The following is a 53,614-nucleotide window of genomic DNA, read 5'->3' on the forward strand; positions in this document are numbered from 1 at the left end:
CACGATCAGAGTATGGCCGGTATCGCTGCCGCCGTTGCTGAGCATCGAGTCGATGTGCAGCGGTCGGTCGATGACGACGCCCTTGGGCACGTACAGCACCTGTCCGCCGGCGAAGAACGCCGCGTGCAGGGCTGCGAAACGGTCGTAGTCCGGATCGAAGGCGGAAAACAGGTGCTTGCGGATCAGGTCCGAGTGCTCGTTGACCAAGCGGTCCAGGGAACCAAAGACGACGCCCTTGGCGGCCAGGTCTTCGGCCAGGGTATCGGTGTGGATGTGGTTGTCGACCGAGGTCACTTGGCCGCCCAGGTCCACACCGCCGGTCAGCTGTTCGCGAACCTCGGTGTCGTCACTGGCGGCGAGCGAGAGTTGGTGCTTCTTCAGCTGGAACAGCCGGAGGTCGGAGCGAATCCATTCCTCGTGACGACGCTCGGGCCACTGCATGGCTTCGAAGTGGTCCCAGGCTTGTCGCCGCAGGTCGCTCAGCCAGTCCGGTTCTTGCCGGTTGGAAAGAAAGGCTTGGAAACCTTCGGCGTCAAACGCGACCGAAGGCGGGGAGGTGGTTTGGGTCATGACGTTTTGCGTAACGATGGATCAAAGAAAGCGTACGGTGAACGTCGCTCGCCGGCGGGGCGGCCGGCGGGCGAACTGGTTGCTTCAAGTGGGAAGCCGCGACGGAGTTCGGTTTTCGATCGCGGAAGGTCACGGATCGACGGGGCGCCGATCGGCAGCCGCCGGATCAGCCGACGCTGCCTTCCATCTGCAGCTGGATCAGCCGGTTCATTTCGACGGCGTATTCCATCGGCAGCTCCTTGACCAACGGCTCGATAAAGCCGTTGACGATCATCGTGCTGGCTTCCGATTCGCTCAGCCCGCGGCTGAGCAAGTAGAACATCTGCTCCTCACCGATGCGCGAGACGCTGGCTTCGTGACCGATCTGGACATCCTGTTCGCCGACTTCGATATACGGATACGTATCGCTGCGGCTTTCCGGATCCAGGATCAAGGCATCGCAGACCACGTTGTTCTTGCTCTGATGAGCGCCCGGATCCACCTTGACCAGCCCGCGGTAGCTGCTGCGGCCACCGTTCTTGCTGATGCTCTTGCTGATGATCTGGCCGGTGGTGTTCGGCGCCGAGTGAACCAATTTGGCGCCGGCGTCCTGGTGTTGGCCTTCGCTGGAAAACGCGATCGAGAGGATTTCGCCCCGCGCGCCCGGTTCCATCATGTGGACCGCCGGATACTTCATCGTCAACTTGCTGCCCAGGTTGCCGTCGACCCACTCCATGGTGGCATCGCCGTAGGCGTAAGCCCGCTTGGTGACCAAGTTGTAGATGTTGTTGGCCCAGTTCTGGATCGTCGTATACCGGCAACGAGCGTTGCGTTTGACGATCACTTCGACCACCGCACTGTGCAGGCTTTCGGTGGTATACATCGGCGCCGTGCAGCCTTCGACGTAGTGCACGCTGGCACCTTCGTCGACGATGATCAGCGTCCGTTCGAATTGGCCCATGCTTTCGGCATTGATCCGGAAGTAGGCCTGCAGCGGGAACTCGATATGCACGCCCTTGGGGACGTAGATGAACGAACCGCCGGACCAGACCGCGCTGTTGAGGGCGGCGAATTTGTTGTCCGCCGGCGGAATCACCGTGCCAAAGTATTCTCTCAGCAGTTCGGGATGTTCGCGAACGGCCGAGTCGGTGTCGGTAAACAGGACACCCTTCTTGGACAGGTCTTCCTGCAACGAACCGTAGATCACTTCGCTTTCGAACTGAGCTTTCACCCCGGCCAAAAACTTCTTTTCGGCTTCGGGAATCCCCAGTTTGTCGAACGTATCCTTGATCTCATCGGGGACATCGTCCCAGGTGCGACCTTGGTGATCGGTGGGTTTGAGGTAGTAGTAGATGTCCTGGAAATCCAGATCAATGGCTCCGCCCCACTTGGGCATCGGCCGTTGCTCGAAGATCTCCAGCGCGTCCAACCGGAATTTACGCATCCAGTCGGGTTCATTTTTGATATCGGAAATCTGGTTGACGACTTCCTTGTTGATGCCTTTTTGGGCCTTGAACACACCGGTGGTTTCGGTGCGGAAGTTGTACTTATTGATTTCGCCGATTTGGTCGCGTTCGGACGCGGTAACGTCGGTTGCCATGATCCAATTCCTGATTCGCTACGGGCTCGATACGGGTTGCCGGTTCGCGCGCATCGGCGGCGAACCCAGTGAGGGGCTCAAACGGCGGTTTCTTCGTTGAGCATCTCTTGGTTGCGGGCTTCGGCTTCGGGGTAGGCGGTGCGGATTCGGTCGTAACCGCTGCGGTGCAGCTCTTCGGCCAATTCCTTGCCGCCGGTTTCCACAATCCGGCCGCCGAGCATCACGTGGGTGAATTCGGGCGGATTGTGTTCCAGCAATTTGTCGTGGTGGGTGATGATCAGCAGGCCCATTTTTTCTCGGCCGCCGATATCGGCGATCGATTCACTGGCCAGCCGCACGGCGTCGGCATCGAGACCGCTGTCGGTTTCGTCCAGGATCGCGAACTTGGGCTGCAGCATCGCCAGTTGAAGGATTTCGGCACGCTTCATTTCGCCGCCCGAGAAGCCGTCGTTGACGTAGCGGCGAGCGAATTCGACATCCATTCGCAAGTGCTGCATCTTGTCCTTCAGCTCTTTGCGGAATTCCCGCATCGGAATCAGGTCTTCGCCCTCTTTACGATCCGGGCGGCGGACGTTGGTCGTGGCGTGGCGAAGGAAGTCCGCCATCTTGACGCCGGGAATCGCGACGGGCCGCTGGAAGGCCATGAACAATCCGGCTCGGGCCCGTTCGTTGGGTTCCATTTCCAGCACGTCCTCGCCGTCGAGCAGGATCGAGCCATCGGTGACTTCGTATCCGGGATGGCCCATGATGGCCAAACCCAGCGTGCTCTTGCCGCTGCCGTTGGGACCCATCAGGGCGTGCGTCTGGCCGTGGCCCATCGTCAGGTTCACACCGCGAAGGATCGGTTTGTCGCCGACCGAGACGTGCAGGTTTTCGATCTTCAATTGATGTTTTGGGGCGTCGCTCATCGATTCGCTGAGGTTAAAGTGAAAAACGGGCGTAGGTTGATGGGTTGTCTCGATGCCGCGATCGAGCGCCGAAGCGGTTCGCGGCAGAAAGGCGGGCGTTGGCCCAGTGTCGCATTGGCGTTAGGTCGCTGTGGCGTTGTCCTTGGGAGAAAACTGACAGCAGTGGTCCCCATCCAGGCGACAGCTGGTCAGTTGGATCTCGCGACCCAAGGCTTCGCTGAGCATTTCTTCTTCCAAGTGGCACATCGAGCGGTGTTCGGAGGCGTCGGTCAGATCCGGGTACGGGCACGCCGTGATGCCCAACACCGGCAGGGCTTCCTCGCCGCTGCGGGTCACGTCGTTGGGGATGCGGTTGCCGGCCATCAATTTCGAGAGCTCGCGCATCCGCTGTTCCAACGCGTCGCCGCTGGGGTCGTCGGGCCGGGTTAATTGGCTCTTGTAGTTCTGGCCGAGTCGTCGCGCGATGCCGCTCAGCAAGCGTGTTCGCACCGATTCGTCGGGCAAAGTCACGATTTCCCGCCACATCGCCTCGGCCAACTCGCCATGGTCGGCGCCGGCATGCCGGTGACCCAGCACCGTCAACGAGTAATTGAAGGTGGGGCGTCCCCGGCCGGAAACCACTTTGTGACGCTGGATCAGCCCGTCTTCGAGCAATCGTTCCAGCCGTTGCCGGACCGCCGTCGCCGTCACCCCCAACGCATCGGTCAGCTCCGCCACACCGCGTCGCTGGCCGTCGCGAAGCGTATCGATCAATTCGCGATCGACCGAACGCAGGGCTTCGACCGCCGTGGTGCGCGGCGGGTTCGTTTGGGGGCTGGTGTCATTCATCTACTGCACTGTATGCCTGCCGGCTATTTTTGACAAGCGGTCATGCGAAAAATGGAGGCGTTTTAAGTGCCCCCACTGACACGATTTAGGAAAGACTGTTAGGATTTTCGCTCGTTCCCCAGCGGGCTCCATCGCCCGTTTGTTCGCCCTTGTCGGCCCGGCAGGGGCGGTCAGCATCCTGTTGTCTCATTTCAGCCTTTTTCCTCAGCCGAGTTATTCGATGAAAGCGGTCGCCGTTACGCCGGGTAAGCCCAACAGTGTCCACTTGGAGGATATTCCCAAGCCGTCCCTGGACGAGGTGCCCGGCGGTACCGGCGTGCTGGTGCGGGTTTTGAAAGTCGGGGTCGATGCCACCGACCGCGAGATCAACGACGCCCTGTATGGCGGCGCCCCGGAAGGCTTTGATTACCTGGTCCTGGGCCACGAGTGCTTTGGCGTGGTCGAAGCGGTGGGTCCCAACGTGGTGAACGTCAAACCCGGCGACTACGTGACGGCGACGGTGCGGCGGCCGGGCGGTTCGATCTATGACCAGATCGGCCACTACGACATGACCAGCGAAGAAACCTATTACGAGCGCGGCATCAATCTGCGGCACGGGTTCCTGACCGAGTACTTCGTCGACGACCAGGACTACATCGTGCGGGTTCCGCCGGGACTGAAGCACTTGCACGTCTTGATGGAACCGATGAGCTGTGCGGCCAAGGCGGTGCATCAGGCCTTCGAGGCCCAGCGGCGGATGAAGGTTTGGCGTCCCAAGCTGGCCTATGTGTTGGGCAGCGGTCAGATCGGTTTGCTGACCACCCTGATCCTGCGGCTGCGCGGCTTGCAGGTCTACACGGTCGCCCGCGCACCGGGACCGCATCTGAAATCCTCGATCGCCGATGGTTTCGAAGCCAACTACGTCAGCACCAAAGAAACGTCCCTGGACGATTTGGTGGCCCAGACCGGCCGCCCGGATTTGATCGTCGACGCCACGGGCCACAGCGGGTTGTCCTTCGACGCGATGAAGTACGTCGGTCACAATGGGGTCGTCGTCTGGACCAGCATCACCGGTGGTGAACGCCAGATCGAATTCCCCAGCGACAAGGTGAACATCGAATGGGTGCTGGGCAACAAGTTGGTGCTGGGCAGCGTGAATGCCAACAGCGAGCACTTCGAGATGGGGATCCGTGATCTGGCACTGGGCGAGATGATGTATCCGGGCGTGATCGAAAAGATCCTCACCAGCCCGGTCGACGGCTTGGACAATTACAATGAGATGATGCGGTTGTTGGTGGAAGACGACCAAGCGTTAAAGGTGTACGTCAACGTGGCCGACGAGTAGCCGAGCGTTTGATTGCCTATGTTGCCCCTGTCCTACCTGATGTGCGCGACGCTGTGCGTGGCCGTTCTGGCGACGCTGGGCGCGGAGCGACCGCTGCGGGCGATCGTGTTGGTGCCGTTGACGTTGTTGGTAGGCGGGTTGGCTTGGCAGTTTCAATTCGCCGTTGCGCCGCTGGCCGGGGGCGGAGCGGCGTGGGGATGGTTCCCGCTGGCCGCCGCCTGGCTGTTGGCGCTGCTTGCCCCGCCGGCGGCCCGGCGAGCGACCGTGCTGGCGATCGGATGTTGTTGGTTGGCGGTGCTGGTCTTTAGCGTGGCCGCCGCCGCCTCGCCCCTTGTCGACCGGATTACACTGCTGGGGTTGGCCACGCATCGCCTGACGGCCATTGCGTTGGCGGCGATCGCCTTGGCCGTACTGGCCCAACTGTGCAGCGGAATTCCACCGGCCAACGCCGCGAGCCGATGGCAGTTTTTGGAACGGTTGAGCGGGGCTTTGTTATTACTTCTGCTGATCGCACTGACGGCGGTATTTTTTCTGCAATCGCATCCCTTGGATCTGGATCCTCGGGTGGCTCTGGCCGTGATGCCCGCGGAGGTGCTGGCCGCGCTGTGCGTGTACCGAGGCGTGCACGTGGTGGCGGTCGATGCCGCCCGGCAAGTCCGCCAACCCAGCGAGCCCAGCCAACCCAGCAAGCCCAGCCAACCCAGCGAACCCAGCGAACCCAGCCAAGCCGGTGGGGGCTCCGCGGAGACGAAAGCGACCGACCGCTTGAAGACCAGCGACGTGATCGCGTTGTTGGTCTTGTTTGGGATGGCCGGTGGCGGATTGGCTCTGGTTCCGGTGATCTTGAGTGGTGCCCGTCGAGTGGCCCAGTAGGCAACGAAAACCATGGACGTTGAACGTCAGCGCATTGAAGACGACCTGCGGGGCACCGTCGCCGGCGATGTGCTGTGCGATGACGTTACCTGCCAACTGTATGCCAGCGACGCCAGCATCTACCAGTTGCGCCCTCTGGGCGTGGTCCGGCCGCGTTCGACCAGCGACGTGGCCACGTGCGTGCGGTATGCCGCCGAACACCATCTGACGCTGCATGCTCGCGGGGCCGGCAGCGGCGTTGCCGGAGAGGCTTTGGGACGGGGGTTGGTCCTGGATTTTTCGTCCTACATGCGGCGCTGGCAGGTGCTCGACGGCGGCGAGCGCGTGCGTCTGCAGCCCGGCGTGACCCTGGCCGTGCTGAACCGCGACCTCCAGCGAATGCGGCGGATGTTCGGTCCGGACCCGGCCACGCGGAGCGTGACCACGATGGGCAGTGTGATCGCCGTCGATGCTTCGGGCAGCCATTTCCTGCGTTACGGCTCGGCCCGCGATGCCATCGAATCGGTTCAGGTCGTGACCAGCGAAGGAAAGATCGTCGAACTGAGCCAGCACTCGCCGCTGGAGGGCGGCATCGCGGGACGGTTTGCCGCCGGCGTGCAACGGGTGCTGGACCGCAACGCCGCGGCGCTGGAACAGGTTCAGATGGAAGGTCGCCGGCTGCGGGGTGGTTACCGACTGGATGATTGTCGCAGCGGCGATCGCATCGATCTGGCAAAACTGTTGACCGGCAGCGAGGGCACGCTGGGACTGATTACCGAAGCGACCATGCGGACCGAAGCCATCCCGACGCAGCGCGGCGTGGCCCTGTTGTTCTTTCATCGTTTGGACGCTGCGGCTCGCGGCGCATCGGCGGCCCTGCGGCATGGTGTCGTGGCCTGTGATCTGATGGACCGCCGGTTGTTGGAGATCGCACGGGAGATGGAACCTCGCTATGAGGAGGTGATCCCGCGGGATGCCGAAGCGATGTTGTTGGTCGAGGTGCAGGGCGAAGCGCTACCGGAGCTGCGCGATCGTTTGGCGGCCCTCGTGGCGGACCTCACCGAACAATCCGCCTTGGCGTACGCCGCGGTGACCACCGTCCAGCAGAGCGAGCGCGACATGTACTGGCGGTTGTGCCGGCGGGTCGTTCCGCGGGTGTATCGCTTGAAAGGCAATTCCCGAGCCCTGCCCTTTGTCGAAGATCTACTGGTCCCGCCGCAGACCCTGCCGGACGTGTTGACCGAGATTCAGGCTGCGCTGCAAGCCGAACAGACGACGGCGTTTTTGTTTGCTCACGCCGGCCACGGTCAACTGCATGTTCGTCCCTTTCTGGATCTGGCTGGCCAAGATGACCAACAGCGTTTGCGTTCGTTGTCGCAGCGGATCTCCGAAGTGGCTTGGCGACACGGCGGCACGTTGTCGGCCGAACACGCTTCGGGCCTGAGCCGATCCTGGTTGCTGCCGCGGCAGTACGGCGAGCTGTGGCGGGCGATGCCCGAAATGAAACGATTGTTCGATCCCCACAATCGCTTCAATCCCGGAAAGATCACCGGGGCGACCCTACAGCAACCGCACGAAAACCTGCGCCCGGTCGAGGCCGCGATCGAACTGGGGCACGCCGGGGACCAAGGCCGGGCGGCCACCGCCGACGAGCCCGCCGAGGATGTCGACGCGGCCCTGGCGCAGAAGAAGCTGAACGTCCTGCAGGTCTGGCCGCCGGAGGAGGATATCGACCGAGCGGCCCGGCAGTGCAACGGTTGTGGGCGATGCCGCACGACGGCCCCGGAGCAACGCCAGTGCCCGGTGTTCCGCGCCCAGCGAATCGAAGAAGCGTCTCCGCGAGCCAAAGCCAATCTGCTGCGCGGCGTCCTGACCGGCGACCTGGATCCAGAGGAATTAAGTGGCGACCGGGGCAAAGCGGTGGCCGACCTGTGTTTCAATTGTCATCAATGTCGCTTGGAATGCCCGGCGTCGGTCAACATTCCCAAGATCGTCAACGAGATCAAGGGACAGTACGTGGCGACCAATGGGTTGCCGGTCTCGGACATGTTGCTGTGCCGGCTGGATACGTTGGCGCGGGTCATGTCGCGTCTGCCCTGGTTGTCCAATCACGTGATCCGCAATCGCTTCAGCCGTTGGTTGCTGGAGCGCCTGTTCGGATTGTCGGCGGCCCGCCGCCTGCCACCGCTGGCCAATCGCACACTGCTGCGCTATGCGGGGCGGCGAAAACTGACGCGGCCGGTGCGGCAGAGCGGTCCGAAAGTGGTGTACTTTATGGACTACTTTACCAACTATCACGACACCTCGATCGGCCGGGCGCTGATCGAAGTCTTGCTGCAGAACCGCGTCGGCGTGTATGTGCCCCCGCGACAGGTCTACAGCGGGATGTCCCACATCGCGGCCGGCGACTTGAAGACGGCTCGCAAGTTGGCGGTCAAAAACATTCGCTTGCTGGCCGATGCGATCCGGCAGGGACACACGGTCGTGGCCACCGAACCGTCGGCGGTGTTGTGTTTGCAGCACGAGTATTTGAATCTGGTCGACGACGACGATGCTCGGCTGGTCGCCGAGAACTCTTACGAAGCCTGCCGGTACCTATGGGACATGCACGGCCGCAACGAGTTGACGTTGGATTTTCGCCCCGTCTCGGCCACGGTGGCGTATCACCAGCCCTGTCATGTGCGGGCGATCGACCGGGGCGAGCCCGGGCCGCTGTTGATGGATCTGATTCCCGGCTTGACCGTCAAACCCATCCATGCCGGCTGCAGCGGGATGGCGGGGTTGTGGGGACTGCAAAAGCAGAATTACCGCAACAGCCTGCGCATCGGATGGCCGCTGATCAGTGCGATGCGATCCAGCGGCGTTCAGGTCGCCGCCAGCGAGTGTACGGCGTGTCGCATGCAGATCGAACACGGCGTCGATCGACCGGTGGTGCATCCGATCAAGTTGTTGGCCTATGCCTACGGCCGCATGCCCGACGTCGGCGACCTGATTCTGTAGCTGAAGTCGCCAGACTTTGGAGCGAACCCGCCCGGACCAAACGCTGGCGAGTTCAGCTACGAGAGTGTGGCGATTGTTCCGGCCACACCGGCCGCAGGCATTGACCGGGCTGTTGGGGATGCAGCGAACAGGCGGCAAGCCGCTTTTTCAGCAAGTTTGGCTGCGGCCGATGGTCGATAGTTACGGTGGCGACCTCCCGCTTCTTTCCTCGCAACGCAAGGCTTGTCCTCCCATGGCACGGCGATTGACCGCGGCCGTCTTGACCGCTGCCGCGATCGGTGGTCCTTACGTGGCCAGCGAAACCGAAGTCGGACGCGATATGACGCAGCGGGTCTCGGCGATGATCCGTACCACCTCGGACGATTCGGCACGCACCGGCCAGTTTTCAGACCTGTCCACGACGGGGCCCTTCCACGCTCATTACCAGACCGAAACGCTGTGGGAAAAAGGGCTGGGGCCGCGGACGCACGAGACGCTGAGCGGCGGGAGTGGGACGCGGCAATCCTTGGTCGGCGGACCGGTGCACGACCTCCGCGATGTGCTGCGTTTTGACGTCACGCCCGAGTGGGTCGCCCAACACTTCACCCGCGTGACCACGGTGCTGGCCGATCTGGAACTGGACGGCCTGCGGGTGCCGCTGGTTACGGGGACCGATCCGACCGATGTGGCCGGCACGATTACCTACTACTTCGATCGCTCCGGAAAACTCCAGCGGCTGAACATCCACGGCTTTGTTGGCGATCCCAGCAAGATCGCCCAGACGATGCAGGCGCACTACCACATGTCGCCCGAGCCGTCCCTCGACGCCGGTGTGTATACGGTGCGCTGGAACGGTGCCCCCTCGGGACTGCTGAAGGTAACCCGGGCCCCGATCATGTACAGCGACGCCCATCACCAACGCTACACCCTGTTTCTGGAACTGAACCAGCCGGATCTGGCTTACGGCCTCAGTCCCGCGGCCGAACAGGTGGTGCGCGGCGACCGGTTCACCGGCCGCTGGTAGGCCTCCGCGAGTCCAGCGGTTGAATCGCTCGACCCGCGGGCGAACGCAGCAACCGTGGCCGACGCCCCGACGGCTGGTCTAGCGATGCTCGCGGTGGCAATCGACGCAGCTCTGCTGGAGCCGCCGGAAAGCCTGATTTGCGGGGCCGCTCCGCTCCGCTTCGATCGCCGCGGTCAATTCGCCTGCGATCCGTTCGCTGGCGGCCATCGCATCGCCGAACGCGCTGCGCTGGTCGGCGTCGAGCTGTCGATGGGATTCTCGCAGCGCTTCCTGCACCAACAAGGCCTGATGAGCCGGAACCAAATCCGGATGATCGGTGGGCGTACGCCAGTGCGCCTGCTCCGCAAGCTTCAGCTGGTCGAGGGCGCGATCCATCTCGGCCATCCACTGCACCAGATCGTCGACCGTGGCCACCTCGACCAATTCCGGCAGCACCGCGTCGGGAGGCGGAACCCGGTACTGCCGAACGCTCCGCCAAAGCCCCTGGTAATTGGGGCTGGTGCCGGCCCGCTGTAGGTAATCCATGGCTTCGGCGCGGTGGAAATCGCCGTTGGCCAAGCAGATCACCGCGGCCGCCGCCGGGCCGCGATGTTTGCCGTGGTGGCAGTGCACGTAGACCGGGTGGTCGACCTCGCGGGCAACTCGCGACAATTGCTGCAAAGCGACTTCATCGACGCCGTCATACCCGAAGGGAATATGGACGTAGCGGAGGCCATGGCGGCGTGCGGCTTCGACATTGGGACGAATCCCATCCACACTCACGATCGTTCGTACGCCCATCTCGGCCAGCCGCGCAAAGTCCTGTTCATCTCGCGGCTGGGCGCCCGACAACACGCCTTCGGCGACGCGGAGCAGGTGCGGTAGCGAACCGTCCGATACGGCTCTGGCGCCAGCGGCCGAAACGGGTTCGCTGGGGTTCGTCTGTTCGGTGGGGTTCGTCTGTTCGGCGGGGTTCGTCTGTTCGGCGGGGTTCGTCTGTTGTGCTGGAGCGGATCGGCTGTTGGAAATACAGAGCACCGCGAGCAGGATCACCGCCAAGGCCCCCCGGCCGGTGCGGCCAATCGGTGATAAAGTGCAAAGCTGCATAGCGATCGCGTGCCCCCTTTTCCCGCGGCCGGGTTCGGTTGGTTTGACGAATGAGAAACGGTGGAGAAACAGCCATTATAACCCCGCCGGACCGAACGCGGGGCGGCGGTGACTCATTCCATCGGCGGACGGCCGCGCAGACGCTTCTTTTCCGATTGCTGTTTTTTGGCCTTCAGCCGGCGGCGTTTGCTGCCCAGCGTCGGCTTGGTGGGCTTGCGGCGTTTGGGCGGATCCTGGACCTGACGCAGCATATCGACCAGTTTCTGGCGGCAGTCCTCGATGTTGCTGATCTGGTCTCGATGGCGATCGCTGCTGACGACGAATTCGCCCTGGACGTTGACGCGGTTAGCGAACCGCTGCAAGAATCGCTCCTGCCACTGGCGGCCCAGCAGCGGCTGATCGCGAACCTGCCAGCGCAGGGTCGCTTTGGAATTGACTTTGTTGACGTTCTGGCCGCCTGGACCGCTGCTGCGCGCAAACGATACCTGTAGCTGGGAGCCTGGAATGGTCAGCCGACGATTGACATACAAATTATCCATAGCGGTTACCTTAGCGGTTCTGGCCGCATCCTGGGGAGCCCGCCGGTGCGGCGCCCAGGACGATCCGCTGCCCGCCAACCGAGAGGCGGCCGCGGTCAGCCTGGTCGATAGGTCGCCGCCGTCGCTGGCCACCCGAACCCAGGGCAGCGATTGGCCTCGTTTTCTGGGAGCGACCTACGATGGTAAAAGTCCTGAGCAGGGCATTGGTCGTGATTGGAGCGAAGGAAAACTGAAAACCCGCTGGCACGCCCGGCTGGGCACCAGTTACGGCATCGGCTCGGTGGCCGACGGACGCTACTTTCAGCTGGACCGGGTGGGCGACGCCGAACGGCTGCGATGCTTGCACGCGGAGACCGGTCGGGAGCTGTGGAGCCAGTCGCAACCGGTCGAGTACCGCGACATGTACGGCTACAACAATGGTCCTCGCAGCAGTCCCACGGTCGCCGGTTCGGCCGTCTACACCCTGGGCGTCGCAGGACAGCTGACCTGCCGGGCGGTCTCCGACGGACGCTTGATCTGGACGGTAGACACCAATACCCGGTACGGGGTGATCCAAAATTTCTTTGGTGTCGGTTGTTCGCCGCTGGTCCTGGACGATCAAGTGATCGTGATGGTGGGAGGGAGTCCGCCGGAAGATCGCCGCGTCGGCTACGGCGCCTTGGACCGCGTCTCCCCCAACGGTTCGGCCTTGGTGGCCTTTGATGCGGACACGGGCGAGGAACGTTGGCGAGTGGGCGACTACCTAGCCAGCTACAGTTCGCCGCGGCCGATGGTCATCGATGGAAAAACCGTGGTGCTGGCATTTGTGCGCGAAGGGTTGATGGCCGTCGATCCGGCCGAAGGTCGTGAACTGTGGTTCTTTCCTTGGCGGTCGCCACGCCTGGAAAGCGTCAATGCAATTGTACCGGTGGTCGAGGACCGTCGTGTTTTGATCTCCGAATGCTACGACTTGGGGGCCGCCGTACTGGAGGTTTCGCAGGACCAACCGCGGCTGCTGTGGCGGGATCCACCGCGAAGCCGGCAGCGTGCGCTACGTGCCCACTGGGCCACTCCGATCGCTTTGGACGGCATTGTGTTCGGATGCAGCGGCCGCAACAAACCCGACAGCGATCTCCGCTGCTTCGCTCTGGGCGACGGGACGCTGCGCTGGGAAGACGATCGCCGCGTTCGCAGTTCGCTGCTGTACGTCGACGGTCATTTCGTGGTCTTGGACGAGGACGGCCAGATGCAATTGATCGACGCGACGACCGAGGAGCTGGACGTCGTCACCTCGATCGACTTGGCAAGCCCGGCCGAAGACCGCCCGGCGCTAAAAGAGCCGTGCTGGGCCGCCCCGATTCTCGCTCGCGGCCTGCTGTATGTGCGGGGCCGCGATCACGTCCTGTGCATGGAACTGGGCGATTAGTGTTGCCTTTCGCTCCGCGAAAGTTGTTACCCACAACTTTCACGGAGCGAAAGGCGACGCTGCTATCCACAACTTTCGGCGGAGCGAAAGGCGACACTGCTACCCACAACTTTCGGCGGAGCGAAAGGCGACACTGCTATCCGCAACTTTCACGGAGCGAAAGGCGACACTGGCTCAGGAGCCGAACAGGGGGAATTCCGGGCCGGCGGGGAAGTTGGAGTCCTCCTCGACTTCGGCCTCCTGTGGCGTTTCCTGGCCGAGATGCGTGCTGAGTGTCTTCAGGTTGTCGGCCTGGCTGATCAGCATCTCGGCAAATTTTTCACGCGTGTCGTACTCGGTATTGTTGACTTCGTCGAGCACTTCCAGGAGCGTATCCTTCAGCTGGGTGGCGGCCAGCGTTTGGTCCTCGGGGAATTGGGTTTGCAGGCCGGCCGGCGTCGACGCTTCTTCGACGTTGCGAGAACCGGTAAGGCCGTACTTGATGCATTCCAAGGCGTGGATCAAACGCCGTCGCGAGGCGGTGACTTCGGGCGGCTGAGGATTGACCGGGGCCATGCCACCCATCCCATAGCCACCGGGGCCCATGCCGTAGCCTCCCGGGCCCATGCCGTCCATGCCATAGCCGGCCTCATCCGAACCATAACCGTCCATGCCGCTATCCATCATTCCGGCTGCGCCGTAGGCGCTTTCGTCGGACATCATTTCGCCGCCATAACCCGCGCCCATCCCGTACTCCATGCCGGCCGATCCCGGGGCACCACCGGTGCCATAGCCGCGGGTTTGGGGCTGGACGGGGCCGGACTGGGAGGCGGCGGCTTTGGGCGGTGTCATGGCCAGCAGCCGAGCGTGTTCGGAGGCGAAGACGTTGGACGCATTGACGGCCCAGGCCTTGGCGACGTCGGTCGGCGATTCCACTTTGGCGCTCCCGCCCAATTTGGCGATGTTGGCCGCAGCGTACAGCGAGATGATCGGTGAGGCGTCGGGCGAGGTCGAGAGATCCACGAAGACGTCGGTGATCTCTTTGCTCTTCGCGTCGGTGTACAGCACGCGCAAGGCATCGAGGGCGTAGCGCTGCAGGTAGGCGTGTCCCTCGGCCGTGCGGTTATCGGGCACCGGTTCCTTGGCCAGGTCGAGCATGATCTGGACCAGTCCATCGCGATACCGCGTGTTGGCGTTGAGTTTCGGCAACCCGAACTGCGTCCAGCGATGCAGGCCGATCAGGGCGGCGGCCCGCACGCCGTCGGGAACACTTTTATTTCGGTACAGCGATACCAGCGGGAGGAACGCCTGCTGGGCCGGTACCGGCGGGATCGAGGCCTGTTCGTCCAATTGGCCCAACAACAACGTGGCATTGACCCGCACGGCCGGATGGTAATTGCCCTGCGCCAACTTGCGCGCGTTCGCCACGCTCCAGTCCAGGATGGCCTTGGCCGCCTGCGTCGAACCGCTGCTCTGCGCCACCCGCAGATCCTTGAGGATCTCCTGGTTCATCTTCGGCAACTCGGTCAGCTGGTCGGGCTGGGTCATCTTTGGGAACAGGTAGCGGTTGTAGTAGGCGCTGAAGGCGCTCCACTGGGGCCACGAGCCCGGGGCCGCTTCGCGCCGTCGCGGAGCCTCTTTTCGGGCTCGGTCCATGGCTTTGACCGCCGCGGGGGCTTCCATTTCCGGAGCGATGTCGATGACTTCGAACTGCGCACCCTGCCCCCACAATTGACTGCTGATGACGATGGCGGCAAAGAACAACAGGGTCGCAAAGGCGATCCCGATCGACCGCTGCAGCGTGTGGCGGGGCGAGATGCTTGCCACCAGCGAACGGGGACCGCGGTGGGAACGAGCTCGGTCGTGCAGCATCAGTGAATACCGTTTATGTGCGAGAAGAGAGGCGGACCGTACCCTCACAGTATCCCAGCTATTTCCGATCCGTCAACTTTTTGCTGTTCGGGGGGGCGTCTTTGTACAGCTGGGCCGGTTCTTCCGAAGATGCCGCGCCGATTCGGCCGTCCAGCAGGGCTGTGGCCGCGAGTACGGCATCACAGCCGGCCGCCAACAGGGTTCGCACATCGCCGGCATCCCGCACACCGCCCCCGGAGATCAGCTGCACGTCCGGAAACTGTTGTCGGATCCGCCGGCACAACGCTGCGCCGACCGGTCCCCGGCGAGTGCCCACGGCGCTGATGTCCAGCGGCAGGACCGAACGCACGCCCGCGGCAATCCAGCGCGCGATCAGCTCCAACGCCGGCTCGATCGGCGCCGACGACGCCGGCCGCTCGACCACGCCGCCGCTGCGGACCACACCGCGATTCAGGTCGAGGCCCAACGTCAGCTCGGGGGCCGTGGCGGCGGAGGACGGGGCGGTGCGGTCGGCCTCGAAAAAGGCTTCCGGTCGTTGGTCGGCCGGCAGCGTTTCGGTGGCCAGGATCCAGCGAGCCGGAGCGGCGCCGAGTTGGGATTGTTTGTCTCGCCAGTCACGAGGGTCGCGGATGCCGGCGTCCAGCCACAGGGGAAGGTCGCCGGCGAGCAGCTCGCCGAGGACGGCCGCTTGCAGGGGGCGGCCCGAAATCGCGTCCAGATCGGCGACGTACAGACCGCCGACACCCAGTCGCCGGTATTGTTGGGCCAGGCGAAGCGGGTCGGGGCTACGCAGGCCTTCGCTGGGATAAGGCCGGTAGGTGTGTCGCCGTCCGGCCACCGCTCTGACGGCTCGGCCCTCGACCAGATCGATCACCCCCAGCACCTTGTCTAGCGGCACCGTTTAAGCTTCGGGCAGCGAGAACGTCGATTCGACTTTGACGATCGCGTAGTCGTCGGGGAAGGTATGGATGGCCTGCACCATCATCGAGCGGCAGCGGCAATCGACGTGGATATAACTGAGTGCACCGAGCGCCATGCGGCCGCTGGGGTCGAACGTATGCAGCAGGCCTTCGGTGGGACCTTGGCCGAGCTGTTGTTGGAAGGTCCAGAACAGATCCGGGCCGACCGGCTCCAGCTGGAACCGCGTGCGGTAGCGGACCCCACCGTGGCATTCAATGCTTTCATCGTGCACGCCTTTCAGCGGTTTCTTCAGCAGTTGGCGTCGCCGCGGCAACGGCTGGCTGGCCGAGGAAGCGACTTCGCACAACGTCACCCCGCCGGCCCGCCACGTGATCACATGGCCACAATTGGTGATGTCGATCTTGGCGTCGTAGGCGGTGCGTTCGATCCGTCTGGTCTGGTGGATCCGATACAGCTCGGGATGCAGCGTGCGACCGAAGATCTGAAACGCCAGCTCGGCGACTTTGGGGCGAACCGATAACACGCGATTATCCTCTGGAGCGTAATCACTGACCGCCCGTGATCTTCGATCGCTGCCTGGCGGTGCAGTCTTTGAAATCTTGAAGGCGGAACCCACCAAGCGGCAGAGAAGGATCCAGCCGTGGCTGCCGCACCGCTAATTATAAGTCGTCGCCCAGTCGAGATTGAAGAGCGGTTCGAAGGGATTCGCAAACTACTTTTTTATCGCCCGATCGCACTTGACATTTGCCGCCGCAGACGCCCCGCAGAACCGTCGGCCGCGCGGTTCTGCTAGACTGGCAGCGCCGTCAAAAAAAGGATGCTCTTTCCCAATGGGAAGGGCATCCTTTCCCAAGGGGACCGTGGCGGAAGAGTCAAATCGATTGCCGTTTGTTCGTCGAGCCGAGTCATGCAACTGCGCTGCGCGAAATGCGATAAGACCTTGGAGGTGCCGGACGACGCCGGAGGTAAGAAAGTCCGCTGTCCGGCCTGCTTGACGATGATGATCGCGCCGCGGTTGTCGGCCACCGATTCGCATTCTCCGGCGGCGCGCCCGTCTGCCGGATCGCCCTCGTCTGCCGGATCGCCCTCACATGCCGGCGGCGTCCCTGCGACGAGGTCCGGCGGTTCCCCGCTGGCCCGGCCCGCCCCCAAGGCCGCTTCGCACCGGGTGCACTGTCCGGCCTGTGATCGGGCGTTGTTATTAACGCCCGAGGTCGCCGGCCGGATCGTCACCTGCCCGGCCTGCGAGCGACGATTAAAAATGCCCGGCCTCGGGGAGGACACTCGGGTCTCGGAGTTGCCACCCGCGGCCGCTGGCCCCGGCGGGACGGTTTCGCCGCCCGGGCCGTTTGCTTCGCCGCCGGCCGAGCAGCCCGGCAGGCAATCGCTCTACGCGCCTCCGGTGTCGCCCTACAGCACGCCGATCGGGGGCGGCGCCGGCAGGGCGGTGGGCCATCGCGAGCCGGTCGTGTACGTTTTGCCGGGAATCTTCATGGCCGTGTTCGCAGGGTTGTCCCTGCTGTTTTGCGGTTTGCAGTTGATCCTGCAACTGGTCGGCGGAAACCCGGTGGGGCCCGAAGCCCTTTTTCTGGGTGTGTACCTGGGGGTTCCGGCACTGGTCAACGCGATGATTCTGTTTGGTGGCCTGCAAATGGCGCGTCGCCAATCCCTGACGCTGTGTCGGGTTGCGGCCGTGTTGGCGATCGTGCCGATCTTCGGATTGTGCTGTATCGGGAACACGCCGTTCGGGATTTGGGCGCTGGTGGTCTTGATGATGGAAACCGCGCCGCGAGACTTTCGGTCCTGAGCCGAGGCGGGCCAGTCCGACCGATTCGCTTTTATTGAAACGGTAGATTTTATTGCAACGGTAGAGCAAGAGTATGCGCATTGTTTTGTGTTATCCGGTCCAGCCGCACCACATCGCTCAGATCCAAGCGGTGGTTCCCGACGCGGAGATCGTCGACGCCGGTCAAGAACGGGTCGATGCCGAGCTGCCCGGTGCGGACATCTTTATCGGGCACGCCAAGGTACCCGTGGATTGGCGGCGCGTGGTCGAGGGCGGAAAGCTGAAGTGGATCCAGTCGTCGGCGGCGGGCCTGGACCATTGTCTGGTCCCGGAGGTCATCGATTCGGACATCGTGGTGACCAGCGCGGCGGGCCTGTTTGCGCCTCAGGTGGCCGAGCAGACGATGGCGTTGCTGTACGGTTCGATCCGCCGCTTGCCCGTCTTTTGGCAGGCGGCCGGCCGCAAAGAATTCATTCGTCGACCCACCGACGACCTCCGCGGCAAGACGGTCGGCATCGTGGGGCTGGGCGGTAACGGCCGCAAGATCGCCGCGGCGCTGGCTCCGATGGATGTGCGGATCGTGGCCACGGATTATTTTCCCGATGACAAACCCGATCATGTGGAAAGCTTGTGGCCGGCGGATCGGCTGGCCGACTTGATGGGCTGTGCCGACATCGTCATTCTCACCCTGCCCCTGAACGCTTCGACTCGCGGCATCATCGATCGGGAGATGCTCGCGAAGATGCCGCCCGGGGGGTACTTGATCAACGTGGCTCGCGGGCAGGTGGTGGTGGAAGCCGATTTGGTCGAAGCCCTTGGCAGCGGTCACCTGCAGGGGGCCGGCCTGGACGTCACGGAAGTGGAACCTTTGCCGGTGGAGAGTCGTCTATGGGAGATGTCCCAGGTGATCATCACGCCGCACGTCGGGGCCCAGTCAGCGCGCCGGGTCGACGACACCACCGACCTGGTCTGCGAGAATCTGCGGCGCCATCTGCGGGGCGATCCTTTGTGGAACCAGGTCGATAAGGGTCTGGGATTTGCACATCCGACGAAAGTCTGGAAACCGGGCGGGAAATAGCCGTCGTTTTCCTGCCTCTACCTGCTAGAATGCCGCCATGAAGCAATTTCCTAAGGACGGAACCACGCTGCTGTCGACCGCACGACACGAACCCGGCGTGACACGCACCCTGCACGGCACGCAGCGGACGATGAAGGACGAACGCCTGGTCGAACACTACCAGAGCATCCTCAAGCAGCGCAAGTTGAACTGGACCGGTCACCACCACCTGCTGAAATTGCTCGGCAGCGGTGGGCAGGGCGAGGTGTATCTGACCGAACATCGCGGGACCGACGGGTTTACCCTGCCGCTGGCGATGAAGTTCTTTTCGCCCGAGCGTTTCGAGGACGCGCGGCAGTACGAAGAGAGCATGCAACGGATCGCTGGGATCGCCGCGCGCGTGGCTCAGATCCAGCACGACAATATGCTGGACGTGCAAAACTTCATCGAACGCAATCAGGTCCGTGTGATGGTGATGGAGTGGGTCGACGGGTACGACCTCCGCCGGCTGAGCGACCCCAAGTGCCTGGATGGCCTGGAAGCGGTCGTCACGCCGCGGCGCCTGCAGTACATCCACAACGTGATCACCACCTACGGCCAGGAGAGTTTGCGTTTCAAACCCGGCATCGCCGTGGCGATCGTCCGCGAATGCTTGGCCGCCCTGGCCGCCCTGCATCGCGAGGGCATCCTGCACGGTGATGTCAAACCGTCGAACATCATGCTCAAGCGAACCGGCCACGTCAAACTGATCGACATCGGTTCGGCCATCGACTTCAACAACCCGCCCCGCGAACGCGATTGCACGCCGACCTATGCCGCCCCGGAATTGATCGAGCACCACGAGTCGACGCCCCGCAGCGACTTGGCCAGCGTTGGGTACGTGCTGATCGAATTGCTCAGCGGCGTCAATCCGTTTGCCGGCGAGTACGACATCCGCACGTTGCTGCAGCTGAAACGGCAACTGCCCCAGCAGCTCGAAGCCCTGTTGCCCGATGAAGTGACTCGCAACGAACTGCTGATGAATTTCCTGCAAGGCTTGATCGCGCCGGATCCCAACCGCCGTTTCCAGGACGCCCAGAGCGCCGAACACCAGGGGGCGGCAGCCTTTCAGCGACAATTGATTCTGGGCAACATGGCCACCGAGTACGACAACGACTTGCGCGTCTGGTTGGAAGACATCCGCAAACTGGATTTCGGCTGAAGCCCAGTCTCGAACTGCGTCCAGCTGTAATCGCAGAGTCTGACCGTAGCTGAAGTCGCCAGACTTTGGACCTTCGTGCTGCCCCGATCCAATCTCTGGCGAGATCAGCTACCTTGCAAACGGCTCAGTTGGCGGTTTCCGGATCGGTCTGGGTCGCTCGCACGACCGCTTGCAGCAACAGGTAGTTGTCGTCGGCGAATTCGGTCAGTGTCCCGTGCACGGCCCAGTGGTTGTCGTCGACGTCCTGGCGGATGGCTTTGACGACCCGCTCGAGCGCCTGGTTTTCCAGTACCCGGTAGTGGACCTCTCGCTCGTCCACGGTAAAGGTCCAGCGGCGGCCGACTTCGGTAAAGCGTCCGCGGACGTTCTTCAGCAGGGTGCCTTCACGTTCGCGATCGGGAGGCTCGGACGGGGAAGCGGCGGCGGCCGGCGGCGTGGGATCGAGGGCGGTGGGCGCATGTTCGCTCGGGGAGGTGAGGGAGGCGGGGGAGGCGGGATCGGGTTCGATGGCGCCGGGACCATGCCCGGCGACCAGACAGAACAGGACCAGCAGTGACCAGCGCAGCGAAGGTGGAAAAAAAAGCGGCGCGCGCAGCCACAGCAGCATCAGGGGTAACAACATCATCGGTGAAGTATCCGCGTCAATTCCGGCGAGGAATTGCGATGGCGTGCAATGAAACCACAGCCCCAATCGCGATCATCGCCAACCCGATCCAACGGGGCGGCACGATCCGCTTCTTGGGAGCCGGATAAACTTGCATGAGCAACGAGGACATCATGTCGCTGTTGGCCACCGCCTTGGTGTTGGTCACACGTGCCAAGGCTCGGGTGGTTTGCTCGTTCAGAACGACCGACTCGACCATGCGAAATTGGATCCCGATCAGGATCAACAACATGCCGATCAAGAAATATCGATTACGATCCATTTTCATCAGTTCGCGCTTCGCAGTTGGAGGGTGAAACGGAGACGGGCAAAGAGGGTTGTTCCTGGTATAAGCGTCGGCGGAAAACTGGGGCCGCATTGAGCATTTAGGTCCCTTTGCCGTTTGCCCGGAATGCGACGACGGGCCGAGTCGTAGCGGTGGGGAAGAGAAGGAGGGGGGGACCAACAAGAAGAGCAAGGCACACCCGTAGCCGAAGTCGCCAGAGTTTGGACTAAGCACGTCGCAACATCTAATTCGGCTTTACCCTTCCTCTGGAGGAGTCGGGCTTTCACCGAAAGATTCAAGCCGACGTGCTCAGTCCAAACGCTGGCGAGTTCAGTCCAAACTTTGGCGAGTTCAGTTACGGTTCGGCTACGGTTCGGCTACGGCGAAATTAATTTCGCTGGAGGTCCCAGGCCTGCAGCCAGGTCGTGGCGGTGGGCTGCATCTGAAAATCCTGCTCCAGCCGCTCGGCCATATCATCCAGATGGCCCGCCCCATAGAACACCGCAACGCGTTTCTCGCCGGCCTCGAGCACTTCTTTCAGGACTTCGAAGGCTTTGGCGTTGCGGCCTTTGATCAGGGTGTTGTCGCCGTGTTCGTCATCCATGCCGGCGGTGGCCAATTCCAAATCGCTCAGTTGTGACGCCATGGCGCGTTTCATCATCATCGCCCGGTCCTTGCTGAACATCGCAACCAGCAGGTCGACTTCGGTTCCGCCGCCGGCGGCTTGATTGGCCAGCCCCGCGCCCATCATCCGGGCGATCATCTTCGGAAAGCTATCGCCGCGCCGGCGCATGTCCTCGACGAACTCTTCGGGACTCATGTCCGCGTGGCGAAAGTTTTCCGCCATGTAGTCGATCTTTTCCAGCTGGTATTCCAGGTTCAACAAGTCCTTCATGCCGCTTTGCATCGAGGCGAGGAGGGAGCGGCGTTGTTCGAGGTCCTCGGGCCGGATGCGGGTACCATCGGGGGCGACCAGTTCGTACAGCACGACGTCGTACTTGGCCAAGCGTTGCTTCAGATCGCTGTAGTACTCGTCCTGGCCGATGTGCACCACGCCCACCAGGTCGACGATGCGTCCTTCGTAGGGCGTGCCCGCGCGGCCGGTGAACCGCACGATGGCCGTGTCGAGCCCTTTGGGTTCGCCCGCCCCGGTCTTGGAAACCCGCACGAACTGCTCGCCGTGCGCAGCGGCTTGGGGGCTCGATTCCGCTTGGACCTGAGGCTCCTCGCCGGCCGACCAGGGGGCAGCAACACAGACCAGGATTGCCCAGACGAATAAAACGATTCGGAACATGGAAAGCTATCTACGGCACGCGTATGAAAAAGAAGGGGGAGGTCCCTACCTTCGAAACATACGCCCAAACCGGGGTGCTGACAACAGTTTGCCGGGTTTCTGGCCCCGCCGGATAGCGGCCTATCGATGGAGTGAGCCATCCGTCCTCGAACGGATCGACGGCCCACTAAGCACGTCGGCATGAATCTTTCGGTGAAACCCCGCGACAACACCCTCCCGCGCAGCGGGAGGGTGATGCCGAATTAAAGGTTGCGACGTGCTTAGCCCTGCAGGTTCAGCGACGAGGTTCGCGGAGCGGTTGCGGAGGGGCCGCGATTGCCCGTGGCCAAGCCTCCGGGGGTGGCGCCGCTATTCAGGCCCGCGGCGCTGCTGTTCAGGCCCGACAGGAGCGTCTGATGGGGTGCGGGGACCGCATTCTGGCCGCACGCCAGCTGCCAGGTTTCGCGTTCGATTTCCAAGACCGTCGCGATCTCGCTCCAGGTCGCCGGATCGTGCTGCTGTTCGGCCGCGGTCAGGTGCTGCAGCAGAAACACGTACAGGTCGGCAACCTGTTTGGCGACTTCCAGATCACCCTGTTTGACGCCCGAGAGCAGCTCGCCGAGGATGTCGCGCAGGCGCAGCGTCATGTCGGTAAACGCGACCTGATCGATCTGGTCGGCGGGCATCGCGGCCAGGGACTGAGCCACCTGCACGCCGCGCTCGATCAGCATCAGCCGCAGTCGAGCGGGCGTGGCATTCAGGACGCTTTGTTCCAGGTACTGTTGGCTGTGGTGCGTGCGGGACATCGTGGTGGAGTCATCCTTGACTAGGAGGAGTAGGAGAGGGGTTGAATCCCGGTGACGTATTGTTGGTTGCTCTGCAGTTTCGAGATGGCCGCTTCCATATCGTAGAACTGTTTCAGCAAGCGTTCGCGTTCGTTTTCCAGACGCGTATTCAGGGCGTCGATGCGTTCGCTGTTGCGTTCGATCCGCGAGCTGAGGGCCGTGGTTCGGCTCAGCAGCATGCCGTTGTCGACGCCGACCAAGCGATCGGCCAGCGCGCTGAGCTTGGCGGCCGCGCCGGTTTCTTCGGTGGTGAAGAACTGTTCGACCGCGGCGACGTCTTCTTCCAATCGGGCGGTCAGCTTCTTTTCGTCCAGTTCCATCTGGCCTTTGTCGTTCAGACGCAGACCGACTTCGGCCAACGAGCGGATGTCGCCGTTGCCGCGCATCACGCCCGACAGCAGCCGCGAGTAACCGGAATCGATCCGCAGCGCTTCGGTCGACCCGAACAACAGGCCGTAGCTGTCATTGGCAGCGTCGTAGAAGGTCAGCGAGTCCAGTTTTTCCTTCATCAGGTTGTACTGCTTGACCAGAGTCTTGGCCGCGTCGACCACGGCTTTGGGGTTCTCTTCGACGGTGACAGTAACGGGGCTGTCCGACAGGGCTTTGAGGGTCATCGAGAGGCCGCTGGAGTCGTCTTCGAAGACCCCGTCGAGGCTGGTTAGTTTGCGAGTCGAACCGGTCTGGTCGGTCAACAGAACCTCGGCGTCCTGGCCGGTGGACGTGGTTTGCATGGCCAGATCAAAACCCGACGTATCGATGCTGAAGCGGCCCATTTGGCCCCCCTGCCGGCTGCTCAACTGCAGCGAATGCGTGCCGTCCTCGGTCGTGACGATGGTCGCTTTGACATAACGATCGGCGGCGTTGATTTTCTCCGCGATCGATTCCAGGGTGTCCTCGGCCGTGACGTCGACGCTGAGGAATTCACCGCCCTCGATGGCCTTCTTGGTCTCCCCATCGATGGTCACCTCGACGGCTTCGCCGGCCCAACCCAATTCGCTGGCCGCGACCGCACCGTCGGTGTTTTCGACCGTCATCACCCCCGCACCGTCGGCCGTGTCGACCAGCGTGATCCCGTCGCCGTGGGCGTTGATACGGGCTTCGATTCCCAGCCCCAAGGAATTCACTTCATCGATCAACTCGCCCACCGTTTCCAGCCCGGCGAACTTCAGGTTGATCGCGCTGGAGGCGCCGGCCGAGTCGGTCAATTTGAACGATCCTGGGGTCAGCCCCCGGCCCTGGTTCAGTTGGGAGAGGGGCGTATCCGCATCGACCCACTGCCGGCCGAGGTGAGCGCCGTCCAGGATCGTGGATTCGCTGTCGGTGGCGATCCCCAGTCGCTGGGCCGTTTCGTCGGCGCTGGCGATCGTAAAGTTATTCGCGCTGCCGCCGGACAGGTCACGGATGCGGAGGCCGGTCTGGGAATCGTCCAGTTTGGCCACCAGATCCAGGCCGCTGGCATTGATGGCTTCGAGGACCTGCTGGATGGTGTCGGCCGCGGAGACGTCGACTGTGGCGGAGGAGCCATCGCGGAGGGTGATGTCCAGGCTGGTCAGTTCGCCCAGACCTTGTCCGCCGCCCAGCTGCGACAGGGCCACGCCATGCAGATACGTCTGTCGGCCATCTTCGCCGGGGGGAGTCAGGTCGGCACCGGCGGCCACATCGGCGGCCGCGTCCAGGCCGTACAGCCCCAGGTCGGCGGCCGTTTCGCCCTCGCCGATCTCTTCGACTCGCAGATTCGACACCGCCTCGCCGCTCAGGTCGGTCAGGGTGATTCGGTCCCGGTCGGCCGAAGCGCGGACCGCCACATCGGGGTGGTCGTTGATGGCGGCGAGCACATCGTCGATGGTCCGAGCCTCGGACAGATCGATATCGGCCGATGCGCCACTGCGATCGGTGACGCGAATCGAACCTCGCTGGACGCCCAGGCCCGCGTTCAATTCACTGAGGGCCATCGAATGTTTCAGGTAGCCGCCGTTGCGAACCCGGATCTGGCCTTCCAGTTCCAGGGCGGCATCGACGCTCTCAAAACGCACCCGCGAGCTGGCGGCATGGGTGGCGGCCAACTGTTTGGTGGCCACCTGGTATTCGCCCAGCGGCGCTCCCTGCGAAGAGGAAACCGAGAGGGCGGCCTCATTGCTCGAAGCGTCCTTGCGGGTTTGAAACAGCGAACTTTCCGCCAGCCGATCGCCCGATAGCTGGACGGCGATCACCGACGCGGTCAGCTGCGAGATCGCTTCCTGCTGTTGGTTCAGCGTCTCGTTTCGGGCGACCAAGCGATCACGCGGGATCCCACTCAGATCGATCAATTGATCCACCGTGCCCTGAATATCAGTGCCGGTGATCAAGCCGATGGAGGTTTGGATTCTGCCCATGAGGGAGTCTGTTGCTGTGAAGAAGGCCTGCAGATGTTTTCTAAATCGGCAAGCTGTGCCGGCTGAGTTCAGTTTTTCGGACGCCGCTGCGGGCGGAGTTGCCGAGGGCGGTGGTGCGGGCATAAAAAAACCAGCGGAAGGGACGCCCTTCCGCTGGTGTTCGTTTCTCAGTCAATCGTCCTGACGCCGTGCTTTATCGGATCAGCGACAGCACGTTCTGCGGGTTCTGATTGGCCAGAGCCAGCACGTTGGTGCCCGACTGGACCAGGATCTGAGCCCGCGTCAACTTGGCCGATTCGGCGGCGAAGTCGGCGTCGCGGATCGAGCTTTCGGCCTCTTGCAGGTTGGCCACGGTGTCGTTCAGCGAGACCAGGTTGCTTTCCAGCGTCGTCGCCTGGAACGCACCGAGCCGGCCGCGGATGCTGGTCACCTTGGTGATCACCTCGTCGACGATCTCAGCGGCTCCGGCGGCGTCGTTGACCAGGCTCTTGGCTTGGCCGCTGCCCAGTTCGTACAGCCGGCCCGAGGCACCGCCCAGTTTACCGGTGCTGACGCTGCTGATCCCCATCCGAGCTTGTTGGTTGGTGACCACTTCGCTACCGAGTTGGAACAGGGCGCCGCCGCCGGTGATCGAGAACGAGAAGCTTTCGTCCGAGCCGTCGTTGACGCTCAGCGACAGGTCCAACGTGGCCGTATTGATCGACAGGCTGTTGCCTTTGCCGTTGGCCTGCGTGCCGTTGACCTGGGCCACGATGTCCGCACCCACGTCGCGGCGAGTGTCGAGGCTGGCGGTGAAGTTGCCACCGGCACCTTCGCTGATCACGTCGATCGCCACCTTGGCATCGCTGCCGTAGGCCGAGGTGCTGAATTCCAGATTGCCGTCGACGTTGCTGGCGGTGACGCCCGTCGCGTCGTTGACCAGGTTGATGGCCGAAGCCACGTCGTCGATCGTTGCTCCGGCTTTGAAGTTGAACGTCTCCGCACCGTTGGTGCCGGTCAGTTCGAACACCAGGTCGTCGGACAAGCCACCGGTATCGCTGACCGTTGCCGTGGCGTCGGCGACCGTCGTGTTGGCGATGTTCAATTCGCCCGCCGTATTGACCGTTGCGGTGAAGTCGGTGGCGTCGATGACGGCCTTCAGATCATCCAGGCTCTGCGGAGCCCCGCTGTTGACCGTAACGGTCAACGTGTTGCTGTCCTCGTCGTAGGCCGCCGCGTTGGCGTCGCCGCTGACGAAAGTGACCGTCGCATTGGCGTACTTGGGATCGTTGCTGTCGGCAGCGATCGAAAGGGCCGGCGTCGAGGCGGTCAGGGTCGAGGACGTCGGTGTGGCGGTGGCGAATTCCACAGCCGCAGCCGGGGAATCGGCCGAGCCGGTGAAGCCGTCCAGGTTGCTGATCGCTTCGGCAACCTTCTGACGCGTCACGCCGTCGCCGTTGCCACGCACCGTCAACGTGTTGGTCGCTTCGTCGTAGCTGGCATCGGCCGCACCGACCGCCAGAGCGTCGCCGTTGGAGTCGACCGTGCTGTTGACGAAGTTGATCTGCGTGCCGGCGGCGATGCTCGAGTCCGCCGAAACCGATACGCCCGGCGTGCCCGCGTCGGCACCGCCGACGGTCGTTCCGTTGGCGATCACCGTATTGTCGATGTTCAACACGCCGTCGGTGTTGATTTCCATGTTGAAATCGGTGGCATCGACCACGGCCTTGATGTCGGCCAGGGTTTGCGGAGCCGTATTGTCGACGGTGATCGTCAACGTGTTGCTGTTGGCATCGTAAGCCGCGGCGTTGGAGGCACCGGAGGCGAAGGCCACGGTCGTGCCTTCCAGGGCGCTGCCGGTGGCATCGGCCGAGATCGTAAAGTCCGGCGTGGTGGAGGCCAACGTCGCATCCAAGGGCTTGGCCGAAGCAAACCGCATCGCCTTGGCCGCGCTGTTGGCCGTGGCGCTGAAGCCGTCGACCGCGCTGATCGCGGCGGCCACCTTGTCGCGGGTCACGCTGTCGCCGTTGCCACGAATTTCCAGCGTATTGGTACCGCTGTTGTAATAGGCTTCGGCTTCGCCCGCGGCCAGGGCAGTGGTGTCCTGCTTGGTCGTCGAATTGATGAAGGTGACGGTCGTGCCGGCCGTGATGCCGGAATCCGCCGTGATCTCCACCGTACCGGCCAAGGCGTCCACACCGTTGGTCGTCGTGGCCGACAGGGCCGTCGAATCGATGTTCAAGTCACCCCCGGTGTTGACCGTGGCGGTGAAATCGGTGTTGGCATCGATCACGGTTTTCAAGTCGGCCAGCGACTGCGAACCGTTGTTGTCGACCGTGACGGTCAACGTATTGGTGTCGGCATCGTAAGCGGCGTCGTTGGACGAGCCGGTTACGAAGTTGATGGTCGCACCGTCATAGGCCGCACCGGCGTTGTCCGCGGTCAGCGTCAACGACGAAGTGACGTCCGCCATGTTGACGTCGGCAGGCGTGGACGAATTGAATGCCACCGTCGTAGCGGCCGTTCCGGCCGTCGCACTGAAGTTGGCCAAACCGTCGATGGCCGTGGCCACGTCGCCGCGAGTCACCGTGTCGCCGTTACCGCGAACGGTGATCGTGTTGGTTCCCGAATCGTACACCGCTTCGGCAGCTCCGACGGCCAGGGCGTCGCCGTTGGAGTCGGTGGCGCTGTCCTGGAACGTGATCGTGGTTCCCGAGGCGATACTCGAATCCGCGGTGATCGCGATGTCGGTTTCGGCCGTGGCGTTCTGCGTGGTGAACGTCACGGTCGCTTCGGCAGCGGTGGCGTTGGCGGCACCGACAGCCCCGGACTGGTTGGTCAGGGTGAAATTCGCCGCGGTGGCCGTGGCGGGGCTGCCGCCGACGTCGGCCGTTTGGTTGGTCAGTTCGATATCGGCCGTGGCGGTCGACGGAGCTTCGAACGCGGCACTTCCCGCCGTGACCTTGGCCTGCCGGGCCGCCGAGGTGATGTTGACGTTCACCGTGACTTCGCCCGTCGCACCCAGGTTGGCCTGGTCGATCTGCGCGTCGTTAACGCTGGAGACTTGATTGACCGTGCTGACGAAGTCCAGCGAACCGTCCAGCAGCTTGCGGCCCTGGAAGGTGGTCGTCTGGGCGATTCGGTTGAGGGCTTCCAGGGAGCTGTCGATCTGCAGCTGGTTAGCCGCGATTTCGTCGTCGCTCAGAGCACCCGAGTTGGCGGCTTCGACAACCAGTCCGCGGATGTCCCCCAGCAGGCTGCTGACCTGGCCCAGGGCGCTGTCGGCGGTGCTGATGATCTGGCTGGCTCGCTTGGTGTTGCTGATCGCCTTGTTCAAGCCGCCGATCTCGCTCCGCAACGCCTCGCTGGCGATCAGACCCGCCGGGTCGTCGGCTCCGGAGTTGATCCGCAGACCGGTGCTCAATCGAGTCAGCGATTCCTGCAATGAATTGTTGGATTGCTGAAGGCGGTTCTGAGCGATCAGCGAAGGTACGTTCGTGTTAATTCGTGTCATAGCTCTACTGCCCTTGTTCCTGATTGAGGGTGGGTCATTTTGGACTTGTCAAACCGACCCACAAGTCGGATGACAGGGACACCCTCATGCCGGGGGCCTGAGGGAGCCGTTGGTTGGTTTTGGCGAGTGACGGTCACTCTTGTTGCAGAAACGGTCGTTTCCACAGCCCCAGCGGTTCGTCCCTGCTCGGGAATCAACTGTCCCATTTTCCGCCGTACGGAAACATCGGCCATCGAAGGCCTTCGGGTCGCACCTTAGCTAAGCAAAACAATCGGGAATGCCGAATGCTTGAGAAACATTCCCTATAACCGTTACAAGCTGCCCGGTTTGCCATGAGCTTTTCGCAAGTCATCCCTCCGCCGGACGGTGCCAGTGCAGCATCCGGACTATGGCTCGTTCCCCGCTCACCCCCACCAGCGAACCCATTAGTTCCTACTCCTACTCGTACTCCTACTCCTACTCCTACTCCTACTCCTACTCCTACTCCTACTCCTACTCCTACTCCTACTCCTACTCCTACTCCTACTCGTACTCGTACTCGTGCTCGTGCTCGTGCTCGTGCTCGTGCTCGTGCTCGTACTCGTACTCGTACTCGTACTCGTACTCGTACTCGTGCTCGTGCTCGTGCTCGTGCTCGTGCTCGTGCTCGTTCCCGCAGCGGTCCCGATCAATTCCACCCATCGCCCTGTCGAGTACGAGTACCGCTGCGCTGAGTACGAGTACCGCTGCGCTGAGTACGAGTACCGCTTCGCAGAGGGGGAGCCGATACAGTACGATGCAATCGCTGCGGCTCACCCGAGGACGGCTTCCTGGGTTCGCGAGCTGCCGCGTTCGTTTTCTGCTGAATGAGCTGTTTACTATGCGTGTTTTCGCTGTGCTTGCTTTCGTCTGTGTGTTCGGATCTCCGCTGTTGGCCGAGGACGACTGGCCGGCGTTTTTGGGCGGGACGCAGCGGCAAACCGCGACCGGTCCGGTGCCGCTGGAGTGGTCGCCGGAGCAGAACATCCGCTGGCAGACGCCGCTTCCGGGCCACGGGCAGTCCAGCCCGGTCGTGGTCGATGGCCAGGTCTACCTGACGGCGGTCGAGGGGCCGAACAAAGAAACCAATCTGGTGATCTGTCTGGAGCTGGCCGGCGGCGAGCCGCTTTGGCAGCATTCTTCGGCCAGCAGTTTGCCGGTCAAGAACGATACCTACACCAGCCGGGCCGCGCCGACGCCGGTCGCCGATGCGGACGGGGTGTATGCGTTTTTCGAAAGCGGCAATCTGGTGGCCGTGGACCCTGAGGGCGAGGTTCGCTGGCAACGTGATTTGTTGGCCGATTACGGTCGCTACGAAGGACGATTCGGCCTCGGTGCGTCGCTGGCCCAAACGGACGACCGCGTGTTTGTCCTGGCCGACAACGAAGGGCCTTCCTACCTGTTGGCGTTGGAAAAATCCACGGGCGAAACGCTGTGGAAGACCGATCGAACCAGCCGCGTGTCCTGGTCCTCGCCGATGATCTTGAACGTGGCGGGCGAGCCGCAGATCGTGGTCAGCTCGGCCGGCAGCGTCGATGGTTACGATCCCCGGGACGGTCGCCAGCTATGGACCCTGGGCGACGTCGGCGGCAATACGGTCGCTTCGCCGGTGCCCTTCGGCGAGGGACGTTTCCTGGTGGGCGCCTCGGCCGGACGCAATGGTGAAAACAGCGAAGGAGCCCGACGATCGAACATGGCCGTCGCGGTAGAGCCTGATGGCGATGGTTATCGCGCCGAGGTACTGTGGCGAAACGAAAAAGCTTCCAGCTCGTTCGGTTCGCCCATCGCCCATCGCGGACTGGCCTACTACACCAACCGTGCCGGCGTCCTGTTTTGCCTGGATGCCAAGACGGGCAAGCCACAGTACACCGTGCGGCTGCAGAGCAACTGGGCGACGCCGCTGGCCGTGGAAGACCGCGTCTACGTGTTCGGCAAGAACGGAGAAACGACCGTGCTGGCCGCGGGTCCGAAAAAACAGGTGCTGGCGGTCAACGATCTTCGGAAATCCGGTGATCAAGCAGCGGAAGACGGCAACGAGGCCGCGGGCCGCTTCGCCGGGGAGACCCTGTACGGGGTGGCTCTGACGGCGCACGGCGTCCTGGTGCGGACGGGCGAGCGCCTGTTCCTGCTCGGCAAAGAGACCCGCTCGGCCGTTCCATCGCAGTAAACGCCTCTCGCCCCAATGGATCGAGCGTCCGCGGTTTGGGAATTTCTCGGCTGGGGACAGCCGAGCTACTTTGAGCCGGGTTTGCCGCGGCGCCGCGACTTGTGGGGCTTGCGGCTGCCGGCGGCGTTGCCGCCGCCACCATCGCGCGAGGATCGCGAACGCGAGTCCAGCGGGTCGGTGGATCCGCTGCGGCGTTTCTTTTTGTTCGCCGGGAACTTGGTTTTCCAGCCACCACCCTGGCCACCTCGGCCACCCTGGCCGGCGGAGTTGCCGCGCCGTGTTCCCCCGCCCCCCCCGCTGCCACCTCGGCCTCGGCGACTCGGTCCGGCGGCCAGCTTGGCGCGGCGAGCGTCGGCTTCGTTAAAGCGATCGTGGTGCGGTTGATTCGATTCGATCCGAATCCGCTTGCCGATCTGTTTCTCGACGGCCTTCAGGGAATCCCAATCGTTGACGGTGCAGAAGGTGATCGCCATCCCGTCGGCGCCGGCTCGGCCGGTGCGTCCGATACGATGCACGTAGCTGTCCGGATCGTGGGGGATGTCGAAATTGACGACGTGGCTGAGGCCGTCGATGTCCAGGCCGCGAGCCGCCAAATCGGTCGCGATCAAAACGTCCAGCTTGCCTTTCTTGAAAGCCTGCAGGACGCGGTTGCGACCCGCCTGCGTCTTGCCGCCGTGGATCGCTTCGCAGCGAAGTCCGTCTTTGCAGAGGTGTTTCTTCAGCCGATCCGCGCCGCGCTTGGTATTGGTAAATACCAGAACTTGACCCGTGGCTTCGGTTTGCATGACGTGCTGAAGCAGTTTCAGCTTGTCGGTATGCGGCACCATCATCACGCATTGTTCGATGCGATCGACCGTCGAGGCGGGCGGCGTGACGATCACTTCCACGTGATCGGTCAGCAGGCCGGCAGCCAGTTTTTTGACCGGCGGCGCCATCGTCGCCGAAAAGAACAGCGAATGACGTTGCTCGGGCAACTCGCGCATGATGCGGCGCAGATCGGGCAGGAAGCCCATGTCCAGCATCCGGTCGGCTTCGTCCAGGATGAAAGTATGGACGTCATCGAAGCACAGAGCCCCTTGGCCGAACAGGTCCAGCAGGCGGCCGGGCGTGGCCACGCAGATATCCACGCCGCGCTGGAGGGCTTGGACTTGGCGGCCTTGGCTGACACCGCCGAACACCGTGGTCATACGGAATTTCAGGTGACGGCCATAGGTATCAAAGCTGTCGGCGATCTGGGTGGCCAGCTCGCGCGTCGGCGCCAGGACCAGCACCGGCGGCGCTTTGCGGCGGGGACGCCTGTCGAGGGCATCGAGTTTCTGCAGGATGGGGATGGCGAAGGCGGCGGTTTTTCCGGTGCCCGTTTGGGCGCAGCCCAGCAGGTCACGGCCTTGGAGCAGGGGCCCGATGGCGGCCGCCTGGATGGGAGTCGGACGGTAGTAGCCTTCGGCGTGGAGGGCCCGCTGAATGGGCTCGATCAGGTCGAATTCGAAGAAACTTTCTACGGACGGCGAAGCGGATTCGGTCAAGGTGAGCAAGGGCGTCGGAAGGTGGGGAGCGAGTTCTGGGGGGAAATAAAAACAGCGTCGCACCACAACCGGTGGACGCTGCGCATCGGTGATTCAATCAGCAAACGCGTTTTCAGTCAGCTAAGGCCTTGTTCAACAAACGCGTTTTCAGAAATCGGGCTTAGTTGCGGTATCCACCGCCACCGCCGCCGCCATAGCCGCCACCGCCGCCGCCGCCATAGCCGCCACGACCGCGACCGCCACGCTCTTCTCGCGGGCGAGCTTCGTTGACGGTCAGGGTTCGGCCACCGAACTCCTGTCCGTTCAGGGCGTCGATCGCCGAATCGGCGCCATCGGTCATCTCGACGAAAGCAAAGCCACGACTGCGGCCCGTTTCGCGGTCGGAAACCACCGAAGCACTGACCACTTCGCCGTGTTCTCCAAACACATCCCGCAGCTCGTCCGCGGTGGTCTTGAAGGAGAGGTTTCCAACGTAAATTCGCTTACTCATCTAACTGTCCTCGGGCCACTCAGGACCCATGCAAACGTGATCACGCCGCTCTCGAATTGCCAGCGTTCGATGAACAACTCGCCAGCGATCGACAACGGCGCTGCCGGTTCAGCGCAGAACAACCGGATCTCTGAAGACAGTCTTGCTATGGCTGGGGGGATGCCCACGGTAGCGACAGTGTCAGCGAATCGGTCGAACTACCCTTCCCAGCACTAGAAACTCGCGGCCTGAAATCTGCCGCACGCAGGAAGTTTACACAATTGCCCGGGGGGGCCAACAAACAAACCGAAAAATTTCGTAAATAAACGAATCTCGGTTTTCGCCCCGCTCGCGTCCCCCCGGACGCTTTCGGCGACCGCCCAGAGGACTATCATGACGGCTCCATAGACATCAGTCATCGATCGTCAGATTACGCAGAAGTCTCATGTGGCGCACCCGTACCGGTAACCGAACCCTGCACGGCCCCGAAGCCGAATTGTTGGCCGCCGCGATCCGCACGGTCCTGGTGGATCTGGGCCGCCAACTGTCGCCGCCCGGCGGCCGAGACGGGCAACCCGATCCCCGCAGCCCAGATGCGTTGGGCGGCCCAGATGCGTGGGACGGCCCAGATGCGTGGGACGGCCCAGATGCGGGGGGCGAGACGGGCGGGGTTGATGAGACGGGCGGGCGGTGCGGACCGTTCGGGATCAGCGTCTTCGACGATCTGCAGGTCCATCAACGCATCGCTCTGCTGCACCGGGTGGCCCGGTATCTGTTGACCGAGACGGCCGAGACATTGCCTCTGAATGCGGTCCACGAAGCCACGATCGGAGTCCTGTTCGCCGAGATCCGCGTGCAAGTGCTGCGCGAGCTCGGAGCGGATCTCGACGCCCGGGATGTGGCGGCCGGACCGGTGCGAGCCGGTTGGTCGTGGTCGCCGGAAAAAAAATGTTTCTGGCGGCAGTTGGCGCTGCAGAGCTTCCGTCAATCCCAACGGCGCACCGACGCCACCGAAGAGATCGCCGCCGGCATCGTGCCCGGTCACGTCGACGACCCCGAGGTGGATCGTTGGGAGAACCTGGTGGAGTGGTTGGCCGACAACATCCTTTGGGATCGCGATTACGAGATCGCCGATTGCTTTCTGGATGCCGATCCCGGGCAGGCCCAGCAGCGCAAGGCGATGCTGGGCATCGACGAGGATTATTTCACTGCCATCGCTCCGGACCCGTTGCCGGAACAGTGGCCGGGTTTGATCAGCGAGACGCAGCGTCTGGTGCGCCGCTATCCCCGCTGATGACTTGGTCTCGGTGCTGATGTAAGGTCTGTGTGCAATTAACTTGCTTCCTAGGTTTCAGAACGATTCGGAGAACGAATGTCAAGCGAAGAGAAATGGCCCATCGGCGTGTTTGCCAGTGTGGACGCGGGATTGGGAGTGCAGTGGGACGTCATCCGCCAGTTGCAGGTGCCCACGATCCAGTTACACGCTCCGGCGCCCCAGTCGCGGAATCGCGAGACGGCCGACCGCCTCCGCAAGCAGCTGGAGGAAATGAACGTGACCCTGACGGCCGTCTTCGGCGGTTTCGAGGGCGAGTCCTACGCCGATATTCCCACGGTCGAACGCACGATCGGACTGGTCCCCGAGGACACGCGGCAGCAGCGGCTGGAGGAGATGAAGCAGATCGCCGATTTCGCTTCCCTGCTGGATTGCCCGGTCGTCGCCCTGCACCTGGGGTTTGTACCCCACGAACTGGACGACCCACGGATGTCGGGCATCGTCGAAGTCACCCGCCAGCTGTGCGATCACTGCAAGAACCTGGGCCAGGCGCTGCACCTGGAAACCGGACAGGAAACGGCCGAGGGGTTGCTGCAGTTCTTGGGCGCGGTCGAGCGTGACAACCTGCACGTCAACTTCGACCCGGCCAACATGATCCTGTACGGCACGGGCGAACCCATCCCGGCCCTTCGCCAGCTCGGGCCGCACGTCCGCAGCGTGCACTGCAAGGACGGAACCTGGAGCGACCAACCGGGCAAGACCTGGGGCCAGGAAGTACCACTGGGCGAGGGCGACGTCGACATCAAGGCTTACCTGAAAACGCTGGACGAAATCGGCTACACCGGTCCGCTGACGATCGAACGCGAGATCCCACAGGAACCGGAGCGTCAGATCGCCGAGATCGGCGCCGCCGTCAAGTTGCTCCGCGAACTCAAGGCGGCGCTTTAGCCGGATTCTAGACAGAGACGCGCCATGTTGACGGCCGAAGTGATTGCCATCGGTGACGAGATGACCACCGGGGCGCGGGTCGATACCAACTCCGCTTGGCTCAGCCGCCAGCTGGCCTCGCTGGGGATTCGGACCGTGGCCCAGACCACGGTCCCCGACGACTTGGCCGTGGGCGCCGCGGCGATTCGCGCCGCGGCCGGTCGCGCCGATGTGATCGTCGCGACCGGCGGCTTGGGACCCACTCGCGACGACCTGACTCGCGACGTGTTGGCCGAAGTCACCGGCGGGGCGCTGGAGTTTCGCCGCGAGGTGATGGACACGATCGAAGCCCTCTTTGCGGCACGCTCGCGACCGCTGCCGCCGCGAAATCGCATCCAGGCGATGTTTCCCGCCGGTGCTGCGGTAATTCCTAATCCCCAGGGCACCGCTCCGGGGATCGAGGTGGAGGTCGCGGCGGGCGAAGGGGCGGCGGCGCGGGTGTTTGCCCTGCCCGGGGTCCCGGCCGAGATGCGGCAGATGTTTCTCGCCACGGTGCGGCCGCAATTGCTCGAACGGCTGGGCGCGGGCCGGCGGACGATTCGCCAGCACGTCGTCAAATGTTTCGGCTTGGGCGAAAGCGAGATGGAATCGCGACTGGGCGAGATGATCGCTCGCAACCGCCAACCGTCGGTGGGCATCACCGTCAGCCGGGCGACGATCAGCCTGCGGATCACCGCCGAAGCGGCCAGCGAAGCGGAAGCCTTGGAGTTGATCGAGGCGACGCGGCGTGAGATCTACGCCGCCGTGCCGGAAACCATTTTCGGCGAAGGCGAGTCGACCGAGTTGCAGCATGCCGTGGCGGAATGTCTAGCGCGGCGGGGGCAGACCTTGTGGACGTTGGAATTGGGAGCGGCCTGCCCGATCAGCGGCTGGATGGCCGCGACGGACGTTTCCCAGCGGGTCTATCGCGGGGGAATGTTTGCACCGGAGCTGGATTCGCTTCCCGCGCTCGCTGCCGCTGCCGCTGCGGAAGACGTCGCGGCGGATCGCTTGCCGCAGTGGACCGGGTGCAGCGGGGCGGACTGGGGATTGATGGTCGACCGGTATCCACAGATCCCCGACAGTGACGCGCCGCTGCCGGCTTTTCCGGTGACCTTTACGCTGTGGCGCCGCGCCGATCAGATGGTCCGACGGCAAGAAGTACAGCTGGGCGGGCACCCGGACATCATCCCCGATCGGATCGCCAAAGCCGGACTGAACTTCTTGCGGCAAACGATGCTGGTCGACGGCTGAGCCATCTTTGGGCCGCCTGCGGGGCAGTGGAGACTGGAATGTCTCTCGAAAGCATCGAGCTATAATCGACTTTTTCGCTTCTCGATTTGGTTGGCGGCTGTCATGCAACGTGTTGTTTCCGGGGCGGTACTGATTCTTGTCATCGGTGCGGTCCTGCCGGCCGGTTCAAAATCCTGGGCTCAGACGCAACCGGCCGACGCGGCGCTGGTTGACGCGGCCACCGAAACGATGCATCGCGCCGCGACGTATTACTCGCAAGCGGTCGCATCCCACGGCGGATACGTCTATTTCTATTCGCTGGATCTGGACAAGCGTTGGGGCGAAGGCAAGGCGACCACCGATCAGATTTGGGTCCAGCCGCCGGGCACGCCCACCGTCGGCATGGCTTACGTGGAAGCCTACCGAGCCACCGGGGATGAGCTGTACCAGCAGGCGGCATTGAAGGCTGCCGAAGCCTTGATTTACGGCCAGGTCCGCAGCGGCGGCTGGACGAACTGTATCGATTTCAATCCGCAAGGCCAGCGCGTCTCGCTGTATCGGCACGGTCGCGGCCGGGGACGCAATATCTCGTCGCTCGATGACGGGCAAACCCAGTCCGCCATTCGGTTTCTGATGCATGCCGATCAAATGATGGGGTTCCAGCACGAAGGCATCCACGAAGCGGTAACGGTTGCCCTGGACGCGCTTCTGGACGCCCAGTTTCCCAACGGCGGCTTTCCGCAGGTCTGGGATGGCGAACCGGTTCGTGACCCGCCGATCATCGCCGCGAACTATCCCGAGTACGACTGGCGGACCGAGGGCCGGATCAAAGAGTACTGGGACATGTACACCCTGAACGACAACGTCGCCGGGTACGTGGCCGACGTGTTGATCGATGCCCACGCCATCTACGACGATGTCCGCTACCTGGATTCGCTGAAACGGCTGGGGGATTTTCTGATCCTGGCCCAGATGCCCGAGCCGCAGCCGGCCTGGGCCCAGCAGTACAACTACGCGATGCAACCGATCTGGGCGCGGAAGTTCGAGCCGCCGGGGATCTGCAGCGACGAATCGCAAGAGGTGATCGCGACCCTGATCCGGATCGCCCGCAGCACCGGCGACCCGCGGTACCTGGAACCGATTCCCGCGGCGATTCGCTACCTGCATCGCTCGCGACTGCCCGACGGGCGGCTGGCAAGGTACTACGAACTGCGGACCAACAAACCCTTGTACATGCAGCGCAGCGGAGACGCGTACTCGTTGACCTACGACGATTCGAATCTGCCCAAGCACTACGGCTGGAAATGGGAATCGCGGCTTCGCGAGCTGTACGGGCAGTACCAGACGGCCAAAAGCGGCAGCTCCGAGCCTTCGCCGAAAGTGACCGAAGAGGCCGTCCGTAGAATCGTGTCCGAGCTGGACGCCACCGGCCGCTGGGTCAGCCGCTACGAAGGCGAGCGGCTGGTCGGGCAAGCCAAGATGCCCGTCGGTGCGGAGTACCTATCAAGCGAACGCTTCAGCGAAAACCTGACCACCCTCGCCCGCTACCTCGCCCAGCCGAAGTAGCGCCTCGCTTTCCCACGCATCATCTTTGGTTCCCGTTCGCCGCCTGGTTTTGCGAGATTCAGGTATCGGCGTATTCGGGAAACCGGTTAACGGCGATTCGAATTATTCTCATCAAGTCACGCCCTTTGCCCGACGCTAATGATGCCCAAATGGCAAAATTGTGATTCACCGGTGCGAATTGAGGCTGCACGTGGGGCCAAGGGTATTCTGGATTAGGACCATTATTGGCAAACGCCGGTGCAAGGCGTTCCAGGTCGTACGCGATCGGAAGTACAGACCTAATCCTGTTTTGAAAGTCCGGGAACCGTGTGAAGGTAAACAGGTTTGCGATGCGTTCTCGATCGCCTAGGGGAATTTGCCCCAAAAACCTGAGGGATTGGACGAATCCCGCATGACTTCGGGGCGGCGGTGATCCGGATCGCCAAAAGTAGGCCTTTGCGATTTTTTCCGTGACCATTTGTAGGTAGTGCAACGAATGGCATTGCGCGATGCCCTGGCCGCGGAGCAGAACGAACGCGTGGTGATCGGATTTAGCCTGTTGCCACCAGACCTCTTGGTAACTATTCATTTCCGTAATGAACGGCGTTCTCAAGCGACCAGTTGCCGGGGAGGCCGAGTTGTTGCGTTTCGATTCTGCCCCATTGTTCGGGAGTGACATCTAGCACGTACAGTTTATGCGCAGTTTCCATCCCCGTATCAACACCGAAGTCAATTGGTTCTAGAGCGTCGTCGTTTCGATCACCGATAAGCTTGTTGACCTCGACGAATCGAATCACACGATCACCGGAGTTTGTTGGCAAGTAGTAAACGGCCACGATTCCAGGATCTGTCTTAAGATGTTCACTCGCGTACCAACGAGCCATTGCATCGCGATCAAATTGTGTTGCAGGCATCGACGAGCCTCCGATGTATGCTAATCGTCAGGTTTGGGTTTTGTCGCCGAACGTTCAAAATCACGTGGCACGGGCAAAATCACGTGGCACGTTCAAAATCACGTGGCACGGGCAAAATCACGTGGCACGGGCACAGAACAAGCAAACAGATCAACTCGGAAAATCTTAGAATACCGGTGCAAATGAGGCTGAGCAACCAACGATGCTCAGCGAACGGATCGACCGCGGGCTCGTACTCGAATGCGGTCGGGACGCCCGTTTGCTGGTCAAGGACACCATCCGACTCGATCGCGATTCGGGACAGCTCTGCACCTCGCTAAAACAACACCGGCCACAGCAGCGTGGCGGCGAAGGCGACGACCAATGCGATCACCACGGCTCGCTGCCAGGGCCGCAAGGTGGTACTGACCGGAGAATCCGAGAACTCTGACGCAATGAATTCGTCGTAGTCGAAATCGTCTTCGGCGTCGCTGTCGGGATGGTCGACGTACTGGTCCCAGTCGTAGCCGCAGGCCCGGCAGACTTCCGCATCGATCGCGACCGCCGCCCCGCAGTGCGGACAGGGCACCATGGGCCGAGCCGCCCCGGAAGCTTTTCCTGCCCCTTTGCGGGCGTTTCTTTTGCCGAATAGACCCATCAGCGGTTTTCTCACTTCTTTCGACTCGTGTGGAACAAAGGACCCTCGGCGGTACAATGCACTGTGGTGTCCCCGGGCCCGCTTGTGAGACCCCCCGGCCATGCCTCGCGCAGGACCGTGCTCCCGTACTGCTTGCCCTACGGCTATCCTAAGGCTACGGCTATCCTAAAGACTGTGGCAGAACAAACCACGGGGCATGCTGCGCTTGAAAAAAACGTCCCCGACATCTCTCAGATTGAATAAAGAACCATGATTCGTGTTGGAGTGGTAGGAGCCACCGGGTACACCGCATTCGAAGCCATCCGCTTGATCAACCGTCATCCGCAGGCTCGCGTGACCGCGGTGACCAGTCGTCAGGACGTGGGCAAGGGGATCGAGGCGGTCCATCCGGCCTTGACCGGGCAAGTCGAGGTGTCGTTATCGCTGGCCGAACCGGAGCGGTTGGCCGCCGAGTGCGATGTCGTGTTTTGCTGTCTGCCGCACGCCGCTTCGGCCGAAACCGTGCGGTCGCTGCGCGAGCATAACGTTCGCGTGGTGGATCTGAGTGCCGACTTTCGCCTGCGCAGCCAATCGCTGTACGAACACTGGTACGCGACAGAGCATCCCTGGCCCGAACTGCTGGGCAAGGTTGCCTATGGGCTGCCCGAGTTGTTCGCGGCCGAAATCGCCGGCGCCGACCTGGTCGCCAATCCCGGCTGCTACCCGACCTCTGCGATCCTGCCGCTGGCGCCGCTGGTCAAAGCCGGGGCGATCGGCTCCGATGTGATCGTCGATGCCAAGAGTGGCGTCAGCGGGGCTGGCCGGACGCCAAAACTGGCGAATCTGTACTGCGAGGCCAACGAGTCGTTGAGTGCGTACGCCGTGGGCAAACACCGACATCAACCGGAAGTCGTGGACGTGCTGGACCGCTATGCCGGCACCGAACTGGACGTCCTGTTCACACCGCATCTGGCGCCGATGGACCGCGGGATCCTGTCGACCATCTATGTCGAAGCTAAAAACCGGGACGCCGACGGCATCAAGTCGTTGTGGGACGAGGCCTATCGGGACGCTCCGTTCGTCCACGTGGTCGATGACCCACCGGCCACCAAACACGTCACGGCCAGCAACCGCGTGCACTTGGCCGCCTTCGATGCCGGAAAACGCGTGGTGTTGGTGGCCGTGCTGGACAACGTCGTCAAAGGCGCCAGCGGGGCCGCCGTACAGAATATGAATTGTATGTTTGGGCTAGAGCAGACCTTGGGTCTGGAAGGCTAGAGTTCCGTGATGGGCGACGAGTACCCCAGCGACAAGCGATACGAGGCTTCTCCCGACGCGGAGGCTGCCCCGAAGGACGACGCGGTGACTTCGGTTCCACAATCGGAACCGCATTCGCATTCGCATCCGCATCCGCACCCGCAGCCCGTTTCGCCGCCGGCAACGGAGCCGCAAGCCCAACTCGTTCCACGGCCCCGGCTGTGGCCGTTGCTCGTCGTGGTCCTGGCTTCGGCGGTCAGTTTCCTGATCGTCAGTGGGATTTCGCTGTTCATTGCCCAGTTGTTGGTGACCGGCCAGGTGGCCACCACACGCGAGGCGGCCCTGCAGGCTGCGGAGATGATCAAGCAGTCACGGCTGGCATTCAGTATTACCGTGATCCTGCCGCAGATCGCGTTGGTCATGCCGGCGGTCATTGCGGCCCTGTTGTCGCCGGATCGCTTTGCGCCGCGGATGGGCTTGGTCGCCGGACGCTGGCCGATGTGGGCATGGTTTGCCGCCGCGGCAGCGACGCCCTTGGTAGGTATGGCTTCGGGGGTCTTCGTCAGTTTGTTTTTGGAAGAGAGCACGGCGCTGAAGCAGACCAGCGAACTGCTCCGGACGATGGGCAGTGACGGCTTCCTGATACCGCTGGCCCTGTTGATCGGCGGCATGCCGGCGATTTGCGAGGAGCTGTTGTTTCGCGGCTACCTGCAAAATCGGTTGACGCGGCGCCTGCCACCGATCACGGGGATCGTGATCGCCTCGGCGGTGTTTGCGATCTTCCACATGGATCCGGTACACATCGTGGCCGTGTTCCCGATCGGGTTGTGGATGGGGTGGTTGTCGTTCCGCAGCGGTTCGTTGTATCCGGCGATGATTGCGCACTTGGTCAACAACGTGTTGGCGGTCACGGTCGTGGTCCTCAATCCGCAGGAGAGCGCTGGCGCGTTTGCCTTGCCCGCGATGTTCGCCTCGTTGTTTATGCTCGGCGCCGGTGTGTTGGGGTTGGCCGGCGTGGCGGCAGCGGCCTATTTCTTTCCCCCGCCGGTGCCTGCCCGGTTGCTTCGGGCGGAGGCGGTCAGCGATGCCGGACTGGCCTAGCGATCCTGCGGAGGTAAGCCGACGCGTTGCCGAGATGCGGCAGACCGCGGTGGAGGTTTGGAAGAGCCGGCCGCTGGCGGAGCGGATGCGGACGGTGGGCGCCGCGCGGCACGCCGTGGCAGCCGACAGCGAACGGTTGATTCGCCTGGCTCGAACGCCGCAGCGCGTTTCCGACGTCGATACGATGGCGGCCGAGTGCCTGCCCCTGTGCGACGCGCTGAAGTTCCTGCAGCGGCGAGGGGCTCGCGTGCTCGCCGCCCGGCGTTTGGGTGTTGCCGGCCGCCCGCTGTGGTTGTGGGGCTCGCGCGGCCGCGTCCAGCGCGATGCGTTGGGCGTGGTCTTGGTCCTGGGCGCCTGGAATTATCCGCTGTTTCTGGGCGGAGTTCAAACCGCGCAGGCGTTGGCTGCGGGCAATGCCGTGCTGTGGAAGCCGGCGCCGGGCAGCGAGGCGGTTTGCCAATGGTTTGTGGAGAAATTAATTGCGGCCGGAGTGCCCGAAGCGGCCGTGCGGGTCTTGCCCAGCGACGTCGAAACCGCCCGCACCGTGCTCGAGGCTGGCGTGGATCTCGTGGTGCTGACCGGCAGCGCGGCCACCGGCCGAACCGTCCTGCGGGCCGCCGCCGAAACCCTGACGCCGGCGATCATGGAATTGAGTGGCTGTGATGCGGCGATCGTCCTGCCGTCGGCGAACCTGGAACGTGCGGCGAAATTAATTCGGTTCGGGCTGACCATCAATTCCGGTGCTACCTGCATCGGACCGCGTCGCTTGTTTTTGGAAACCTCGATCGCCGACGCTTTACAAGACCATCTGGATCGGTCGCTGGCCGACGCGGAGCCGGTGACGGTGCATCCGGCGGCCCGGCGGGATGCCGCGGGGTTGATCGAAGACGCGTTTGCGCGAGGCGCACGCGACCGGCTGGGACGGTGGGACGGCCAGCGGTTCGCCGCCGACGGCCGGATGTACCCGCTGGTGCTGGAAGGTGTCCGAGCGGATTGGCCCATCGCCTCGGCCGACCTGTTCGCGCCGGTGACGACCGTGCAGCGTTTCTCCGATACCGCGGACATGATCGCCCGCTGTAACGATTGTTCCTACGGCCTGGCCGCGGCGGTCTTTGGCGACCGGTCCGCAGCTCAAGACATTGCCGATAAACTGTGCGTCGGTACGGTCACGATCAACGACTTGGTCGCACCGACGGCGGACCCGCGAGCACCGTTTGGTGGGCGGCGACAAAGTGGGTTTGGCGTTACCCGCGGCGCCGAAGGCCTGGTGAGTATGACCGCCGCCAAAGTGATCATCGAGAACCGCCGTGGCTTCTCGCCGCATGCGGATCCGGTCGACGACGGCACGCTGGAGATGCTGCGGGGGGCGGTGCGAACGCAGCACGGCCGCGGCGCGAAAAACCGCCTGAGCGGTTTGCGGCAATTAATCCGTGGTATCCGTGCGGCGGGAACCCGTGCGAATGAGACGGACCAACAAGAACAACCCTAGCGAGGATGCGATGAAGATAGTGGTGATCGGCGGCGGACTGGCGGGCCTGAGCAGCGCCTGCACGCTGGCTGCCCGCGGGCATCAGGTGACGGTGTTGGAAAAGAATGCGTGGATGGGCGGCAAGGCGGCCGTGCTGTCGGCCGATGGGTATCGCTTTGATATGGGGCCCACGATCCTGACCCTGCCGGCGGTGCTGAAACGCATCTTTGCCGAAGCCGGTGAACCGATCGAGCAATACCTGGACCTGGTCCGGCTGGATCCGCAGTGGCGTTGTTTCTTCGATGAATCGCCTCAGGCCCAGCAGCCCGCTGCGGTACTGGATCTGGTGGCCGATCCGGCGGCGATGCGCGAACACTTGAACCGCTTTACCGGCGGCACCGAAACCGCCATCGGCTACGAACGCTTTCTGGAAATCTCTCGCGGCCTGCACGACGTTTCGGAACGTTTTTTCTTCTGGAAGAGCGTGGGCGGCCTGGGCGATACGATGGACGTCGGCGGGACGTTTTCCGCCGCCGTGCTGAAGGACGTGCTGAGCCTGCAGATGGGCCGCAGTGTCTCGAGTGTGGTTCGCAGGCACGTTCCCGACGTCCGAGTCGCCCAGATGGTGGATCACTTTACGCAGTATGTCGGTTCCGCGCCGGACCAATCGCCGGCTGTGCTGTGCGGGATTGCCCACATGCAGACTTCCGAAGGCATTTGGTACCCGATGGGCGGCACACGGGCCGTTCCGGAAGCCCTCACACGCCTGGGCGAAAAGTTGGGCGTGACGATGTGCTGCGAGACCGACGTGGAAAAAATCGAGACCCGCGGCAAGCGAGTCGCCGCGGTGGTCACGACCGATGGCAAACGTATCGCCTGCGATGCGGTGGTCAGCAACTGCGACGCGGTACGGACGTATCGCGAATTGCTGGGCGACCGCTGGGGGCGCAAGTTCGCGTCGGCCGATAAGTTCGAACCGGCCTGCAGCGGCGTCGTGCTGTACCTGGGGCTGAACCGCCGCTACGAGCAATTGCTGCATCATAACTTTGTGTTCAGCCGCGATGCCGAAGAGGAGTTCGAATCGATCTATCGCCACGGCCAACCGGCGGCCGACCCCACCGCCTACGTGTGTGCCCCGGCCATCACCGAACCCGGCGTCGCACCGCCCGGCGGCGAAGCTTTGTACGTGCTGGTTCACACGCCCTACTTGCGGCCCGGTCATCGATGGAAAGAGATGTTTCCGGCCTATCGCGACATCATTTTGAATAAACTGGAACGCACGGCGGGGCTGGATGGTCTGCGGGATGCGATCGTGTACGAGTCCGCTCTGACGCCTCAAGACATCCACGATCGTTACCGGGTGCTGGACGGAGCCATCTACGGACTGGCCAGCCACGGCAAGTTCCTGGGCGCCTTTAAACCCGGTAACCGCCGCAAGGACGTGCAGGGATTGTACTTGGCCGGCGGGGCGGCGCACCCGGGTCCGGGGATGCCCATGGTGTTGATGAGCGGCTGGATTGCGGCCGATTCCCTGGATCAGGATGTGCAAAGAGGCAAACTACCCAGCGTGACGACTTCGACGTGAATACGGAGCAAGCAGACCTGCCGGCGGTGTCGCGATTCTGGCAAGACGGTTTTCACCGCTTCCTGCCCAGAATGTTGCGAAACAGCTTTCACACGATGGCGATCACGCGCGATTCTCGTTCCGCCTTGGACCTGCCACCGTCACAGCCCCTGATCGTGTATGCAAATCACGTGGGTTGGTGGGATCCGTTGGTGGCCCATTACATGTGTCGCCGCGTGCTGCAAGGCCGACAGTTCTATGCCCCGATCGATGCCGATGCTCTCGAGCAGTACCGGGTGTTTCGCAAATTGGGTTTCTATGGCGTTCGCGCCGACACCCAAGCCGGCATCCGATCCTTTCTGAAAACCAGTCGGACCATTTTGGAGACGCCCGGGACGTCGCTGTGGATCACGCCGACCGGACGGTTCAGCGACGTGCGCGACCGAAGCGTGCCGTTCGCGCCGGGGCTGGCGCATCTGTGTGCGCACTTGGTTCGCGGGACGGTCGTGCCGATGGCGATCGAGTACTCGTTCTGGGAAGAGCGGTTGCCGGAATGCCTGATGCGGTTTGGCGAGCCGCTGGAGATCCAAGTCGGCCAAGAGAAGTCTTCGGGCCAGTGGAACGAACAACTGATGCATCAATTACACACCACGCAGCAGCATTTGGCCGAGCGGGTGATTGCCCGAGACCCGGCGGCCTTTGAAGTCTGTCTGCAGGGCGGTGCGGGAGCGGGAGGTGTTTATGATTTCTTTCGGCGGGTGCGCAGTTGGTGCGGTGGACGTCGGTTCGTGCGACAACACGGGGAAAAGTTTTCGTAGCCGTGTTCTGGTTCGCTCTGGTCCTAGCCGCTTTGGTTTTCGCGTGCCTTCCGCTGGGAATGTACGTTGTGAATCTGCCCTTGTTTCGGCTGTCTTGCCGTGACGGCGACGACGAGGCGGTGCCGGCTGCCCGGGGCGACCGGACCGCTCCGCCCGGCGTCTCGGTGCTGATCCCGGCCCGGGACGAGGCCGAGGGCATCACGGCCTGCGTCCGTTCGGTGCTGGCCAGTCGTGACGTCCGCGTCGAGGTCGTGGTCTGGGACGACCAGTCGCAGGACGAAACCGCCCAACTGGTCCAGGGGATCGCGGCCGAGGACCCGCGCGTTCGGCTGCTCCACGGTACGGCCCTGCCCGCCGGCTGGAACGGCAAGCAGCATGCCTGTTGGCGATTGAGCGAGCATGCCTCGCAGCGCTGGTTGGGGTTTCTGGACGCGGACGTGCGACTGCACCCGCAGGCGCTCTCCACGATGTTGCGTTATGCGATGCGGCGGGACGTGGCGCTGCTGAGTGCTTTTCCGCGGCAACAGACCGGAACCATCCTGGAAAAATTATTAATCCCGATGATGCACGTGGTGTTGCTGGGATACCTGCCGATGCCACGGATGCGGCGCTCGCGAAGCCCGGCTTATGCGGCGGGGTGTGGCCAGTTGTTCCTGACCGAGCGGACGGCTTATCAGGCGATGGGAACGCACCGGGCGATCCGCAGTTCGCGGCACGATGGCATTCATCTGCCGTCGGCTTACCGCAAGGCTGGCCTCTCGACCGATGTGATCGACGGAACCTCTCTGGCCACTTGCCGGATGTATCGCGGGGCAAGAGAAGTCGTCCATGGTCTGCTGAAGAACGCTGATGAAGGGATCGCCAACGCGGGCCGGATCGTTCCCTTTAGCGTGTTGCTGTTGGGCAGCGGTGTGTTGCCGTGGGGCTTGTTGATCGCCTTGGCGTGGAAGGCACCGGTTGTGGCATACGTCGACACCTCGGCCCTGTGGATTGGCACGCTCGTGGCGGTGGTGGCCGGCGTGCTGCCCCGCTGGATCAACGCCTGGCTGTTCAAGCAGTCCTGGCTGGGCGCGGCGCTGCATCCGGTGGCCGTGACGCTATTTATCGCGCTGCAGTGGTGGGCGCTGGCGATGCAGTTGTGCGGAAAACGGGTCCAGTGGCGCGGCCGCGACTGAAGCCGTACCACGATCACGTCTCGCCGCCGTCGATGGAGGCGTGGGCGTGGTAGACGTTCAAGTCGATGGTCTCGGATTGAAACCGTACGCTGCCGTCGGCCATTGAAAAAATCGCTCCGCCCGGATGATGGCTCATGAAGCCACAGTTGTCCTCCCAGCGGTGTGGGTTGTTCAGTTGCTTGGCATAGTTCAGCGGTACCGCACAGTTGCCTGCCGCACTGTTGGAATGGAACCACCAACTCCAGCGAGTCCACGAAGCCGACGTCTCGCCGACCGCAAACGTGCTCGACAGGCCGTCTCGGACGTCGCGGATCCGCGTCGAAAGTACCGGCCCGCGGCCCGCACAAATCAATCCGTTGCCGAACGCCATTCCGTCGAACTTGCCGGCAAACCGGCCGGTCGTGGACGCGCGCCGAAATTGCCCATGGTCCCAATTATTACCGCCACAGCTCTTATAGCTGGTCAATGCCAGGTTCCACGAGGTCGGCGCATCGGCCCGCTCGTCCATCGTTTCGGCCGAGACATCCGACGGGCAACGAAACGATTCCACGGGAATTTCCGCTTGAGGACGATTGGGCTGGAGGATCAAGCCCGTGCCGATTTGCTGGTGCAGCGGCTGTTTCTCAATATAGGGCAGCACGCCCTGCATCCAGCTGCGCGTTCGTACGGTCGGGCCAAGCTCTTCGCCGAAGGTGGAGTTCAACGGAAAGGCGCCCAGCGAATCGTGGTAGGCATGCATCGCCAGTGTCAGCTGCTTGAGGTTGTTCTGACAGGACATCTTCCGAGCCAGTTCCCGAGCGGCCTGCACCGCCGGCAAGAGCAACCCGATCAGAATGCCAATGATGCCGATCACGACCAGCAGCTCAATGAGCGTGAAGCCCCGTTTCGATCTCTGCATTTTCATACCCCTTGTGTTTCACGTGCCGATTGCGCGGCGCGTTGACAACGGTTCGAACCAGATACGGCGGCATCCGGCTGTTGTTCTGGTGTATGCGAGCCAGGTACAAACCAAAGATTCCCAGAACCAGAAAGTTCACAGTGGCCAGCGACAGCAAGACGATCATCGACGCCCCGTCAGAGACCAGTGCCTCGCGAACCTGCGAAGTGCTGGCAACCAGCAATAAAGCGATCGCGCAACCGATCGCCAGGTACAGCGGCAAACGTAGCGGCAGGGTCGAAAAGGAAACGACGCCCTGCGTGGCCAGCTGCAACATTCGCTTCATCGGCCAGCCGCTGGTTCCCACGGTGCGCGGGTCGCGAACGTAGCGAAGCGGTTCCTGCCGATAACCCACCCAGGCTCCCACGCCGCGCAGGAAGTACGGCTGCTGGGGCAAGTTGACGATCGCGTCGGCAACCTGCCGCGTCATCAATCGAAAGTAACCGACATTGCGAGGGATCTCGATCTCCGCGATCGCATTGAACAAGACATAGTAACTCCACGCGGTCAGTTTCTTCAGCGAGGATTCGCCGCGCCGCGATTGACGTTGTCCGTACACCACATCCGCACCTCGCTCGATTCCTCGCAGCATCTGCGGCAGTAATTCCGGTGGGTCCTGCAGATCGGCGTCCAGCAGCAAAACTAGGTCCCCCGTGCAGTGACGAAGCCCTGCGAGCAAGGCTCGTTCCTGGCCAAAGTTGCGAGTCAAACAAACGCCTGTGATGTGTGGCTCTCGGGCGGCAAGCGACTCGATTTTCTCCCAGCTGCCGTCATCGGAGCCATCGTCGACCAAGATCAACTGGAAATCGTCGACGCATCCCTCGCATGCGGTGCGAACCCGGTCGAGCACTTCGTCCAGGCACTGCATGTCGTTATAGCATGGCACGACGACGGACAGCAAATATTTCGTGTTCTGGCTCATGGCTGCCCCCAATCAAAAATACCAGTACCATCCGGTGAACATCATGGCACCGATGGCCATCAACACGGCCATCATGCCGAACAGCACCGCTTGAGCTTCTCGCGGCAACCGGTCCACCAGCATTCCGACCAGGATGTAGACAGGAAACGCGGCCGCCGCGTAGCGTGCTTCCGAAGCCATGCAGGCGTGATAGGCGTGCGTAACGTAAGGGATACCCAGCAAACCCACCGACAGCAAGCTTTCCTGCGGCGTCAACCACCTTCGTACCGCCCCGAAAGCGACCAGGAGCCAAGTTGCCATTACGATCAGCGGGTTGAAGAAGTGGAGGTTGAATTCTGGCGTGTTAACCGGTGGCGCCGTAGCCCAGTAACACTCACAATCCGGCTGGTACACCGCCCAGAACGGTTCCAGCGTGACGAGGGCGGCCAGTCTGCCCAGCAGGCTGGCCGGTGGCGTACGCGTTTGCCAGTGCGTCTGCGTTTGGATGAAGGCCAGAGCGTCGCCGAGGGCGATGTGCTGGTACAGCATGTAGGCGGCCAGGCCCCACACACAAACCGGCGTCAGCAAACAGGCCTTTACCGCGGCGCTTCGCGGGGAAGAGGATTGCTGCCACAGCGTCCACCAAAACGGCAGCACGGCGGCCAGCCCGACGGGACGTGCCGCGGTGGTCGCGCCCACGAGGATAGCCACGACCCACAGCGGCCACCGCCGCTGCATACCGTACATCGCAAGCAACACAAAGCACAGGAACGTCGACTCGGAGTAGCTCATGCGAAAATAGAACGTCGTTGGGAACAGCCCAAAGACGATCAAGCAAATCCGCCAGTGCTTCAGCACCCCCTGCGTCGGACGTTCGGAAAGGTATTTTGAAAAGACAACGAATGCACCAAGGAGAAACAGGTGGGAAACCGCCAGCAGTGACACGTCGGTTTGCAAGCCCGTGACGACCGAAAAGAGGCGGCCGCTCATCGGATACAGCGGATAGAAGGCCACGTTCGACATCCGCTCCGGATCGTACGAGTATCCCTCGCTGGCGATTTGGTGGTACCAAACGCCGTCCCAGGGCGCAAACCGCTCGACTAGATTGGAACGGTCCATCTTGTGGGCATCGTGGTGACGCATGCAGGTGATCACGAACTGGCTGCCGAACATCACGGCCACCACCACGATCAAGCTGGTGAAGTAGTAACTCGCACCGCCGTACAGCACGTGGTCGCCCCATCCGCCGCGGCGCGCTGGATCCGCTGCAGCGGAATCCGAAACGGCTGCGGTGGAGTCCGCTTGGTCGGGGGTCGCTGGTGGGTCCTGATCGACGCTCACGAGCCTCGCGCCTCCTGAGGTTCGAGGTCGGTGGTCCGTTGGCGGCTGTCGACGCGTTCGCCGGGGCTCGGAACCCAGTGACGTAGCCGCCACAGCGTCACGGCCGCTTGCCAGCCGTCGCGCAGCCGGATCTTCTTGCCTTCGTCGCGTCCGCGTGGCCGGTAGGAGATGGGCACTTCGACGATTCGCAGGCCCATGCGGATCGCCTTGGCAGTCACCTCGGGACAGAACTCAAATCGCTGGCAGGTCAGCTGCATCGACCGGAGGTCCTCGGTGCGAAACATCTTGTAACAGGTCGCTTCGTCGGTGATGCGTGTGCCGTAGAGCATGCGAACCATTGTATTCAAGAACGAGACGCCCCAGGCAAACGCGTTGAATGAACGGTCATCCCAAGGCCCACTGGCCAGTCGCCGCGAACCATAGACGGCGATGCCTTGGCGATCACGCATCCTCTGCAGCAGCAGGCCCAAGTCATTCGGATCGTATTCCAGGTCCCCATCCTGCACGACGACCAACGGCGATGTGACATGATCTAAGCCGGTGCGGATGGCAGCACCCTTGCCACGGTTGGCCGAGTGCCGAATCAGTTTGGCGTCGAGCTCCCAGTCGGCGATCGTTTGCTCGACGATGCTGACCGTACCGTCGGTAGACGCATCGTCAACGATCACGATCTCGCCAACATCGCCGTGTGCCATGGCAAATGCGTGCACACGCCGCAAGCACGCCGCCACGCTGGACCGTTCGTTGAAGACGGGGACGATGATCGCGAGGCGACCGTCGTTCCGATTTGGAGCACTCACGCGTAGCATCTCCGCTTCGGTTCAGGATGCATCCGGTTGAGACGTATCGCCTCGCCCCACCCAGCGGTAACGGAAGAAGGCGAGAAGAGCCAGCGTCGCGGTAGCACCGAGAAGAAGGACGACCCACAGTGAACGTGGTGATCGTGGCTGCACCGGTTCAGGCAGGCCGAAGGCGGACAGGCGAAAATCTTCTTTGCTGGGTCGGTCTCCCAGCCACTCAAACTGTACCAACCGATCATTCGCGATCGATTTTCCTCCAACCGAACCCGGAGGCGGTTCGTACGACTCAGCGCCGGTCGCTTGGACGACAACAGGACGCCCAATCGTCGCCGGCGTCGCATACGTGTTGTGCGTTGTGAATCGGCCCGTCGTGCCATCTATTTCCAGTTCCGCCTCACCGTGCAGAATCTGCCACCCGACATGCTCTCCCAGTTCGAGCTGGGCGGATTCGATTCGGAGGCCGTTCGCTTGTCCGGACGGAGTGCGCGAAAGTTGGAGTTTCAAGATTCGGCCCTCCGGCCCCTCATGCTCGGAGAGATCGGTTACGACCAAGACTCCGGAGTGAATCGCTCCGGGTATCGACTGCCCCAGCATCCGCAGTCCGTACGCTTCGGGCTCCGTCGCCAGGTCACGCTGCACCGATGGGGGCGGCTTCTCACCCCAGTGAACTAGCGACAGGCTCCAGTCGTCCGCACTCGACGGACGCGAGACGACGAACATGTAATCCGCATTCTTGCCAACCGCTTTTAGGAGGGGCGTAAAAGATTCGTCACGCGAATCGGAAGCTTTCCATTCCTGCACGATAGCGTCATCAAGCTTGCAAACGCGACTAACCTGTTTCGACGAAGCGCTGCGCCGAACGCCTTTGATGCCTGTTGCCTCAAACGTGACCTGGACGCAGTACGGCGGGAAAGAGGATCCCAAAGATCGCCACGCGGCGGTAACCTCTTCCGGAACGGCCTCGCCGAAAGCAGGTGTGCCGCACCACACGAACCCCCAGACGACCACCGGCAGGAGGAGACATGCAGCAGGTGTGCGAGATCTATGATAGGGCATGCACATTGCGGTTCTTACGCTTGAAAGGTACGTGGCGACGAGGAGTGAATTTCGGTGACGTCCACCGAAGAGTGGTCGTGTCATGAAAACGTGTGCAGGGAATTTAGGTTCGGCACGTTATGGCATGTACTCGCAGCCACAGTAATTGCCGTTCGGAGTGAATTTCTCGACGCACTCGCAGTATTGACATCCATAACCAATTCCACACGATCCCAGGGAACAAAAACTTGGGGCTCGCTGGTGGCAGGTGACGTCGCAATAGCTGCAGTCCACTGCGAAGCAAATAGACGCGAGGCCGGCACCCCCCATGCTCGCAAGAAGAAAAGAGCCTGAAAGCAGAAGTGCATTAATATGTCTTTGGTGCATGTTGAAACTCCAGTGAAAAGTAAAAGGTATGCGGGCACAGCGGTGGGAACGGCTAGCGGTTGATAGGGTGCTGTCGGTTTTGCTGTGCGTATCTATGGTTCTATCGTGTGGATGTTATAGAGGAATTTCCTTTCTGTTAGTTGCGTTGATCGAAAGGTTTAAATCGACTTGTATGGACGGCGAGTCGAGTATGAGTGGAATGCTCTCGCTCGTCACTCCCGCTGGAAGTTTGGAAAAGTCTACATTGATGGTCAGCTCTTGGCGCCCACCTGGTTCGATGGTTGTTGGCAACGGATCCAAAAAGGTGCAGCCACATCGGGGGATTGCGCCAATAATTGTAACGGGGGTCGAACTTAAGGAATGCACATGGAACGGGATAGACACCGTCCCTGAACCAGTCGGGCCAGTGATCGTGAGGTTTTTTTCCTCTACGTACACAGCTGCGCCGAGAAGTCTCGCAATTTGTTTGGGAAACACTAAGTGGAATAAAACTCCTGCTAGCAACATTGCCGCTATTGTGATGCTCGCACAGGAGAAGTTTTTAAGGCTGGGGTGATTGGGGGCGTTCATGCAGTTGCTCGTACAGGTTGACGCTATTTACGAAGAATGTACAGTGTTGTTTTTTCGCGTTCCATGTGTTGCAAAGGCCGAGCAGGATTGCCGGCTTGCCGTTGTAGCGATCCTGTGAATTGCTATTCTTTAAGGGTTCGGCAGTGTATGTGAAAGAAAGCTAAAGGTCAAAATAGTTTAGCGATGAGCTCGATTGCGTTCTTGCCGTCGGCGGCCTCAACGACTTTTCCTTCTCGCAAAATGAATGCAGCTGGGCTGGAAATGAACGGCTCGCCGTGAGGCCAATTGATCGTACCATCGGGTTCATAGTCAATCGCGACGCGGTCTATCGCAAATGGCCAAGAATCTGCGCCGGCGGTGAACATCGCTGTGCGTTCATTGCTCCTGGTTGTCGACGGATCTGCAAAGTGCTCGTCAATCAGTTCGTGACAAAGTTCGCACTCTTGCCGAACACAAAGCACCACCCAGTTGCCAGTTTCGAGCGGCGTCAAATCGCTATTCAGGTCGCTATTTAAGGGCCATGGCTTCTGGAGCAGCTCTTCGGCAAGAAGGAATCGAATGTCATCGCTGTCGGCTAAGGCGGCATCACGGTAGGCTGTGGCGCCGCACGCAAGTAGGCCGAAGATTACGCTCACAGTAAGGCATGTCCTGACGCCGAGCCGCGTCCTACCAATCCCCTCTTGCCTGGGTCGCAATAGGACCGCAGCAGTC

General features: G+C 62.4%; 46 protein-coding genes (1 of these 46 running past the window's edge). 19 read left to right on the top strand and 27 right to left on the bottom strand.

Going from position 1 to position 53,614, the window contains the following annotated elements; translation table 11 throughout:
• From sufD to GE027_RS08585, 4 genes are all read right to left on the bottom strand, one after another.
• Positions 1–570: the start of a Fe-S cluster assembly protein SufD gene (gene sufD / locus GE027_RS08570; RefSeq protein ID WP_153556773.1), read on the bottom strand. 744 nt of this gene lie to the left of the window's left edge; the window shows 570 of its 1,314 coding nt (coding positions 1–570); its start codon is at positions 568–570; its stop codon lies off the left edge, out of view.
• 166 nt (positions 571–736) lie between these two features.
• Entirely contained in the window at positions 737–2,149 is a 1,413-nt protein-coding gene (gene sufB / locus GE027_RS08575; protein ID WP_153556774.1) for a Fe-S cluster assembly protein SufB, read from the bottom strand.
• A gap of 77 nt (positions 2,150–2,226) precedes the next feature.
• Positions 2,227–3,057: a Fe-S cluster assembly ATPase SufC gene (gene sufC / locus GE027_RS08580; RefSeq protein ID WP_153556775.1), complete on the bottom strand. Its 831-nt coding sequence runs from the start codon at positions 3,055–3,057 to the stop codon at positions 2,227–2,229.
• A gap of 120 nt (positions 3,058–3,177) precedes the next feature.
• On the bottom strand, positions 3,178–3,885 hold the full coding sequence (locus GE027_RS08585; protein WP_153556776.1) for a helix-turn-helix transcriptional regulator: 708 nt from the start codon (positions 3,883–3,885) through the stop codon (positions 3,178–3,180).
• Positions 3,886–4,105: 220 nt separating this feature from the next.
• Here GE027_RS08585 and GE027_RS08590 point away from each other — a divergent pair, with 220 nt between their 5' ends.
• The 4 genes from GE027_RS08590 to GE027_RS08605 all read left to right on the top strand — a co-directional run bounded on the left by GE027_RS08590 (position 4,106) and on the right by GE027_RS08605 (position 10,064).
• On the top strand, positions 4,106–5,209 hold the full coding sequence (locus GE027_RS08590) for a glucose 1-dehydrogenase (protein ID WP_153556777.1): 1,104 nt from the start codon (positions 4,106–4,108) through the stop codon (positions 5,207–5,209).
• 18 nt (positions 5,210–5,227) lie between these two features.
• The gene (locus tag GE027_RS08595) at positions 5,228–6,082 is read left to right on the top strand and encodes a hypothetical protein (protein ID WP_162006636.1); all 855 of its coding nucleotides are present in this window, start codon (positions 5,228–5,230) and stop codon (positions 6,080–6,082) included.
• A gap of 12 nt (positions 6,083–6,094) precedes the next feature.
• The gene (locus GE027_RS08600) at positions 6,095–9,061 is read left to right on the top strand and encodes an FAD-binding and (Fe-S)-binding domain-containing protein (RefSeq protein WP_153556779.1); all 2,967 of its coding nucleotides are present in this window, start codon (positions 6,095–6,097) and stop codon (positions 9,059–9,061) included.
• 232 nt (positions 9,062–9,293) lie between these two features.
• A complete protein-coding gene (locus tag GE027_RS08605; protein ID WP_153556780.1) occupies positions 9,294–10,064 on the top strand; it encodes a DUF6690 family protein in 771 nt (256 codons plus the stop codon).
• Positions 10,065–10,142: 78 nt separating this feature from the next.
• On the opposite strand, the gene GE027_RS08610 is transcribed toward GE027_RS08605, so the two are convergent.
• Positions 10,143–11,150, bottom strand: coding sequence for a protein-tyrosine phosphatase family protein (locus GE027_RS08610; protein ID WP_153556781.1), 1,008 nt, complete (start codon positions 11,148–11,150; stop codon positions 10,143–10,145).
• Positions 11,151–11,263: 113 nt separating this feature from the next.
• On the bottom strand, positions 11,264–11,689 hold the full coding sequence (gene arfB, locus GE027_RS08615; RefSeq protein ID WP_153556782.1) for an alternative ribosome rescue aminoacyl-tRNA hydrolase ArfB: 426 nt from the start codon (positions 11,687–11,689) through the stop codon (positions 11,264–11,266).
• Between arfB and GE027_RS08620 the strand changes: the two genes are divergently transcribed.
• Positions 11,670–13,094, top strand: a complete 1,425-nt coding sequence (locus GE027_RS08620; protein ID WP_162006637.1) for a PQQ-binding-like beta-propeller repeat protein — start codon at positions 11,670–11,672, stop codon at positions 13,092–13,094. The two genes, arfB and GE027_RS08620, sit on opposite strands and share 20 nt — an antisense overlap.
• Before the next feature lie 174 nt (positions 13,095–13,268).
• Here GE027_RS08620 and GE027_RS08625 read toward each other — a convergent pair whose 3' ends face one another.
• From GE027_RS08625 to GE027_RS08635, 3 genes are read right to left on the bottom strand one after another with little or no spacing between them, the layout of a single operon-like run.
• Entirely contained in the window at positions 13,269–14,945 is a 1,677-nt protein-coding gene (locus tag GE027_RS08625; protein WP_153556784.1) for a hypothetical protein, read from the bottom strand.
• A 58-nt stretch (positions 14,946–15,003) separates the two neighbouring features.
• The gene (locus tag GE027_RS08630) at positions 15,004–15,843 is read right to left on the bottom strand and encodes a HisA/HisF-related TIM barrel protein (RefSeq protein WP_153556785.1); all 840 of its coding nucleotides are present in this window, start codon (positions 15,841–15,843) and stop codon (positions 15,004–15,006) included.
• Between the two features lie 3 nt (positions 15,844–15,846).
• The gene (locus GE027_RS08635; protein WP_153556786.1) at positions 15,847–16,389 is read right to left on the bottom strand and encodes a DUF2617 family protein; all 543 of its coding nucleotides are present in this window, start codon (positions 16,387–16,389) and stop codon (positions 15,847–15,849) included.
• A 384-nt stretch (positions 16,390–16,773) separates the two neighbouring features.
• Between GE027_RS08635 and GE027_RS08640 the strand changes: the two genes are divergently transcribed.
• The 3 genes from GE027_RS08640 (at position 16,774) to GE027_RS08650 (ending at position 19,910) form a co-directional block, all read left to right on the top strand.
• Positions 16,774–17,673, top strand: coding sequence for a zinc ribbon domain-containing protein (locus tag GE027_RS08640; protein WP_153556787.1), 900 nt, complete (start codon positions 16,774–16,776; stop codon positions 17,671–17,673).
• Between the two features lie 73 nt (positions 17,674–17,746).
• Positions 17,747–18,730, top strand: a complete 984-nt coding sequence (locus GE027_RS08645; RefSeq protein WP_153556788.1) for a D-2-hydroxyacid dehydrogenase — start codon at positions 17,747–17,749, stop codon at positions 18,728–18,730.
• Between the two features lie 37 nt (positions 18,731–18,767).
• Positions 18,768–19,910: a serine/threonine-protein kinase gene (locus tag GE027_RS08650; RefSeq protein WP_202617364.1), complete on the top strand. Its 1,143-nt coding sequence runs from the start codon at positions 18,768–18,770 to the stop codon at positions 19,908–19,910.
• A 124-nt stretch (positions 19,911–20,034) separates the two neighbouring features.
• On the opposite strand, the gene GE027_RS08655 is transcribed toward GE027_RS08650, so the two are convergent.
• From GE027_RS08655 to GE027_RS23045, 7 genes are all read right to left on the bottom strand, one after another.
• Complete coding sequence (locus tag GE027_RS08655; RefSeq protein WP_153556789.1) at positions 20,035–20,535, bottom strand: hypothetical protein; 501 nt, start codon at positions 20,533–20,535, stop codon at positions 20,035–20,037.
• 16 nt (positions 20,536–20,551) lie between these two features.
• Positions 20,552–20,836, bottom strand: a complete 285-nt coding sequence (locus tag GE027_RS08660; protein WP_237607403.1) for a hypothetical protein — start codon at positions 20,834–20,836, stop codon at positions 20,552–20,554.
• Positions 20,837–21,227: 391 nt separating this feature from the next.
• Positions 21,228–22,133 (bottom strand): hypothetical protein, encoded by a 906-nt coding sequence (locus tag GE027_RS08665; protein ID WP_153556791.1) that lies wholly within the window; start codon positions 22,131–22,133, stop codon positions 21,228–21,230.
• A gap of 260 nt (positions 22,134–22,393) precedes the next feature.
• The gene (locus tag GE027_RS08670) at positions 22,394–22,918 is read right to left on the bottom strand and encodes a flagellar export chaperone FliS (protein WP_153556792.1); all 525 of its coding nucleotides are present in this window, start codon (positions 22,916–22,918) and stop codon (positions 22,394–22,396) included.
• A gap of 20 nt (positions 22,919–22,938) precedes the next feature.
• Positions 22,939–25,329, bottom strand: coding sequence for a flagellar filament capping protein FliD (fliD, locus tag GE027_RS08675; protein ID WP_153556793.1), 2,391 nt, complete (start codon positions 25,327–25,329; stop codon positions 22,939–22,941).
• 193 nt (positions 25,330–25,522) lie between these two features.
• Complete coding sequence (locus tag GE027_RS23355; protein WP_237607404.1) at positions 25,523–28,822, bottom strand: flagellin N-terminal helical domain-containing protein; 3,300 nt, start codon at positions 28,820–28,822, stop codon at positions 25,523–25,525.
• Positions 28,823–29,344: 522 nt separating this feature from the next.
• The gene (locus GE027_RS23045) at positions 29,345–29,503 is read right to left on the bottom strand and encodes a hypothetical protein (RefSeq protein WP_202617365.1); all 159 of its coding nucleotides are present in this window, start codon (positions 29,501–29,503) and stop codon (positions 29,345–29,347) included.
• A gap of 178 nt (positions 29,504–29,681) precedes the next feature.
• Between GE027_RS23045 and GE027_RS08695 the strand changes: the two genes are divergently transcribed.
• Positions 29,682–31,007 carry an outer membrane protein assembly factor BamB family protein gene (locus GE027_RS08695; RefSeq protein ID WP_153556794.1) on the top strand — a complete coding sequence of 442 codons (1,326 nt, stop codon included), beginning with the start codon at positions 29,682–29,684 and terminating at the stop codon, positions 31,005–31,007.
• 65 nt (positions 31,008–31,072) lie between these two features.
• Here GE027_RS08695 and GE027_RS08700 read toward each other — a convergent pair whose 3' ends face one another.
• Positions 31,073–32,542: a DEAD/DEAH box helicase gene (locus GE027_RS08700; RefSeq protein WP_202617366.1), complete on the bottom strand. Its 1,470-nt coding sequence runs from the start codon at positions 32,540–32,542 to the stop codon at positions 31,073–31,075.
• 151 nt (positions 32,543–32,693) lie between these two features.
• A complete protein-coding gene (locus GE027_RS08705) occupies positions 32,694–33,023 on the bottom strand; it encodes an RNA recognition motif domain-containing protein (protein ID WP_153556795.1) in 330 nt (109 codons plus the stop codon).
• A 424-nt stretch (positions 33,024–33,447) separates the two neighbouring features.
• Here GE027_RS08705 and GE027_RS08710 point away from each other — a divergent pair, with 424 nt between their 5' ends.
• The 4 genes from GE027_RS08710 to GE027_RS08725 all read left to right on the top strand — a co-directional run bounded on the left by GE027_RS08710 (position 33,448) and on the right by GE027_RS08725 (position 38,040).
• Positions 33,448–34,296, top strand: a complete 849-nt coding sequence (locus GE027_RS08710; protein ID WP_153556796.1) for a hypothetical protein — start codon at positions 33,448–33,450, stop codon at positions 34,294–34,296.
• A 78-nt stretch (positions 34,297–34,374) separates the two neighbouring features.
• Entirely contained in the window at positions 34,375–35,223 is an 849-nt protein-coding gene (locus GE027_RS08715) for a sugar phosphate isomerase/epimerase family protein (RefSeq protein ID WP_153556797.1), read from the top strand.
• A 24-nt stretch (positions 35,224–35,247) separates the two neighbouring features.
• Positions 35,248–36,495 (top strand): competence/damage-inducible protein A, encoded by a 1,248-nt coding sequence (locus GE027_RS08720; protein WP_153556798.1) that lies wholly within the window; start codon positions 35,248–35,250, stop codon positions 36,493–36,495.
• 102 nt (positions 36,496–36,597) lie between these two features.
• Positions 36,598–38,040 (top strand): pectate lyase, encoded by a 1,443-nt coding sequence (locus GE027_RS08725; RefSeq protein WP_202617367.1) that lies wholly within the window; start codon positions 36,598–36,600, stop codon positions 38,038–38,040.
• Positions 38,041–38,600: 560 nt separating this feature from the next.
• On the opposite strand, the gene GE027_RS08730 is transcribed toward GE027_RS08725, so the two are convergent.
• Together GE027_RS08730 and GE027_RS22830 are read right to left on the bottom strand one after the other, a co-directional pair.
• Positions 38,601–38,933: a hypothetical protein gene (locus GE027_RS08730; protein ID WP_153556799.1), complete on the bottom strand. Its 333-nt coding sequence runs from the start codon at positions 38,931–38,933 to the stop codon at positions 38,601–38,603.
• A 316-nt stretch (positions 38,934–39,249) separates the two neighbouring features.
• Positions 39,250–39,504, bottom strand: a complete 255-nt coding sequence (locus GE027_RS22830; protein WP_162006638.1) for a zinc ribbon domain-containing protein — start codon at positions 39,502–39,504, stop codon at positions 39,250–39,252.
• Positions 39,505–39,819: 315 nt separating this feature from the next.
• On the opposite strand from GE027_RS22830, the gene argC reads away from it, so the two are divergent.
• The 6 genes from argC (at position 39,820) to GE027_RS08765 (ending at position 46,932) form a co-directional block, all read left to right on the top strand.
• The gene (gene argC / locus GE027_RS08740; RefSeq protein ID WP_153556801.1) at positions 39,820–40,827 is read left to right on the top strand and encodes an N-acetyl-gamma-glutamyl-phosphate reductase; all 1,008 of its coding nucleotides are present in this window, start codon (positions 39,820–39,822) and stop codon (positions 40,825–40,827) included.
• An 84-nt stretch (positions 40,828–40,911) separates the two neighbouring features.
• Positions 40,912–41,907 (top strand): type II CAAX endopeptidase family protein, encoded by a 996-nt coding sequence (locus tag GE027_RS08745; RefSeq protein ID WP_162006639.1) that lies wholly within the window; start codon positions 40,912–40,914, stop codon positions 41,905–41,907.
• A complete protein-coding gene (locus GE027_RS08750) occupies positions 41,891–43,396 on the top strand; it encodes an aldehyde dehydrogenase family protein (RefSeq protein ID WP_153556803.1) in 1,506 nt (501 codons plus the stop codon). The genes GE027_RS08745 and GE027_RS08750 overlap by 17 nt, the downstream gene beginning before the upstream one ends.
• Positions 43,368–44,960: a phytoene desaturase family protein gene (locus tag GE027_RS08755; protein ID WP_202617368.1), complete on the top strand. Its 1,593-nt coding sequence runs from the start codon at positions 43,368–43,370 to the stop codon at positions 44,958–44,960. Before GE027_RS08750 ends, GE027_RS08755 begins: the two co-directional genes overlap by 29 nt.
• The gene (locus GE027_RS08760) at positions 44,957–45,757 is read left to right on the top strand and encodes a lysophospholipid acyltransferase family protein (protein WP_237607405.1); all 801 of its coding nucleotides are present in this window, start codon (positions 44,957–44,959) and stop codon (positions 45,755–45,757) included. Before GE027_RS08755 ends, GE027_RS08760 begins: the two co-directional genes overlap by 4 nt.
• Before the next feature lie 59 nt (positions 45,758–45,816).
• Positions 45,817–46,932 (top strand): glycosyltransferase family A protein, encoded by a 1,116-nt coding sequence (locus GE027_RS08765; protein WP_153556804.1) that lies wholly within the window; start codon positions 45,817–45,819, stop codon positions 46,930–46,932.
• A 13-nt stretch (positions 46,933–46,945) separates the two neighbouring features.
• Here the strand turns inward: GE027_RS08765 and GE027_RS08770 are convergent, their stop codons facing one another.
• From GE027_RS08770 to GE027_RS08800, 7 genes are all read right to left on the bottom strand, one after another.
• Positions 46,946–47,836, bottom strand: coding sequence for a DUF1559 domain-containing protein (locus GE027_RS08770; protein WP_153556805.1), 891 nt, complete (start codon positions 47,834–47,836; stop codon positions 46,946–46,948).
• Positions 47,796–48,791, bottom strand: a complete 996-nt coding sequence (locus tag GE027_RS08775) for a glycosyltransferase family 2 protein (RefSeq protein WP_153556806.1) — start codon at positions 48,789–48,791, stop codon at positions 47,796–47,798. Before GE027_RS08775 ends, GE027_RS08770 begins: the two co-directional genes overlap by 41 nt.
• A 12-nt stretch (positions 48,792–48,803) precedes the next feature.
• Positions 48,804–50,111 (bottom strand): hypothetical protein, encoded by a 1,308-nt coding sequence (locus GE027_RS08780; protein WP_153556807.1) that lies wholly within the window; start codon positions 50,109–50,111, stop codon positions 48,804–48,806.
• On the bottom strand, positions 50,108–50,911 hold the full coding sequence (locus tag GE027_RS08785) for a glycosyltransferase family 2 protein (protein ID WP_162006641.1): 804 nt from the start codon (positions 50,909–50,911) through the stop codon (positions 50,108–50,110). Before GE027_RS08785 ends, GE027_RS08780 begins: the two co-directional genes overlap by 4 nt.
• Before the next feature lie 21 nt (positions 50,912–50,932).
• Positions 50,933–51,967, bottom strand: a complete 1,035-nt coding sequence (locus GE027_RS08790; protein WP_153556809.1) for a hypothetical protein — start codon at positions 51,965–51,967, stop codon at positions 50,933–50,935.
• Positions 51,968–52,447: 480 nt separating this feature from the next.
• Positions 52,448–52,903, bottom strand: coding sequence for a DUF1573 domain-containing protein (locus GE027_RS08795; RefSeq protein ID WP_153556810.1), 456 nt, complete (start codon positions 52,901–52,903; stop codon positions 52,448–52,450).
• A 167-nt stretch (positions 52,904–53,070) separates the two neighbouring features.
• Entirely contained in the window at positions 53,071–53,538 is a 468-nt protein-coding gene (locus GE027_RS08800; protein WP_153556811.1) for a hypothetical protein, read from the bottom strand.
• Positions 53,539–53,614: the final 76 nt, after the last annotated feature.

Source organism: Roseimaritima sediminicola (assembly GCF_009618275.1).
GTDB lineage: Bacteria > Planctomycetota > Planctomycetia > Pirellulales > Pirellulaceae > Roseimaritima > Roseimaritima sediminicola.

Coding starts and splice junctions, on each gene's coding strand:
- GE027_RS08655 (WP_153556789.1), bottom strand. CDS start 20,535: ATGATGTTGTTACCCCTGATGCTGCTGTGGCTGCGCGCGCCGCTTTTT.
- GE027_RS08710 (WP_153556796.1), top strand. CDS start 33,448: ATGTGGCGCACCCGTACCGGTAACCGAACCCTGCACGGCCCCGAAGCC.
- GE027_RS08770 (WP_153556805.1), bottom strand. CDS start 47,836: ATGAAAATGCAGAGATCGAAACGGGGCTTCACGCTCATTGAGCTGCTG.
- GE027_RS08585 (WP_153556776.1), bottom strand. CDS start 3,885: ATGAATGACACCAGCCCCCAAACGAACCCGCCGCGCACCACGGCGGTC.
- GE027_RS08590 (WP_153556777.1), top strand. CDS start 4,106: ATGAAAGCGGTCGCCGTTACGCCGGGTAAGCCCAACAGTGTCCACTTG.
- GE027_RS08650 (WP_202617364.1), top strand. CDS start 18,768: ATGAAGCAATTTCCTAAGGACGGAACCACGCTGCTGTCGACCGCACGA.
- GE027_RS08720 (WP_153556798.1), top strand. CDS start 35,248: ATGTTGACGGCCGAAGTGATTGCCATCGGTGACGAGATGACCACCGGG.
- sufB (WP_153556774.1), bottom strand. CDS start 2,149: ATGGCAACCGACGTTACCGCGTCCGAACGCGACCAAATCGGCGAAATC.
- GE027_RS08670 (WP_153556792.1), bottom strand. CDS start 22,918: ATGTCCCGCACGCACCACAGCCAACAGTACCTGGAACAAAGCGTCCTG.
- fliD (WP_153556793.1), bottom strand. CDS start 25,329: ATGGGCAGAATCCAAACCTCCATCGGCTTGATCACCGGCACTGATATT.
- GE027_RS08645 (WP_153556788.1), top strand. CDS start 17,747: ATGCGCATTGTTTTGTGTTATCCGGTCCAGCCGCACCACATCGCTCAG.
- GE027_RS08695 (WP_153556794.1), top strand. CDS start 29,682: ATGCGTGTTTTCGCTGTGCTTGCTTTCGTCTGTGTGTTCGGATCTCCG.
- GE027_RS08795 (WP_153556810.1), bottom strand. CDS start 52,903: ATGAACGCCCCCAATCACCCCAGCCTTAAAAACTTCTCCTGTGCGAGC.
- GE027_RS08640 (WP_153556787.1), top strand. CDS start 16,774: ATGCAACTGCGCTGCGCGAAATGCGATAAGACCTTGGAGGTGCCGGAC.
- GE027_RS08725 (WP_202617367.1), top strand. CDS start 36,598: ATGCAACGTGTTGTTTCCGGGGCGGTACTGATTCTTGTCATCGGTGCG.
- GE027_RS08610 (WP_153556781.1), bottom strand. CDS start 11,150: ATGCAGCTTTGCACTTTATCACCGATTGGCCGCACCGGCCGGGGGGCC.
- GE027_RS08665 (WP_153556791.1), bottom strand. CDS start 22,133: ATGTTCCGAATCGTTTTATTCGTCTGGGCAATCCTGGTCTGTGTTGCT.
- GE027_RS08705 (WP_153556795.1), bottom strand. CDS start 33,023: ATGAGTAAGCGAATTTACGTTGGAAACCTCTCCTTCAAGACCACCGCG.
- GE027_RS08755 (WP_202617368.1), top strand. CDS start 43,368: ATGAGACGGACCAACAAGAACAACCCTAGCGAGGATGCGATGAAGATA.
- GE027_RS23355 (WP_237607404.1), bottom strand. CDS start 28,822: ATGACACGAATTAACACGAACGTACCTTCGCTGATCGCTCAGAACCGC.
- arfB (WP_153556782.1), bottom strand. CDS start 11,689: ATGGATAATTTGTATGTCAATCGTCGGCTGACCATTCCAGGCTCCCAG.
- GE027_RS08605 (WP_153556780.1), top strand. CDS start 9,294: ATGGCACGGCGATTGACCGCGGCCGTCTTGACCGCTGCCGCGATCGGT.
- GE027_RS08660 (WP_237607403.1), bottom strand. CDS start 20,836: ATGGATCGTAATCGATATTTCTTGATCGGCATGTTGTTGATCCTGATC.
- GE027_RS08625 (WP_153556784.1), bottom strand. CDS start 14,945: ATGCTGCACGACCGAGCTCGTTCCCACCGCGGTCCCCGTTCGCTGGTG.
- GE027_RS22830 (WP_162006638.1), bottom strand. CDS start 39,504: ATGGTGCCCTGTCCGCACTGCGGGGCGGCGGTCGCGATCGATGCGGAA.
- GE027_RS08730 (WP_153556799.1), bottom strand. CDS start 38,933: ATGCCTGCAACACAATTTGATCGCGATGCAATGGCTCGTTGGTACGCG.
- sufC (WP_153556775.1), bottom strand. CDS start 3,057: ATGAGCGACGCCCCAAAACATCAATTGAAGATCGAAAACCTGCACGTC.
- GE027_RS23045 (WP_202617365.1), bottom strand. CDS start 29,503: ATGGGTGGAATTGATCGGGACCGCTGCGGGAACGAGCACGAGCACGAG.
- GE027_RS08750 (WP_153556803.1), top strand. CDS start 41,891: ATGCCGGACTGGCCTAGCGATCCTGCGGAGGTAAGCCGACGCGTTGCC.
- GE027_RS08715 (WP_153556797.1), top strand. CDS start 34,375: ATGTCAAGCGAAGAGAAATGGCCCATCGGCGTGTTTGCCAGTGTGGAC.
- GE027_RS08775 (WP_153556806.1), bottom strand. CDS start 48,791: ATGAGCCAGAACACGAAATATTTGCTGTCCGTCGTCGTGCCATGCTAT.
- GE027_RS08600 (WP_153556779.1), top strand. CDS start 6,095: ATGGACGTTGAACGTCAGCGCATTGAAGACGACCTGCGGGGCACCGTC.
- GE027_RS08595 (WP_162006636.1), top strand. CDS start 5,228: ATGTTGCCCCTGTCCTACCTGATGTGCGCGACGCTGTGCGTGGCCGTT.
- GE027_RS08765 (WP_153556804.1), top strand. CDS start 45,817: ATGTACGTTGTGAATCTGCCCTTGTTTCGGCTGTCTTGCCGTGACGGC.
- GE027_RS08790 (WP_153556809.1), bottom strand. CDS start 51,967: ATGCCCTATCATAGATCTCGCACACCTGCTGCATGTCTCCTCCTGCCG.
- argC (WP_153556801.1), top strand. CDS start 39,820: ATGATTCGTGTTGGAGTGGTAGGAGCCACCGGGTACACCGCATTCGAA.